This window comes from Streptomyces sp. HB132, from assembly GCF_016909575.1.
Lineage (GTDB): Bacteria > Actinomycetota > Actinomycetes > Streptomycetales > Streptomycetaceae > Streptomyces.
Genome location: NZ_JAFBGA010000009.1, coordinates 226,383 through 284,053, shown reverse-complemented (window position 1 = coordinate 284,053; position 57,671 = coordinate 226,383). Strand labels below are relative to the sequence as shown.

Below are 57,671 nucleotides of genomic sequence, written 5' to 3'. Positions count from 1 at the left end.
GGCGGTGATCCCACGGGGGCCGTCCTCCCCGGTGCGGGCCAGGACCGTGCAGAAGTCGGCGATGCCGCCGTGGGTGATCCACGCCTTGGTCCCGGTGAGCACCCAGTCCTCACCGTCCTTGACGGCCTTCGTGCGGAGTGAGGCCGCGTCGGAGCCCGAGGACGGCTCGGAGAGGCAGTACGCGCCGAGCAGGCCGCCCGAGAGCATCGCCGGGAGGTGTGCGGCCCGTTGCTCCTCGGTGCCGTAGCCGGCGAGGGCGTGACAGGCGAGCGAGTGCACGCTGACGCCGAGGCCGACGGTGAGGCGGGCGGCCGCCAGCTCCTCGAGGACCTGGAGGTAGACCTCGTACGGCTGGTCACCGCCGCCGTACGCGGAGTCGTACGGCAGTCCGAGCAGGCCGGCTTCGGAGAGCAGGGTGAAGACCGGGCGCGGGAAGAGGCCCGCTTCCTCCTCCTCCGCGGCCCGGGGGGCGATTTCCTTCGACACGATGTCGCGTACGAGCTCGACGAGCTGCCGGGACTCCTCGGTGGGCAGACGGCGTTCCACCGGCTGCGGGGCACGGTCGGACATGACGGCGCTCTCCTCCCTGTCGGGCGTGACGACGGACGCGCGCGGGGTGTGCGGCACCGCCGGGTGGTCCCGGGCGGTGCCCGGAAATCTACGGCTCCCCAGCCGATCCTGCCTTCCCGGATCACGGGAGGCGCTGGCCAGCGGCTGTGGCGCGTTGAGTATGCCCGATCGGAGCCCGGGCGTCACCGGTCAGTCTGGGCCCCGGTCGGCGAAATTGGTCCGAACCATTGACCCCACTGGTCTAGTCCTTCTACGGTTCCCCCCAACGCCTCATCGCGTCCATGCCAATTCGGACGGCCGGGGGCGCACACCCCCCACACCCAAGCCCTCCCCCACGAGGAGCCACAATGACCGGACTTCACCGTCCTCGCGCCCGCCTCAGGGCGCTCGTCGCCACTGCCTGTACCGCCGCGCTCGGAGCCGCCCTTCTCGGCGTCGCGGGTACGTCCTCAGCGGGCGCGGCCTCCGCCGCTCCCGAGGCCGCCGCACCGGCGGCCGCCCCCACCGCGGCCGGCGACAAGGTGGTCGGATACTTCACCAACTGGGGTGTCTACGACCGCGATTACCACGTCAAGAACATCGAGACGTCGGGCTCGGCCGACAAGCTGACGCACATCAATTACGCCTTCGGGAACGTCCAGGGCGGCAAGTGCACCATCGGGGACAGCTACGCCGACCACGAGAAGGCGTACACGGCCGACCAGTCGGTGGACGGCGTCGCGGACACCTGGGACCAGGAACTGCGCGGCAACTTCAACCAGTTGCGCAAGCTGAAGAAGCTGCACCCGGACCTGAAGGTCCTCTGGTCCTTCGGCGGCTGGAGCTGGTCCGGCGGCTTCGCCGAGGCCGCACAAAACCCCGCCGCCTTCGCCGAGTCCTGCTACGGCCTGGTCGAGGACCCGCGCTGGGCCGATGTCTTCGACGGCATCGACATCGACTGGGAGTACCCGAACGCCTGCGGCCTGACCTGCGACACCAGCGGCCGCGATGCCTACGGCGGCCTCCTGTCGGCCCTGCGGTCGAAGTTCGGCACGGACAACCTGATCACCTCGGCGATCACGGCGGACGGGTCCGACGGCGGCAAGATCGACGCGGTGGACTACGCGGGGGCGGCGCAGTACCTGGACTGGTACAACCCGATGACGTACGACTTCTTCGGCGCGTTCGCGGCGCAGGGCCCGACGGCTCCGCACTCGCCTCTGACCTCCTACCCGGGTATCCCGACGGAGGGCTTCAACAGCGACGCGGCGATCTCCAAGCTCCAGGGCCTGGGCATCCCCTCGGAGAAGCTCCTGCTGGGCATCGGCTTCTACGGCCGCGGCTGGACCGGCGTCACCCAGGCGGAGCCGGGCGGCACGGCGACCGGGGCGGCCGCGGGGACGTACGAGGCCGGCATCGAGGACTACAAGGCCCTCAAGGGCAGCTGCCCGGCCACCGGCACGGTCGCCGGCACCGCGTACGCCCACTGCGGCACCAACTGGTGGAGCTACGACACCCCGGCCACCATCGCCACGAAGATGGACTACAAGAACGAGCAGGGCCTGGGCGGCACCTTCTTCTGGGAGCTCAGCGGCGACACCGCGAACGGTGAGCTCATCAAGGCCATCAACTAGCCCCGGCGGGGTACACGCACCGCAGGGCGGGTCAGGGGTGGGGTGCCGGGCGGGCGCCCCACCTCACCCGTCCACGGGAATGACGGCATGTCAGGGCAGTCCCGCCCGGGTGACGAACACGGCGAGGACGACGAGCGTCCGGCCCGGAACGCGCTCCGGGATCTTCGGCCCGTCGTCCGGGCCGCCGGCGCGGTCGCGGGTCCGGTTCGCGGATGTGGTGATCACGGCATCGCGCTCGGCCGTTCGGCGACGGGCGTCCCCTCACATCATCCGACCGGAGTGCCACCGGCTACGGCCGGCGCGGTAGAGATCCGGTTCGCAGCCGCCCGACGACCGACGCTCGATCCCCCTCCCCCGGCACACGGACGCCACCGGCTCATGGACGCACGGGGGCGGCGTCGGCCGTGGCGGACACCACGTGGTCGCGCGGCTGCGGGGGCGGGTGGCCCTGGACCCGCTCCGCCGTGGGAGCCGCGGGCCGGACGGCACCGGAGGCTCGTCGTGAGCTCCCCGCGCCGTCCGGCCGATGCCACACCGGATGGATGCCCCCGGCGACGGACCGACGCCGACGAGCGGTCGTAGCAGCCCCCTGGACGCATGGCGGATCACCCACGCACGCACGCCCCCGCCGCCGAGGCCGGTGGCTCGGGAACGCGGCCGCGGGGCCGGAACGTGGCTCGCCGTGATGCCGCCGGACTACGCCTCCCGCGGCTCGAGGCCGGGACATGGGCGCGGACAGGCACGGGGCAAGCGCTATGCCCGCACGCCGCGCGACCTGATCGCCGGTGACGAGACCCGACCGGCCCTCCCCGTCCCGCACGAACTCCCGCTCGACCCGTCGCGACCGGAGGCAGAGGAGCGGCCCCGGTCCACGCGGGCACGGTCCCGGGGTGAGGGTGCCGGCCGGGGGCACCGAGGGGCTCCTGCTCGAGCCGGCCGCCCGCAGGGGCCAGGCAACTTCTACAAGTGAGTAGAAGCATAGAGTTGCCCCTGCGGGCCGGGGCGCGCCCCGAGAAGCCCGCACGCACAGGTCGGAATCAAGCTCCTGAGCCGATCCCGGGGCCACGTCCGCGGTCACCTCCTGAACGCCTGCCGGTGCCGGACGGGCGGTATGCCTCTGTCGGACGGTGCGCTCGGTGGCCGGGAACGCGATTCCGGTCAGAATCGTTTTGCGTATGCACACCTAGTTGAGGAGCTCTCGCTTGTCCGCCAGATCGACGGACCCTTCCGAATACAGTCCCCGGCCATCCCGCCCAGCGCTTACCGCGCACGGCACCCGGCGGGGTGGTGTCGGATGAGTGCCGCACAGGCCTGGCTCGGCGTGCTGTCCGTTTTCGTGCTGACCGCGGGAACGGGCTACTTCGTCGCCCAGGAGTTCGCCTACGTCTCCGCCGACCGGCTCGCCCTCGCCCGTCAGGCCGAGGCCGGTGACAGGAAGGCCGCCCGCGCACTGACCGTGCTGGGGCGGTTGTCGTTCATGCTTTCGGGCGCCCAGCTCGGCATCACCGTGACCGGTCTGGTCGTGGGCTTCATCGCCGAGCCGTCCGTCTCGGCCATCCTGCGGCCGGTCCTGTCCGGCCTCGGCATTCCCGACGGCGCCGTGACCGGCATCTCCGTCGTACTCGCCTTCGTGCTCGCCACCGCGGTGCAGATGGTGCTGGGCGAACTGGCCCCGAAGAACCTGGCCATCGCCGTCCCGGAGCGGCTGGCGAAGGCGCTGGCCGGCTCCACACTCGCGTACCTCAAGGTCGTCGGACCCGTGGTGCGGATCTTCGACGGGGCGGCCAACAAGCTGCTGCGCAGGATCGGCATCGAACCGGTCGAGGAGCTGCACCACGGTGCCACCCTGGAGGAGCTCGGCCACCTGATCGGCGAGTCCCACGAGCAGGGGCAGTTGCCGCGCGGCACGGCCGAACTGCTCGACCACGCACTGGAGTTCTCCGAGCGGACACTGCACGCAGTGATGGTGCCGCGTGCCGACGCGGTCTTCGTACGCAAGGACGCCACGGCCGCCGAGGCGATCGGCCTCATCGGCAAGCACGGCCACTCCAACTACCCGGTGCTCGGCGACCACCCCGACGACATCGCGGGCGTGCTGGGTGTGCGGGAGCTCATGGGGCTGCCCGCCGAGCGGCTCACCGGCGCCACCGCCGGCGCCGTGGCACGCGGGGCACTCCTGCTGCCGGACACGCTGCCCCTGCCGGGTGCCGTCGAGCGCATGCGGGAGCGGGACGACGAGTTCGCCGTGGTCCTGGACGAACACGGTGGCGTGGCCGGTGTCGTCACCTACGAGGACATCGCCGAGGAGCTGGTGGGTGACATCGCCGACGAGTCGGACACGGTCACCGCGGTGGCCGTCGCGGACGGCGACGGCTGGATCGTGGACGCCGGGCGCCGCCTGGACGAGGTGGCCGAGACCACCGGGATCGAACTGCCCGCCGACGAGGACTACGACACGGTGGCCGGCCTGATCATCGACCGGCTCGGACGCTTCCCGGCCATCGGCGACCGTCTCACGGTGCGGCTGCCGCACGACGCTGTCGCTGTGATCGACGTGCGTGCCCTCGACCGGCACGTGCCGGAACGCATCCGTATCGAGCGTCTGGCCGACGAGCCGGAGGAGCGGGCATGAGTTTCCCGATGGCGGTCTTCGTCACCGTGCTGCTGCTGGTCGGCAGCGGCTTCTTCGTCGCGGCCGAGTTCGCGCTGGTCGCCGCCAAGCGGCACCGGATGGAAAGGGCCGTGGCCGAGGGGCAGCGGGGCGCCAAGGCGGCGTTGGCCGGCATGCGTGAGCTGTCACTGATGCTGGCCGGCGCCCAGCTCGGCATCACGGTGTGCACGCTGGGCCTGGGGTCGGTGTCGAAGCCGGCGATCTCCCACGAGCTGGACCCGCTGCTGCACGAGCTGGGGCTTCCCAGCGCGCTCAGCTACGGTGTCGCGTTCGCCGTGGCGATGGTCGTGGTGGTGTTCCTGCACATGGTGCTCGGCGAGATGGCCCCCAAGTCCTGGGCCATCGCCCACCCCGAGCGCTCCGCGATGCTGCTCTCCCCGCCCTTCCGGAGCGTCGTGAAGACCGTGCGCCCCCTGATCTGGGTCCTCAACAGGATCAGCAACGGCCTGGTGCGGTTGTGCCGGGTCGCCCCGCGCCACGAGCTGACCTCCGTCCACAACCGCGAGCAGCTCACGCACCTGGTGGAGGAGTCGGAGCGGCTCGGTCTGATCAGTGAGACCGACTCCGAACTGCTGACGCGCTCGCTGACCGAGCCGGAGACGCCGGTTCGCGACCTGCAGATCCCGGCCGCCGACATCTCCGCCGTGGACGGCGAGGCGGACGCGGAGCAGATCCTGCGTCTGGCCGCCGGCACCGACCGCACCCGGCTACTGGTCCGCGGCCAGGGGACCGTCCTCGGGTCGGTGCACGCCCGTGACGTCCTCGTCGCGCGTGCCCAGGGAAGGGACACCGTCGCGCGTGAACTGGCCCGACCCGTGCCGGAACTGACGGAGGACGCCACGGTCGCCGAGGCGATCGAACTCCTGCGCAGGCGCCGGGCATCGCTCGCCGTCGTCCGGGACGCATCGGGCGTACTCACCGGCATGGTCAGCCTGGACGATCTGCTGGCCCGTTTCCTTCAGCCTCAGAAGGCGTAACAGGCGTCGACGTGCGAGCGCCCCGGCACGCGCCGGGGCGCTCGCACGCGTGGTACCGGCGTGATGCCGACCGGCGCCGTGGAATGTTCGGACGCGACACCTCACCGGTCGGGCCAGCCGTCCGCATCCGGATCCCGGAGACCTGCCGGCGGCCGGAGCAGCCGGCAGCCGCCGAGGGCGGCGTCACGCGACACCATCTGGCGCCACTCTGGCACCAGCCAATGCCACCTCACCCTCCCAGGAGCATCCACACCAGACCGGTGCCACGATTTCATGGAAATGCATCACCACATTTGCGCAGGTCAAAGCGGTAGCGTCAGCGATCGGACAGAAGAACGCCGCACTTCCGCTTGCGCATGGCACCACAGTGGTGCCACTATGGCGCCATGGACCTCACGCCGTATGTCGACACCCTGCGCCGCGAACTCGCGGTGGCCGCCGAAGCCGGCGGCGAAGAAGCCCGCGCCCTCGCAGAGAGGCTCACCGCCCCCCTGGAGTCGGCGACCCGGCTGACCATGCTCAACGTGCTCTCCGCCGCGACGGACGAGATCACCCGTGAACTCGCCCCCGGCTCGGTCGACGTACGGCTGCGCGGGCTCGACCCCGACTTCGTGGTGACACTGCCGCCCGCCGGCGGAGGCGCACTTCCGGAAGCGGCCACACCAGGCGAGGCGCTCACGAACCCGGCCCCGGCCGACGGGGAAGAGGGTGGCACCGCCCGCGTCAATCTGCGCCTGCCCGCCCACCTCAAGGCCCGCGCCGAGGAGGCCGCAACCCGCGAGGGCCTGTCGGTCAACGCTTGGCTGGTGCGGGCCGTGTCGGCAGCGGTCGACGGCGGGACGCGACCGCGTACGACGGAGAAGGCACAGACCGTCGGACAGAGCTTCACGGGCTGGGTGCGCTAGCCGCACCTCCGCCCACGCCACTTCACCCACACCACCCCCCACCAGCGGGGACGACCTGAAGACCCAAGAGGACGGGACAGCCATGCCTTCTTTCGACACTCCCCAAGCAATCTCGGCCACGGCGCACGTGGAGGCCGGTTCCATCCAGTTCACCGCGGGCGACCGCCTCGACACCGTGGTCGAGGTGCGGCCCCGCGACCCGAAGAAGGACCTGGACGTGCGGACCGCGGACCAGACCGAGGTCACGTACGCGAACGGCGCCCTGACCGTCCGGACACCCAAGTCCAACCTGTTCGGCCGGACCGGCACCGTCGACGTGACGGTCGAACTGCCCACGGGTTCACGCATCGACATGACGGGCTCCTGGGCCCAGGTACTCGGCGAGGGCAGGCTCGGCGAGGTCCGGGCGAAGGTCTCGTCCGGTGACGTCCGCCTCGACACGACCGGCCCTCTGCATCTCAAGGCGTCCCACGGATCGATCACAGTGGACCGGGTCGAGGGCATGGCCGAGATCACCACCAGCTCCGGCAGCCTGCGCGTCGGCCTCGTCGACGGCCCCGCCGTCCTGAAGAACTCGCACGGCACCACGACCGTCGGCGCCGCGACCGGAGAACTGCGGGTGAGCGGCGCCAACGGCGACATCGAGATCCGGCGAGCCGATGGCCCGGTGACCGCCACCACCGCCCACGGCACCCTGCGCGTGGACGGAGTGACACGCGGCACCGTCCAGTTGGAGACCGCGTACGGCGCCATCGACGTCGGCGTCCGTGAAGGCACGGCCGCCTGGCTCGACGTACACGCGGGCTCCGGACAGGTGCGCAACACGCTCACCGCGTCCGAGGCACCTGAGCCGTCCGCGGAGACCGTCAAGATCCGCGCCCGCACCCGGCACGGCAACATCGACATCCGACGCACCAAGGCCTGACCCCCGACGGATCCGTCTCGACTCCACCGCCCGTCGATCCACCCAAGCCCGTTACCGGGAGGACCACATGCCTTCTTCTGTCATGCCCACATCCAGTCGCGGTGGGGCTCCGCAGTCGCCCCCTGCCGTCTCCGCCATAGGTCTGCGCAAGTCCTACGGCGACAGGACCGTCCTCGACGGGATCGACCTGTACATCCCGGCCGGGTCCGTGTTCGCACTGCTGGGTCCGAACGGCGCCGGAAAAACCACCGCCGTGAAGATCCTCTCCACGCTCGTCCCGGCCGACGGCGGGCAGGCCCAGGTCGGCGGTCACGACATCGCCACCGCCCCGCAGTCCGTGCGCGCCACGATCGGTGTCACCGGGCAGTTCTCCGCCGTGGACGGACTGATCACCGGCGAGGAGAACATGCTCCTCATGGCGGACCTGCACCACCTGCCCAGGAGCGAGGGCCGAAGGACCGCCACCCGGCTCCTGGAACGCTTCGACCTGGTGGACGCCGCGAGGAAACCCGCCCAGAGCTACTCCGGCGGCATGAAACGCCGCCTCGACATCGCCATGACCCTCGTCGGCAGCCCGCGCATCATCTTCCTCGACGAACCCACCACCGGGCTCGACCCCCGCTCCCGCCACACCATGTGGAAAATCATCCGCGAACTCGTCACCGACGGCGTCACCGTCTTCCTCACCACCCAGTACCTCGAGGAAGCCGACGAACTCGCCGACCGCATCGCCGTCCTCGACAACGGCAGGATCGCCGCCGAAGGAAGCGCCGACGAACTCAAACGACTCGTCCCCGGCGGACACGTCCGCCTCCGCTTCACCGACCCGGCCACCTACCACCACGCCGCAACCGCACTGCGGGAAACCACCAGGGACGACGACGCACTGTCCCTCCACATCCCCAGCGACGGCAGCCAACGCGAACTGCGCTCCCTCCTGGACCGACTCGACTCCGCCGGCATCGACGCCGACGAACTCACCGTCCACACACCCGACCTCGACGACGTCTTCTTCGCCCTGACCGGCGACACCGACCTCCCCCACCAGACCCACCCGATCCACCGGACCGAGCGGACCGACCAGACCAAGGAGGACGTCCGATGAGCTCCCTCCCCCTCGCCGTACGCGACTCGACCACCATGCTGCGCCGCAACCTCCTGCACGCCCGGCGCTACCCCTCCATGACCCTCAACCTGCTGCTCACCCCGGTCATGCTGCTCCTGCTCTTCGTCTACGTCTTCGGCGAGGTCATGAGCGCCGGCATCGGGGACGGCGGGGCCGACCGGTCCGACTACATCGCGTATCTCATCCCGGGCATCCTGCTGATGACCATCGGCGGTACCACGATCGGCACCGCGGTGTCCGTCTCCATGGATATGACCGAGGGGATCGTCGCCCGCTTCCGCACGATGGCCGTCAGCCGCGGATCCGTCCTCATCGGGCACGTCGTCGGCAGCGTGCTGCAGTGCGTGGCGAGCGTGGTCCTCGTCGGCGCCGTCGGGGTGGCCATCGGGTTCCGTTCCACGGACGCCACAGCCCTGGAGTGGTTGGCGGCACTCGGGCTGCTCGTACTGTTCTCCCTGGCACTCACCTGGATCGCGGTCGGTATGGGTCTGTCCGGTCCGAACCCCGAGGCCGCCAGCAACAACGCCGTGCCGCTCATCTTCCTGCCGCTCGTCTCCAGCGCCTTCGTCCCGGTCGACGCGATGCCGGGATGGTTCCAGCCGGTCGCCGAGTACCAGCCGTTCACCCCGGCCATCGAGACCCTCCGGGGACTGCTGCTGGGCAGCGAGATCGGCCACAACGGCTGGCTTGCCGTCGCCTGGTGCCTGGTGCTTGTCGTCCTCGGTTACTTCTGGTCCCGGTCGTTGTTCGGCCGCGACCCCCGGTAGGGCGAGGCCGGTCAGCATTCCGCCCCGCTCCAGGGCGGCGGACTCCGACACCCGTCGGCGTCCGCCGCCCTGTCGCGTCTCCGGCCGTCTCCGCCCTGATGGGGCAGTCCCCGGGCCTCGAGCGCGGGTGGCGCATCTCCGCTCTTCCGGACAGGACGGGGCAGGCGCCGCCGCGGCGCGTGGTGACGCGGACGCCCGACTCCCTGACCGCGTCGGCGGGTGGGGCCACCGACCAGTCACCGCCGGACCGGGCTGCCGCGGCTCGTGATGGTGTCGCCCTCCCCCCTTACGCGGGGCCGCGACCGGCCGGCCCACCCGGGGCGAGCACGGCGTGCACGCGGGCTCGGTTCAGGAGCCGAGCTTCCTCAGTTCCGCGGCGAGCGAGCTGACGGCTGCGGGGTTACGCGGGCTTTCGACGAGGTCCACGTAGTCGAGGACGACGATCCGGTCGTTCTTGACGGCGGACACGTTCGCGAGTGGCTTGTAGGACGTGAGGAACTCGCGCTTCTGCTCCGCCGTCGTGTCACCGTAGTTGTTGATCACGATGACCTCGGGGTCACGGGCGACGACCGTCTCCCAACCCACTGTGGTCCAGCTGTCCTTGAGGTCCTTCATGATGTGGTCGCCACCGGCCTTGGTGATGATGTCGTGCGGTCCGGCGTAGGCACCGGATGTCAGGGGCTTGTCCTGCCCGTCGTCGTAGAGGAAGACGCGCGGCCGGTCAGCGCCCTTCGGCGCCTTCTCCTTGGCTTCGGACACCTGCTTCCGGAACGAGGTGATGAGCGTTTCGGCCCTTTCCTCGACATCGAACATCCTGCCCAGGTTCCGCAGGTCGGTGTACAGCGCGTCGAGCGGCGCCATCACCCCCCGCGCCTTCCCCTGCCCGTTCCGGCAGGACTCACTGAGCAGATACGAGTCGATGCCCACACGTTCCAGCTCGGCGGGGGTGAAGCCTTCGCCCTCGTTGAAGCCGTAGTTCCATCCCGCGAACACCAGATCGGCGTCGGCGTCCAGGACCAGTTCCTTGTTGATCCGCTCCTTCGACAGCCATTCGGTCTTCGTGTAGCCGTCCTTCCAGGGCACGGACGTGAGGTCCCCCTTGTCGTCCGGCATGACGTACCCCGCCATGTGGTCCTCGAGTCCGAGCGCGAACATGATCTCGGTGATGCCGACGTCGTTGGTGACCACGCGCTGCGGGGCCTTGGCGTACGTCTTCTTCTCACCGCAGTTCTCGACCGTCACCGGATAGGGGCCGTCGGCGGCCCGGGCCCCGTCCTCCTTTTCTTCCCGGGAGGTGACCTCCGCCCCGCAGCCGGTGAGGGCGACGGCGGCGAGGACGAGGGCGAGCGCGGCAGGTCGTGCGGAGGCGGGCATGACGGCGGGAACTCCTTGGAGACGGGTACGGGGAGGGACTACGCGGAGGGAAGACGGTCGAAGAGGAGCTGTGTCGCGCCCGTCTCGGGGTGCGGTACGCGGTGCGCCCGGACCCCGAAGACGCCGGCCAGCAACGTGGGCGTGAGCACCTCGTGCGGCGCGCCGGAGGCGACGATCCGCCCCCCGTCGATGACGTGGATGAGGTCGCAGTGCTGCGCCGCGAGGTTGAGGTCGTGCAGCGCGGTGAGCACGGTCAGTCCGCTGCCCCTCACCAGCGCGAGGACCTCCAACTGCTGTGCGATGTCGAGATGGTTGGTGGGCTCGTCGAGTACCAGCACCTGGGGTTGCTGAGCGAGCGCGCGGGCGATCAGGACCCGTTGCCGCTCACCACCGGAGAGGGTGAGAAGACCACGGTCGGCCAGATGCGCGGCCCCTACGTGCGCCAGCGCCGCCTCACACGTCCGCCGGTCCTCCTCGGTGGCCCGGGCCACCGGCCCCTGGTGCGGGAGACGGCCCATGGCCACGACCTCGGCCACAGTGAAGTCGAACTCCGCCACCGCTTCCTGCGGAAGGGCGGCCAGTCGGCGCGCACTCTCTCGCGCGCCCAGACCGAGAAGATCATCGCCACCGACCCGGACAGCACCGGCCGTGGGACGCAGGGCCCGGTACACGCAGCGCAACAGCGTCGACTTCCCGCTGCCGTTGGGGCCGACGAGACCGACGACCTCTCCGCTGCCCGCACGCAGGGTGGCGTCCTCCACCAGCCGCGCACCGGCGATCTCGACCGTGAGTGCCTCGATGTCGACCCGCATCACACGCCTCCGAAGGTGTAGGTCCGGCGGCGCATGAGCAGCACGAAGCAGGGTACGCCGACGGCCGCCGTCAGTACGCCCACGGGCAGTTCGGCGGGCGCCAGCACGACCCGCGACAGGACGTCCACCCAGATCAGCAGGACGGCACCTGCCAGGGGGGCGACGGCCAGCAGTCGCCGGTGGTCCGCGCCGACCAGCATCCGGGCGGCGTGCGGGACCATCAGGCCCACGAAGCCGATCGCGCCGCTGACCGCGACGACGGCCCCGGTGACCGCCGCGGAGACGAGGAAGAGTTCCTTGCGCAGCCTCCCCGGGTCCACCCCCAGTGCGGCAGCGGTCTCGTCGCCCATCGCCAGGGCGTTCAGGCGACGCGCCGAGCAGCCGAGGTGGACGAGGCCGGCGAGCACGGTGCCGGCGGCGATCGGCACGGAGGACCAGTTGGCCCCGCCCAGGCTGCCGAGCAGCCACATCATCGCGGACCGGGCCGCCTCGCCGCGCTCGGCGGCGAACACCATGAACGTGGTCACGGCCGAGAAACCGTAGTACATCGCGGTACCGGTCAGCACGAGCCGGAGCGGCGTCAGGCCCCGGGCGGTCCGGGCGATCGTGTACACCAGCACCATGGCGAGCAGGGCGGAGAGGAACGCCGCCGTCGACAGTGCCCACACACCGAGTGCGCCGAAGGCTCCGAAGATGAGCACGGCGTTGGCGCCGACGGCCGCACCCGAGGAGATGCCGAGGACGAACGGGTCGGCGAGCGCGTTGCGCACCATTGCCTGCACGGCGACGCCGACCGCCGCCAGCCCGGCCCCGACGACCGCGGCCAGCACGGCGCGCGGAAAGCGGAGTTCCCAGACGATGGTGTACGAGGAGACCTCGTCCGGCGCGATCGTCCCGCCGGTCAGCCCTGCCCACAGACAGTGCAGCGCCTCGCTCCATGAGAGCCCCGAGGCCCCGATTCCCGTCCCGCAGGCAAGGGACAGGGGGAGCGCGACGCACAAGCCGGTCACGAGCAGGGGCAAGGAGAGGCGTGCGGGCGGTGCTGGCCCCCTGCCGGTGCGCGCACCGCGCACCGGCGGAGGAGGTATTCGGTCACGGAGCTTGGCCACGGGCGCATCGCCTTCGCCTCGGGCCGTGCACCTACGTGATCCAAGGAGCGGCTCCGGACGCCAGGCGCCGTGCGCAGCACCTCTCGCAGTCCACGGCGATCGACAGGAGCTTCACCACCGCGGGTAATCGGGCTCACGGAACCGAATGCACAAGTTCCGCCTACCGTTGCGGGTCAGCGCCGGATTTCGACCGGACTTCCCCCACGAGGCGCTTGCAGCTTAGCGGGTACTCCGCGGCTTCTGACGGTCGGAGCCGGGATGCGACGGACCAGGGGAGCGGACAAGCCCCGGCGGCCGGCGGTACGGCACGAAGGCAACCCGGCAGGGCATCATCCCGTGCCGGAGCCACGACCGCCGCGACCGTGGCCGGACGTCCCCGAGACATCGCTGCCGATGGTCGTGACCACCCTTGCATCCCCGGGCCGTCCCCACTGCTCCGGTGCGAACGCCACCCCCCGCCGACGGGCGTGCTTACGAACTAGCCGAAGGGGGAGCTGCGCCACCTCACGGCGTGTAGACGGCGTCGCTGCCGTACAGCTGCCTGGTGAACGCGGACACGTCGGCGCTGCGATCGGAGCCGTCGAGGTTGTACGTCAGATAGACGCCGTACCCGTCGCTGACGGTGCGGCGGGCGAGGTCGGCGACCGTACTCTGCGGGGTCCGGCCGATCTCGACGGCCGCCGGCGACAACTTCGACTTGGGCAGTGCCAGGCCGGGTACCTGCCAGGTGCCGTAGTACGGGTTCCAGGCGTAGTCGAAGGTGGAGGAGACGTCGACACCGCCGTAGGACAGGCGCGACGCGGACGGGCCGATGTTGTAGAGACTGATGATCTTGTCCGGCATGTCCGCGCGCAGTGCCGTCACCAGGTGCACGAACGAGCTGTCGTTGGGCTGGCCGGTGCCGTTGTTGCCGTAACCGGCGTATTCGTCGTCGAAGTCGATGCCGTCGAGGCCGTACGTGGCCACGGTGTCCGACAACTGTTCGGCGAACGCCGAAGCCGCCTGCTGGTTCGGGAAGTTGGCGAAGCCCGCGCCCTGGTGGTTGCCGAGCACCGAGAGGACGACCTTGATGCCCTTCTGCTGCAACGGCCGTATCTCCGTGGCGGCGTTGTCGAGGACGCGCTGCACGTTCTCGTTGAAGGACAGATACGCCGCCTTCGCGCCCGTGTCGTAGTTGATGTTCGCTGCGAAGATCACGGCGACGTCGAAGACGTTGCCCCCACCGCCGGCGAGGGTGTACTTGCCCACGTTGAGCACGCTGTTGTTGTTCACCTCGACGTACGCCACCGAGGTGGGCCCCTGTTTCGCGGGAACGGGGGCCGCTGCCGCGCCGGTCGTGGCGGTCGCGCCGGAGGCGAGGACAGCGACGGCCGAGAGCGCGAGCGCGGCCGCCCTCACTCTGCTCCGTACCGGAGTGGGCATCGTCGATCGGCCTCCCATCGCATGGTCGGCGCCCGACCTGTTCGGAAAGCGCCGAGTGAGCCCTCCGAGCCTTCCGCCCCCATGAGCGAATCACGAGAATTTCGTCCGAACTCTCACGACTCCCACGCATGTTCCACGTCAACCCAAGACCTCTGCGCAGGAATTGAGGTGCACAGTCCCCCGACCGGCCAGCTCCTGGGGGAGATGGGCGGGTTCGCGGGGGTTCGGATCGTGGCAGCTGTCCCTGCTCACGCCCGGGACGGTCTCCTCGCCCGGCCCTCCCGAAGCCGTCGAGTGGGGACGCACCGCGGAGCGGGCCGGACGGAGTCAAATTTCCGCGACGAGATCCGAGCGTTCGACCGGCCGGTCAAAACGCCGAGTCAGAGGGCGCCGTGCGCGGTTCGCGCATCGGGCCGCGTACGTTCTCGGGACACCCGAGCGCTGGTCAGGCAGGGTACGAAGCGGTAACTCCGAACCTTGGTCCGGGCTCTGGAGAGTGCGCGGTCTGAGCGGTTGCGACCGGGTGGGACCGCCCTTGTGTAATCAGTGCGCATATTTTTTCGCAGTGATACGGGTCCGTAGCCGCGTGCAACGTCATAAGATCATGCCGCCACAGGGGGCCGCTTACGTCAAGCAGCGCTGTCCCCCGCACGATTCGCCCCATCCGCGCCGTCCGCTCCACCTCGACGGCCGTGCCCTGCCCCGACGTCCCCACCGACACCCCTACCGACGCCCCCCACAACCCGTTAACAGGTATCTGCGTGTCACCGATACTCAGCGCCGGTTCCGGCAACGGAGCCGCGAAGTGAAAATCAATCGTCGCCTCGTCCTCCTCGTGACCGCGCCTCTCACCGTGGCCATCACCTTCTCGGTCCTGGCCCTCGCACCCGCCACCAACCAGGCGCTCCAGGCCAACCGGCTGACGTCGATGGTCGATGCCGCCACCGGCGCGGGGGAGTTGACCCACCAATTACAGCGTGAGCGGGCAGCGGCCACCGCCCTGGTCTCCGGGCAGGACAGCGCGGACGCGTTCCGGGTCCGTGCCGACGCGACCGATGCGAGCATCGCGAGATTCCGGGACCGGACCGGGCACCTCTCCGGGGTGCCCGGCAACGCACAGGACGCCCTGGACCGCATCGACCGCTTCATCGACGAGATGCCCGCGCTCCGCGCGCAGGTGCGCTCGGGCAGCAGCACCATCTCGGCGCTCGCGTTCGGCTACCGGATCGTGATCGCCGACCTCAACGGCTACCGTGACGGAATCGCCCAGGCGGACGGCGTCGACGCCGACATCGCGGACCGGATCCGCGCCGCCGCCGCGCTGTCCGAGGCGTCGGAGCACACGGCCCAGCAGCAGGTCACCGTGATGAGGGCGCAGGCCGCGGGCGGTTTCACCACCGCCTCCCAGCGGACGTTCGACGCGAGTCGGCTGGGCTACACCGAGTCGATCGGCGTCATGTTCGACCTCGGCCCCGGCCAGTGGCGGACCTGGCTGGAGCGCACGCTCTCCGGAGCGAAGGCGCTGGAGGCCCGGCGACTCGAGGACGAGATCGGGCGCGCGGCGACCGGCACGGACCTCACGGTCACTCCGCAGGAGTGGCAGAAGGCCTCCAACGACCGGCAGGACCTGTTGCGTTCGGTGGAGGAACGGATCGACGAGTCCGTCTTCGCCCTGGTCTCCGACACGCGCACCACGCTCATGTGGACGGCCGGTGCCGAGGTCGCCCTGGTCGTACTGACCCTGGTCGGCGCCGTCGTCGTCGCGATCCGCCTGGGTCGCGTCATGATCCGGCGGCTGCACGACCTGCGCAACGCCGCTCACGAGGTCGCCCATACCGGACTGCCCGCCGTGATGAGTGAGCTGTCCCAGCCGGGCGCACTGAGCGGGGCGACGCCCGAACAGGTGGCCCGGCGGACGGGTGACCCGGTCACGACGACGGGCGAGGACGAGATCGGCGAGGTCGGCGACGCGTTCAACGCCGTCCACCACGAAGCCGTCCGCCTGGCCGCTCAACAGGCTCTGATTCACGAGCAGTTCGCCGAAACACTGGTCGGCGTGGCCCGCAGGGGTGCGCAGTTGACCGCCGTCATGGTGTCCGAGCTGGACACGGTACAGCGCGACGAGGCCGACCCCGTGCGGATGAGAACCCTCTTCGCTCTGGACCACCTCGCTGTCCGCATGGAGCGCAACACCAACAACCTCCTGGTACTCGGCGGTTACGGGAACGCCCGGGTACGCGCTGCCGATGTCGGCTGCTCCACCGTCATCGTGGCCGCCGCTCAGCAGATCGAGCGATTCGAGCGCGTGTCCCTCGGGGCGATCGAAGCAGGAATCGGCATCACCGCCCGCGCCGTGCACGACGTCGCGCACATCCTTGCGGAACTCCTCGACAACGCCACCCGGTTCTCGCCGCCTGACAAGCAGGTCGGGGTCGCCGTATGGCGGCTGTGGGACCGGGCCGTCGTGCAGATCGTCGACGAAGGTGTGGGTATGACGGCGGACCGCCGCGCGGCCCACAACGCCGCGCTGCTGGAACCGCGGGCGGGCATCGGCGACGTACGGTCCATGGGGCTGCACGTGGTGGCACGGCTGGCCGCCCGCCACGGCATCGTCGTCGAACTGCGCGACTCGTCCGGCCCCGGCACCATCGCCGAGGTCACGCTGCCCGCGAAGGTGCTGTCCCGGGACCCGCAGGAAACAGCGCCCCCTCAGCAGGGCACGCTCGGCTCGGCCCCCGGCGGCGATCGTGGCAACGATGTCAGCTACGAGGCGCCCCGTCCGATCACACCGCCTGGACAGGCCGGTCGCCGGCAGCCGGCCGCGACAGGTGCGTGGCCCCACCGCAACGGCGCCTCCGTCGGCGCGGGTGCGGGCGCCGTCGAAGACCGTGCGCGGCTCGGGGACGACCACGCATCGGGCCGGACCGTCGTGGCCGCGGGCGCGGGCCAGGACGGCCGCGACCACGGCACGACGCCGCCCGGCCAGGACGAGCCGACTTCGCGCATTGCCGGAGTCAGCTCCTCAGGACTGCCCCTGCGGCAGCGCAAGACGACGCAGCAGTGGCCCACCCTGGGTAAACGGGACGGCGCCGAACAGCGTTCCGGCGCCACCGCGCCGAGGCCGTCGCCCCGTCGCCGGGACTCCCGGCAGGTCTCCGACGTCCTGGCGGCCTATGCCCAGGGGATCAACAGGAGCACGAACCCCCGTGGGCGCTCCGCTACCGACGACGACACCGAACGGACCAAGAAATGACCTCTTCCACCGACCTGAGCTGGATCCTGAGCGATTTCGCCGGACGCATCCCGGAAGTCACCCAGGCGATAGCCGTGTCCGTGGACGGACTGGCGCTTGCCTACGCGGGCGTGGAGCGTGACGACGCCGAGCGGCTGGCCGCCATCGCGTCCGGCGTCGTCAACCTGCTGTCCGGTGCCGCCCAGTTGATGAACACCGATCCCGTCGAGCACAGCCTCACCGCGATGGACGGCGGCTACATGTTCTCGATGGCCGTCTCCAGCGGCGCCTCGCTGCTGGTGAGCACGACCAGGGACGCGGACATCGGTGAGGTCAGCTACATGATGTCCGAACTGATCAACCAGGTCGGTGACGCACTGTCGCCCCAGGTCCGCGATGCGAGCCTGCCGCCGTTCCGCTGACCGCCGGGCAGGTTCCGTACGGCCGCACCACCCGCTCCCCCGCAAGTCCCGTCCGTCTCGCTCGACACTTCTGATGAGAGCCCCCTCATGTTCTTCGACACACCCCGTTCCCGCCGCCGTGGATTCCGGCCGGCCGGCGCCGCCGCCCTCGCCTTCGGTCTGGCAGCCGTCACCGGCTGCAGCAGCGGCAGCGGCTCCGACGACGAGACCGTGAAGGTGGGCCTGGTGGCCTCCCTGTCCGGCACCTACGAACCGGTCGGCACCGACCTCCGCGCCGGCTTCGAGCTGTACCTCAACACCCACGACAACAAGCTGGGCGGACGCAAGGTCGAGCTCATCGTGGCGGACGAGGGCGACGGTCCGCCGACCGCTGTCCCCGCGGCCACCAAGCTGGTCAAGAAGGACAAGGTCGATGTGCTGACGGGCTTCGTCAGCGGCGGCTCGGTCAACGCGGTGCTGCCGCTGGTCAACCAGGCCAAGATCCCCTTCCTGGGGTCGAACGCCCGGCCGCCCGTGAAGGACCTCGAATACGTGTGGACGACGAGCTTCCTGTCCGACGAACCGGGCAAGGCCATCGCCCCGTACGTCAAGGAGAAGGTCGACGGGCCGGTCTACGCGATAGGTCCCGACTACCAGGGCGGCTACGACGAACTGCGCGGCTTCACCGACGAGTTCAAGCGCGTCAAGGGAAAGCTGGCCAACCCTGACGGCAAGACCACCTGGACGCCGTTCCCGAAGACCACCAACTTCATGCCGTACTTCGCGGAGATCGCCAAGACGGACGCCAAGGCGGTGTACTGCTTCTACGCCGGTAAGGCAGCAATCGATTTCGCGAAGCAGTACGCCCAGTCCGACATCGCCGATCTGCCGCTGTACACGGCCTTCGTCACCGAGGGCAGCGTGCTCCCGGCCCAGGGCGCCGCGGCCAAGGGCATCTACTCCGTCCTGAACTACGCGGCCGACCTCGACAACGAGGCCAACCGCACGTTCGCCGCGGACTGGACCGCCGAGCACGACACGCAGCCCACCACGTACGCGATGTCGTCGTACGACGCGGCCGCCGTGCTGGACAAGGCCGTCGCCGACGCGGCGAAGGACGGCGAGGTGACACCGCGGACGATCAACGAGGCCATCGCGGACCTGGGTCAGATCGACAGCCCACGCGGCGCCTGGGAGTTCGGCGACAAGGCACACTCGCCGGTGCAGACCTGGTACCTGCGCCAGGTGCGGCCGGACGGTGGCCAGCTCGCCAACGTCATGGTCCAGGACCTGGCGACGCTCGGCAGCTGACATGGATCTCCTCGACGCCCACCTCGTACCGGCGGTGGACGGGGTGGCCTACGGGCTGTTGCTTTTCGTGGTCGCCGCCGGTCTGAGCCTCGCCTTCGGCACCGCCGGCGTACTGAATCTGTCGCACGGCACGCTCTACGCGATCGGCGCCTACACGGGAGCCGAACTGAGTGACGGGACCTGGGGCGGCCTCGTTGTCGGACTGGCCGCCGGGACCGCCGCGGCATGCGTCGCCGGGGCGGGTCTCTCCGCCGCGACGGCTCCGCTGGCCCGTCGTGGGCATCTCGCGCAGGCGCTGCTGACGTTCGGGCTGGCCCTGGTCGGCGGAGACCTGCTCATCCAGGTCTTCGGAGCGAACGATCTCCCCGTACGCGTCCCCGAGGCGCTCGATTCCTCGGTGACGCTGCTGGGCCACCGGTATCCCGCGTACCGTCTCGGATTCATCGTGATGGCGGTGCTGCTGGCGGCCTTCGGCACCTGGGTGCTGACCCGGACCCGGATGGGCGCGGCGGTTCGCGCCGCCGCCGACGATCCGCAGATGCTCGCGACCACCGGTCACAACCCCCGGGCCGTGCACACCGGCGTGCTCGCGGCGGCAGGCGCGCTGGCCGGGGCCGCGGGTGTGCTCGGGGCGCCGATCATCGGTCCCGGACCAGGCACGTCCGAGACGGTGCTGATGCTGTCCCTCGTGGTGGTCGTCCTCGGCGGACTGCGCTCGCTGTGGGCGACGCTCGCAGCGGCGGTCGCCGTCGGCGAGGTCCAGACGCTCGGCGTCTCCCTGGCACCGGACCTGGCACCGTACCTGCTCTTCGCCGCGATGGCGGCGGTGTTGGTGCTGCGCTCCCGCTTCGCGGAACCGACGGCCGCGCACGACTCCCACGGCCCGTCCCCGGACCCGGTGGACCGGCTCCGCCGCCGCCTCGTCGCACGTCTGCGGCCCCGTACCACGCGCGGGACGGCCGAAACGGGCCCGCACGACGCTACGGACGCCGCGAAACCCCTTATGGGGGCGCCGGGCTCACCGGCACCGGCGGGCGCACTCGCCAGGGTCGGGGGGCTTGCGCGCGGGGCCGCATGGCGGCAGGCCGCTCCGCTGCTCGTCCTGCTCCTGGTACTGATCGCGCTGCCGGGACTGCTCGATTCGTACAGCATCTCGCTGGCCGGTTCCGCCCTGGCTCTGGGGCTGCTCGCGGTCAGTGTCACCATCCTCACCGGCTACGCCGGACTGCCCACGCTCGGGCAGACCGCGCCGTTCGCCGTGGGCGCGTACGCCACCGCGAACCTCGCGGACGCCGGGTGGACCGCGGGACCCGTACAGATCGTCCTCTCGGCACTAGCCGCCGCCGTCTTCTCCGCGGTGGTCGGACCCGCCGTGATCCGGGCCCGCGGCACCACCGTGCTGATGATCACGCTCGCGGTCGGTGAGCTGACCGGTGCGGTCATCAATCAGCTCAAGTCCGTCACCGGAGGCGCCGACGGTCTCGTCGGCTTCCCGGCCACGCAGGCACTGTGGGGCGGGGAAGGGATGACCGAGGAGAACGAGCTCTACACCTACGCCCTCGTCGTCGCCGCCGTCGCCGTGACCGTCACCCTTCTCGTGCTGCGCTCCCCGGCCGGGAAGCTGATGACCGGAACCCGGAGCGCCGAAGCCCGCATGCGCGCCTCAGGACACCCGGTGGGCCGCTACCTGCTGGTGGCGCACATCTGCGCCGGTGCGCTGGCCGGCGTGGGGGGCTCGCTGATGGTCACCGTCCAGCAGTACCTCTCCCCCGCCGACGTCGGCTTCGAGATCGCCGCTTTCGCCTTGCTGGCGGCCGTCATCGGCGGCACGACGTCCGTGATCGGCGCTCTGATGGGCGCAGGGCTCATCGTCATCACCCGCGACTGGGTCGCCGGGGCTTGGCCCGGCCACGGACCGCTGCTGCTCGGCACGCTGTTCGTCGCCGCCGTCTACCTGCTGCCCCGCGGTCTGGCCGGCCTGCGGGGCGGATCCGGCCGGAGCGGACCGGCTTCCGAGGGTGCGCCACCCGACGAGCGGCCCCCGGCCGCCCCCGCCCCGACCCCCACCGGGAAGGTCTCGCCATGACGCCCGCACCGCACGCCGCCTCGGCGCCTCCGGTCCTCGACCTCGTCCGGCTCACCCGCAGGTACGGCAGTCTCACCGCTGTCGACGACATCAGCCTGCGGCTCCCCGCGGGCGCCCGGCACGCGGTCATCGGCCCCAACGGCGCCGGCAAGACCACCCTGCTCAACCTCATCGCGGGCACCGACCGGCCCGACCACGGCACGATCGCCCTGGACGGCACGGACATCACCCGCACGGCCACTGCCAGACGCAGCCGCCTCGGCATCGCCCGAAGCTTCCAGCAGCCTTCGGTGATAGGTGAGCTGTCCGTGCTGGACAACGTCGTCCTGGCAGGCTGGCCTCACCACCCCAAGCGCCGCGGCGCTTGGCGCAGCCCGTCCCGCTACCGGCAGCACACCGAGTCCGCCGGCCGCCATCTGGAGGCCGTCGGCCTCGCGGACGTCGCCCACCGGCCGGCCTCCACGCTCTCCCACGGCGGGCGCCGCATGCTCGACCTCGCCGCCGCGCTGGCGGGCGAACCGCGCCTGCTGCTGCTGGACGAGCCGGCAGCGGGGCTGACCGACGGCGACATCGGCCGGCTCCTCGGCATCCTCGGCGGTCTGCCGGAGAGCGTCGCCATCATCCTGGTCGAGCACCATGTCGACGTGGTCGTGCAACTCGCCTCATCCGTCAGCGTGCTGGCAGCGGGACGGGTTCTGGTCACGGGGCCGACCCGGGAAGCGCTCGCGCACCCGGAGGTCCGCGACGCGTACCACACCACCGGAACGACGCTTTCCGCCTCCACAGCCTCCACCGGCGAAGCGAAAGGATGACCGCCTCCCGATGCTCGAACTCACCGGACTGACCGCGGGCTACCACGGCGGCACCGTCCTGCACGGCCTGGACCTGTCGGTGCCCGCCGGCACGGTCCACGCCGTCGTCGGCCACAACGGCGCCGGCAAGACCACCCTCGTCCACACCGTCGCCGGACTGATGCGTCCGAGCGCCGGGATCGTACGCCTGGACGGCCGGGACGTGACGGGGCAGCCCGCGCACCGGATCGCCCGTGCCGGGATCGGGCTCGTACCGCAGGGCCGCCGTGTGTTCGCCGGGCTCACCGTCGCCGAGCACCTGCGGCTCTCCTACCGTCCGCCGCGCGGCGGCGACACCACGCGCCCCGGCGTGTGGACGCCCGCCCGCGTCCTGGAACTGCTGCCCCGGCTGGGTGAGCGCCGCGGCAACCGGGGCACGGATCTGTCCGGCGGCGAACAGCAGATGCTGGCGCTGGCCCGCGCGCTTCTCGGCTCGCCGCGTGTCCTGCTGCTCGACGAACCGACCGAAGGCCTGGCACCCGTGCTCGTCCGGCAGGTCTACGAGTTGGTCACCACGCTGGCGGACGAGGGCATCGCCGTGCTGCTGGTGTCCCCCAGCCCCGCCCAGGCCGCCGAGTGCGCCAGTACGCTCACGGTTCTCACGTCGGGACGGATGACGCTGCGCGTGGACGGCGAGGACGCCCGCGCCGACGGCACCGCGCTGCACGCCGCGCTCGAACTGGCGCCGACGTCGGCCTGAGACGCGAGCGGCACGGGCGGGCAGGCGGGGGCGGTGGCCGGCACACGGCCGCCGCCCCCGTCGCGCTCCGCGTCTACCCGGCCTTGATGCTGTGTCCGCCGAAGCCGCTGCGCCGGTCGGAGCCCTTGTTCTGGTCCTGCCACCACACGTCGAACTCCGGCTGGCCCATGGCCGACCAGTCGGGGGTGTTCTCGACCTGCGCGCTGCCCATCCGGCGTGCCAGTGCGACCATCCCCGCCCCGACGGGGCCGCGGCCTGCGTCGTAGCTCGCAAGGACCTCCTCCCAGCTGTCCCCGGCCACCCAGGCGGCTTCCAGCGCGGTTGCGTCCTGGAGCGCCTTCACACTGCCGCCACCGATGTGCGGCCGCGCGACACTGGCGGCGTCACCGACGAGCGCCATCCGGCCCGCGGTGTAGTGCGGCACCTCCAGGTCGTAGATGGGCTGGATGAAGGTGGTCTCGGCGGGTGTACGGAGCACCCTGGCCGCCCAGTACGGCGGGAAGTTGTCTGCGACCAGGGCCCGCAGGTGCGCGGTCAGCTCCGAGTTGAGCCGACCCGGCGGCAGGGATGTCGGGGTCCGCAGGTCGGGGTGGAGCCCGTCGGTCTGCGGGGGCACGGTGTAGAGGACCCAGTTGAGCAGGTGCCCGCCGACGCCGTCCGGGATGCGGTAGATCATGCAGTGGCCGCCGGGGAAGACGATGTTGTGCGCGTCGTAGCCGTCCGAGGGGAGATCCGCGACGTCCGACGACGTGCCCCGCCAGCCTATGTATCCGGCGTATGTCGCGTCGGCGCCGGAGAACATGGCCTCCCGGACGACGGAACGGTAGCCGTCGGCACCGATCACGACGTCGAAGCGCTCCTGGTGTCCGTCGGCGAGCCGGAGCGTCACCCCGTCGGCGTCCGGCTCCACGCCGGTGACCACCGAGCCGGACCGGTAGGAGACCTCCTCCGGTACCCGGCGGCGCAGTTCACTCCAGAGGGAGCCCCAGCTGTAGGCGCGGAAGGGAAACGGCTGCTCGCCGATGACCCGCCCGTGGTCCGCTTCGCCGTCGCGCGCGCTCCATACGCGCCGGGTCAGGGGCGCCCAGGGCATCTCGGGAGCCACGTACCCGGCGTCCCTCAGCTCGTCGTACCGGTCGCTGTGCAGAGCGATGCCCACTCCTCTGTCACGAAGCCGGGCGTCGGCGCGCTCGAAGACGGTGATCTTCTCGGCTCCGCCGCGCGACGCGGCCAGAGCCGCGGCGCACCCCGCTATGCTGCCGCCGACCACGGCGATGCTGCCTCCACGCATGACTGGCACTCCACTCACTCGGTGTTGCGGGCGCCGTTCCGGGTGCTGGCTCCGCAACGGCGCGTCCGGCCGTAAATCGCCTTCTGTCGGCGGTTGTTGGCCCGTGTCCCCCGAGGGCGGGGGCCGCACGGAATCCTATCGAGGAGCGCCTGGCACCGTCCGCGCGCACTTGCCGCAGGTCGTCGTCGCAAGCTGCGAGGCGCCGCCTGACGCGGGACGGCCGAGAACGCTGCCGTCCCGCGTCAGGCGGCCGTAGGGCCGCACAGGCTCAGGCCAGGCCGAGCGACCGCAGGACTCGGCGCTGACTCGGTGCCGGGTCGGTCGGCCAGTAGACGTAACAGACCCCGCCCGTACCGCCCCTGACCGCGCCGTTCGCGTCGTAGCGCTTCGTGCGCAACCAGATGTTCTCCCACTCGCGCCGCTGGTAGACGCGGCGCACCGCGTCGTTGGACGGGGACGCCGGGTCGTTGGCGATCACGTCGCCGTCCGCCGTGAAGCCGATGACGGTCATCAGGTGGCCTGATGTTCCGTAACCCGCCCCCGTCAGCTCACCCTTCAGGAACGACTGGGACGTTATGACCGGGATGCCCGCGGCGATCAGCTTCTCCAGGTCGTCGAGCGATCCGAGCCGGGTGACCACCGCGTTCATGTCCTTGTACGTCGCGGCGTAGGCGGCGTTGAAGGGCCAGTTGCCGCATCCGTCGTACTGGTAGTCGAACGTGTAGCGGGCCGCGTGGCAGACCTGCGGGTCGGCGAGATCCGGCTTGACCCAGGCCAGGTCCTCGGCGGTGGGCCCGCGGCCCCAGTACTCGACGATCATCTGCGAGGAGGTGGGGCTGCACCAGGCCTCGCCCCCGTTGTCGTACTCCGGGTACTCCCCCACATGCACGTTCTGCGAGTAGCGGGGCACCGCCAGCTCCCGGGTGGTACCGGGTGCGGTGGCGGGGACGGTGAAGCGGTCGGGGACGTCCGATGCCATGGCGCCGATCCGGTGGACCGTGGGCGTGAGGCGGGTGCCGGGCGTCCGGTACAGGGTGAGCCGCAGCCGGTACGACACCAGCCGGAGCCCGCTCGCCGCGTCGTCGAGCGAGAAGGTGTCGGTCCAGACGGTGCTCTTCCCGTCCGTCTGGTCGTCGACGGAGGTCCGCCGGATGTCCGTGTCGGCCGAGGCCCAGCTGCCCATCACGTACCAGGGCGTGTCCGTCCCGTCCGAGTATCTGCCGCGCAGCTCGATCCGGATCCAGGTGCCCTTCGGCGTGTGGGCGTTCCAGGAGGCGATGACCTCGGTGGCGGGGACGGAGGAACGGTGGACCGGGGAGGTCCAGGTCGCGTACTCCCAGCTGCCGCTCGTGCCGGTGTGCGGGTCGGTGTAGTCGGTGCTTCCGACGGGGGTGGAGATCACCAGGCCGGGGCGGCGTCCGGCGACGGCGCGGGTCCCGGCCGAGGCGCCGCAGCGCCAGTCGGTGTACGTGTTCCAGAAACGGTTGTCCACGAGCGAGGCCGCCGCCGGGGATGAGGAGGTGCGGGAGGGGGCGGCGCTCGCCGGGCCGGCCGAGGCCGCGGTGCCCGCGCCGGCCGCTGCCGCGAGCGCGGCGGTGAGCACGGTTCTGCGTGAAGTCGGTCTTGTCATGGGCGGGACCCCCGGTCAATGAGCGGATTGGGGCTGCGGATGCCGAACGGTGCGCCAACTATCGCGGGTCGGGGCCGGATCCGGCCAGTGATTCGACTCGCGGCGCGACACAAATATTGGTCTGGTCCACTGGCGTGACCTGCGCAGAGCCCGGAGGCGGGCCCGCAGAACCTCGTAAGGTGGAGACATGGACGACCTGGCGGACCACGCGCGACGGCTGCGCTCCCTGCCCCCGTCGTGCGGGCCGGTTCGGCTGATCGCGGTCGACGGCCACGCGGGGTCGGGCAAGAGCACCTTCTCCGGCCGTCTGGCCGCGGCCCTCGGTGGCGCCCCCGTGCTCCGTCTGGACGACCTGGCCACCCACGAGGAGCTCTTCGCCTGGACGGACAGGCTCCGGGCGCAGGTCCTGGCCCCCCTCTCGCGGGGCGAGCCCGCGCGATACGCCCCGTACGACTGGACGGCCCGGCATTTCGGGCCGCCGCGGACGCTGGAACCCGCCCCCGTGGTACTGATCGAGGGAGTGGGGGCGGGACGCACCGCTGTGCGGCCGTTTCTCGCGGGACTGTTGTGGATCGAGGGGGACAGCGAGGCGTCCTGGGAGCGGGGCAGGCACCGCGACGGCCCCGGACTCTCGGAGTTCTGGGACGGCTGGACCGCCGCGGAACAGCGGCATTTCGCCGCCGACCCCTCCTACCTCTTCGCCGATGCGGTGATACGGCGGATGCCCTTGGGATACGTGTGGCTGAAAGGGCCTCGCCCGACAGCGGTGGCGAGTCGAATCATCACGGACAGTGAAGCCTGAGGATCGCCCTGCCGCCAGGCGGGAGAAAGCCCGGCAGTCACCCCAACTCGGCTTGACCGAGGGGCCGTACAGGTCTTACGTTCTCAATGTGCGGCTTTTCGGAGCCCCCGCAGACGCGAAGCCCCCGGTTGTTCCCCCGTGACCGGGGGCTTCGTCCTGCCCTCCTGTCCGGGTCCGCGGGACCCCTCGATCACCCTCGGTCACTGCCCCCGAAGCGCCGGTATCGCACCTGACCGCTCACTCCCTGTGCAGGTACGATGCCTCTCGGGTGCGGTCAATTCCCTTCCTTGGCACGGTGATTAGGTGCGCCGCGGTGGGCATGCTGTGCGGGCGGGACATTCCGGGGGCACGCTTCGTGGGGGACCTGATGGACATCGGCACGCCGGGCATGCAGGCCCCGGCCGACCTGGCCTGGCTGCGCGGGGTGGACGCCTACACCATGGGCGCGTACCCGCAGGCCGAGGAGGAGTTCAGAAGCGCGGTCCGTCTCGACCCCGGCATGGCGGACGGCTGGCTGGGCCTGCACGCACTGCGGATCGACACCACCACGGCGCTGCTGCGCATGTACAGCCACCGCGACCGCTTCGGCGAGCAGCGCACCCGTCATCGCCGCACCCTCAACTCGTGGTACTGGCTGGGGTGGTGGGTGCAGCCGGTGCTGGAGAGCCCGCGCGACCTGCTCCTGGCGCATGCCTCGCACTGGCTGGACGGCCGCCATGTCCCTGAACTCGACCGGGCGTTGGCGGGCCTGCCACCCGTCGACACCGACGTCCAGGTGCGCTTCCTGCACGCCTGCCGCTCCTATCTGGTCAAGGACTGGGAGCAGTTGGTGCGCACCACGGAGCGACTCGTCGAGGATCCGCTGCTCGGCATCGAGGCGGGCCTCTTCGGCGGCATGGCGCGGGTGCGTCTGGAGATGTACGGGCAGGCGGAGCCCCTGCTGTCCGCCGCGCTGATGCGCTGTCGCAGCGAGCAGCCGCAGCGCAAGGAACTGCGCTACTGGCTGGCGCGGGCCCACGAGGGCACCGGCCGCAGCGCCGCGGCCCTGCCGCTGTACCGGGCGGTGCACCGTGTGGACCCGGCGTTCATGGACACCTCGGCCAGGCTCGCGGCGATCTCCGAGGGGGACGGCTACGACGAGGCCGTCGATCTCGCCTCCGTCTCGCTGGCCGGTCCCGGTTCGGACGGCACGGGTGTGGAGGCCCGGACGGACGGGGAGACGGCGCTCGGCACCGACCTTGTGGACGGTCCTGAGCCCTGGCTCGGTGGGGCCCCGCCGAGCCTGTCCGGAGCCGGGACGCCACCGTCCGGGCAGGGCGGTGCCGGGGCGCGGAGGAAGCCGGGTGCGCCGCCGTCCGCGGTCTTCCCAGCGGGTCCGAGCGACCCCGTGATGCTTGCGGAGGCCCTGGCCAAGCTGGAGCGCATGGTCGGGCTCGAACCCGTGAAACGCCAGGTCAAAGCACTGTCCGCCCAGCTGAACATGGCGCGGCTGCGGGCGGAGCAGGGGCTGCCGGTACAGCCGCCGAAGCGCCACTTCGTCTTCTCGGGCCCGTCGGGGACGGGCAAGACCACGGTCGCCCGCATCCTGGGCCGGGTGTTCTACGCTCTCGGACTCCTGGGCGGCGACCACCTGGTCGAGGCCCAACGCTCCGACCTGGTGGGCGAGTTCCTCGGACAGACCGCGGTGAAGGCCAACGAGCTGATCGATTCGGCGCTCGGCGGGGTGCTGTTCGTCGACGAGGCGTACAGCCTCTCCAACTCCGGTTACAGCAAGGGTGACGCGTACGGCGACGAGGCCCTGCAGGTGCTCCTCAAGCGGGCCGAGGACAACAGGGACCACCTGGTCGTCATCCTCGCCGGCTACCCGGAGGGCATGGACCGGCTCCTCTCCACCAACCCGGGACTCTCCTCACGCTTCACCACGCGGGTCGACTTCCCCAGCTACCGCCCCCTCGAACTCACCGCGATCGGCGGGGTACTGGCCTCCGACAACGGCGACGTGTGGGACGAGGAGTCCCACGACGAACTGCGCAGCATCAGCGGCCACGTGGTCGAGCAGGGCTGGATCGACGAGCTGGGCAACGGCCGTTTCCTGCGCACCCTGTACGAGAAGAGCTGCGCCTACCGTGATCTGCGGCTGTCCGGTTACACCGCGGCGCCGACCCGGGACGATCTGGCCACCCTGCGGCTGCCGGACCTGATGCAGGCGTACGGCGAGGTGCTGTCGGGGCGCGGTCCGGCGGACCGGGGGAGGCAGGAGCCCGGGGCCCTGTGAAAGCGCCGTCGGGCGGCCCCGGTGGGACCGCCCGACGGCGGAGGAGATCACCCGGGCGGAGTCACCCCGAGGGGGCCATCGCCTTCGGCACCTCCACCGTGCGGCGGGGCACCGAGACGCGGTGGGCCGGGTCACGGACCTCGCCCACGAGCATCTCAAGGACGTCCTCCATGGCGACCAGGCCGAGCACCTTGCCCGACGCGTCGGCGACCTGAGCGAGGTGTGTGGCCGCGCGCCGCATGACCGTGAGGGCGTCGTCCAGGGGGAGTTCCGCCCGCACGGTGGCCATCGGGCGCCAGATCTGCTGGGGAACGGCCCGCTCGCCGTCCTCCAGCTCCAGGACGTCCTTGACGTGCAGATAACCCATGAACGGGCCGCCGCCCTCCGCACGGACGGGAAAGCGTGAGTAGCCGGTCCGTACGGTCAGCTCCTCCACGCGGCGCGGGGTCACGGACGGGTCCACCGTCACCAGGGACGCCCGGTCGAGCAGCACGTCGGTCACCGGCCTGCTGCCCAGCTCGAGGGCGTCCCCGAGCCGTTCCTGTGCCTCCGGCTCCAGCAGGCCGGCCATGCCCGCGTCCTCCACCAGCCGGTTGAGCTGCTCACTGGTGAAGACGGCCTCGACCTCGTCCTTCGGCTCCACCTTGAAGAGCCGCAGAACGAGCCTGGCGCACGCTCCGAGTGCGGAGGTGACGGGCCTGCAGAGCCGGGCGAACCCGACCAGGCCGGGGCTGAGCCACATCGCGGTCTTCTCGGGGGCGGCCATCGCCAGGTTCTTCGGGACCATCTCGCCGATGACGAGATGGAGGAAGACCACGGAGACCAGGGCGACCGCGAAGCCGAGCGGGTGGACGAGCCCTTCGGGCACGTGCGCCGCGTGGAAGACCGGTTCCAGGAGATGGGCGACGGTCGGCTCGGCGACCGCGCCGAGCGTGAGGGAGCAGATGGTGATGCCGAACTGTGCGGCGGCCATCATCTGCGGCAGGTTCTCCAGGCCGTGCAGGACCTGTCTGGCCCGGCTCGACCCTCCTGCCGCGAGGGGTTCGACCTGACTGCGCCGTACGGAGACGAGCGCGAACTCGGCGCCGACGAAGAAGCCGTTCGCCAGCACGAGGAGACCGGCGAGAACCAGCTGTACGAGGCTCATCGCACTGCCTCCAGCAGGTCCTGGGTGAGCCGCTCCGGCCGCTCCGGCTCGTCCGGCCGTTCAGCCGGGGATCCCGGTATGCCGGTGAGCCGGACGAAGCGGACCTGTTCGGCGCGGTAGTGGCCGACCTGGCGGACGGAGACCCGCCAGCCGGGGAGCTCGGCGCGGTCACCGGGTGCGGGGATGCGTCCCAGCAGGTCGGCGACCAGCCCCGCCACGGTCTCGTACGGCCCCTCGGGTACGTCCAGGCCTATCCTCCGCAGGGTCAGCACCCGGGTGCTGCCCTCCACGTCCCATCCGGCCCGTCCGTCGTCGGCGACGACGGGCGTCAGCTCGGGGCGGTCCGCGCCCTCGGCGTCGTGCTCGTCCCTGACCTCGCCGACGAGCTCCTCGATGATGTCCTCGAGGGTGACGACACCGGCGGTACCGCCGTACTCGTCGACCACGACGGCGATCGGCTGCTCGCTGCGCAGCCGCTTGAGCAGCTGCTCGACGGGCAGGCTCTCCGGCACCAGGAGCGGCGCCACGGCGATACGGCTCACCGGGGTGCGCAGCCGGTCCTGGGAGGGAACGGCCAGGGCGTTCTTGAGGTGGACCATGCCGACGACCTCGTCGATGCGGTCCCGGTAGACGGGGAAGCGGGACAGACCGGTGGCCCTCGTGAGGTTGAGGACGTCCGCCGCGGTCGCCGACGCCTGCAGTGCGCTGACCTTCACCCGCGGGGTCATGACGTGCTGCGCGGTGAGTCCGGCGAGGGACAGGGTCCGCACGAAGAGATCGGCGGTGTCCTGTTCCAGGGTGCCGGCCTCGGCGGAGTGCCGGGCCAGGGAGACGAGTTCGCCCGGGGTCCTGGCGGAGGCCAGTTCGGCGGTGGGTTCGACACCCAGCAGCCTCACCAGCCGGTTGGCCACGGTGTTCAGGGCGGTGATCACCGGCCGGAAGAGGGCGGAGAAACGGTGCTGGGGCCCGGCGACGAACCGGGCGACCTGGAGCGGCCGCGAGACCGCCCAGTTCTTCGGTACCAGCTCGCCGATCACCATCTGCACGGCGGAGGCGAAGAGCATGCCGATCACGACACTCACCCCGGGAACGGCCCCCGAGGGCAGTCCGGTGGCGGTGAGCGGTCCTGCGAGCAGCTGGGCGAGCGCCGGTTCGGCGAGCATGCCGACGACCAGCGAGGTGATGGTGATGCCGAGCTGGGTGCCGGAGAGCTGGAAGGAGAGTTCGCGCAGGGCGGCGACGACGGTGCGCGCCCGGCGGTCGCCTTCGGCGGCGGCGCGTTCGGCGTCCGGCCGTTCCACCGTGACGAGCCCGAATTCGGCTGCCACGAAGAATCCGTTGGCGAGGATGAGAAGGAATGCCGCGAGGAGCAGCAACAGGGGGGTGGTCATGCCGCCGCCTCCGGGGAGAGGGCGGCGCAGGTACTACCGGACGATCCGTCCATTGCTGGAGGGAGTCACTCCTTGGGTCGCAGGAATGTGCCCCGCGGGCCTCGAGGGCCTTCTGGTGCGGGGCGGGGCGCACCGGGTGCGCCACCGGTCCCAGAATAATCGGGATCGGGCCGTACTGGGCAGGGGGCTCAGCTGTTCTCCGTCACGTCGTTCACTCCGCTGCCGTGGAACTCGGTGAGGGCGCGGAGTGTCCGGGCGTCCCGGACGGCCCGTTCCTTGGCGATTCCGGGCTGGATGCCGAGTGCGGGCATGCTGGTGCCGTCGCTGAGGTCGAGGAAGACCCACGGGTCACCGGCGCGCAGGTTGACGCGGAGGATCTCCGCCCAGGCGAGCCGGCGGGTACGGGTGATGTTGACCACCGTGATGCCCCGCTCGTCGGCTGTGATGCGGGGCCGACTGAGCAGGGCGAGGACGCCGAAGAAGAGCAGGGCGACGAAGACGAAGCTGGTCCGCTCCCCCGCGCCGAGGTTCTCCAGGATCATCGCGACCGCGGTGATCACGACGAACATCGCCGCCCCCACGGCCAGCAGGACCACCCGGGTGAGGGTGGGCCGGAAGGTGACCGGGAGGTCGGGGAGTCCGGGCGGCGGGGGCGCGGGGGCGGACATGGCGCTGTCGTCCTCAGGTTCTCGGGTGGGTCCGGCCGTCAGAGGCGGCAGGCGTGGATGGCCGTCGTGAGGATGGCGCGCGCACCCAGCTCGTACAGGTCGTCCATGATCCGCTGGGCCTCCTTCGAGGCGACCATGGAGCGGACGGCGACCCAGCCCTCGTGGTGCAGGGGGGAGATGGTCGGCGACTCCAGGCCGGGAGTGAGGGCGACGGCGCGCTCCAGGTGCTCGACCCGGCAGTCGTAGTCCATCATCACGTAGCTGCGGGCCACCAGGACGCCCTGCAGGCGCCGCAGGAACTGCCGCACCTTGGGGTCCTCGGTGTCGGCGCCCTTGCGGCGGATCACGACGGCTTCCGAGGACATGATCGGTTCGCCGATGACCTCGAGTCCGGCGTTGCGCAGGCTGGTGCCGGTCTCGACGACGTCGGCGATGATCTGCGCCACTCCGAGCTCGATGGCGGTCTCGACAGCGCCGTCGAGGTGGACCACGGAGGCGTTGACGCCCTCTTCGGCGAGGTGCTTCGCCACGATGCCCTCGTAGGACGTGGCGATCGTCATGCCGTCGAAGTCCTTGGGACCGGCGGCCGTGCCGGGCTTGGTGGCATAGCGGAAGGTGGAGCGCGCGAAGCCGAGCTGGAGGATCTCCTCGGCCTCGGCCCCGGAGTCCAGCAGCAGGTCACGGCCGGTGATGCCGATGTCCAGCCGGCCGGAGCTGACGTAGATCGCGATGTCGCGCGGCCTCAGGTAGAAGAACTCGACCTCGTTCGTGGGGTCGACGAGGACCAGTTCCTTGGACTCCTTGCGCTGCCGGTAGCCCGCCTCATGGAGCATCGCCATCGCAGGCCCGGAGATTGCACCCTTGTTGGGGACGGCGATGCGCAGCATGAGGTCAGGTTTCCTTTGTGCGGAGGGAGTTCCGGGACGTGCGGGCGGTGCTCAGAGGTGGGCGTAGACGTCGTCGAGGGAGATCCCTCGGGCGACCATCATCACCTGGACGTGGTAGAGCAGCTGCGAGATCTCCTCGGCGGCGGCTTCCTTGCCCTCGTACTCGGCGGCCATCCAGACCTCGGCGGCCTCCTCGACGACCTTCTTGCCGATGGCATGCACACCCTTGTCCACCAGTTCGGCGGTGCGGGAGGTGGAGGGGTCGCCGTCGGCGGCCTTGAGCTGCAGCTCGGCGAAGAGTTCTTCGAAGGTTTTGTTGGCCATGATGGTCCTTAGAATACGGGGTCCCGGAGGACTGCTCAGCGCCAGGGTTCGCTGACGGTACGCAGCGTGGCGGCGGTGGCCACGGCGGCGGTCACCGCTTCGTGTCCCTTGTCCTCGTTGGATCCCTCGAGTCCGGCACGGTCCAGCGCCTGCTCCTCGTTGTCACAGGTGAGCACCCCGAAGCCGACGGGGACCCCGGTGTCGACCGTGACCTGGGTGAGGCCGTTGGTGACGCCCTGGGACACGTATTCGAAGTGCGGGGTACCCCCGCGGATGATCACTCCGAGGGCGACGATCGCGTCGTAGCCGCGGCCGGCGAGCACCTTGGCCACCACCGGGAGCTCGAAGCTGCCGGGGACGCGGAGCAGGGTCGGCTCGTCGATCCCGAGGTCGTGCAGGGCACGCAGGGCCCCGTCGACGAGTCCGTCCATGACCTTCTCGTGCCACTGGGCCGCGATCACCGCCACCCGGAGGTCTCCGCAGTTGCGTACGGACAGTTCGGGTGCGCCCTTGCCGCTCATGTCTCTCCTGTGTGTTCGTCGGTGCTTACCGGCTGCCGCAGGCAGCGCGGCTCACTGGGTGCCGCGGGTCGGCACAGATCACTGGTTTGCGCAGGCCGACGCGGAGGCGTCGAGCCAGGGCAGGTCGTGCCCCATACGGTCCCGCTTGGTGCGCAGGTACCGCAGGTTGTGCTCGCCGGCCTGGACGGGCATGGGTTCACGCCCGGTGATCTCGAGGCCGTGCCGCACGAGCGCGGCTGTCTTGTCCGGGTTGTTGGTCATCAGCCGCAGGCTGCGTACGCCGAGGTCGCTCAGGATCTGGGCGCCCGCCGCGTAGTCCCGGGCGTCGGCCGGCAGTCCGAGTTCGAGGTTGGCGTCGAGGGTGTCGGAGCCCCGCTCCTGGAGTTCGTAGGCGCGCAGCTTGGACAGCAGTCCGATGCCCCGGCCCTCGTGCCCGCGCAGGTAGACGACGACGCCCCTGCCCTCGGCCGTGATGCGCTCCATCGAGGTGTGCAGCTGGGGCCCGCAGTCGCAGCGCTGGGACTGGAAGATGTCACCGGTGAGGCATTCGGAGTGGACCCGGACGAGGACGTCCCGGCCGTCGCCGATGTCGCCGTGGACGAGAGCGACGTGCTCGACGCCGTCGACGACGGAGCGGTAGCCGTACGCGGTGAACGCGCCGAAGCTCGTGGGCAGCCGGACCTCGGCCTCGCGGCGCACCGTGGGCTCGGAACTGCGGCGGTAGGCGATCAGGTCCTCGATGGAGATGATCGTGAGGCCGTGCTTGCGGGCGAACGGGAGGAGCTCGGGCAGCCGCAGCATCGCTCCGTCCTCACCGGCGATCTCGACGATGGCACCGGCGGGGCGCAGTCCGGCGAGCCTGGCCAGGTCGACGGCGGCCTCGGTGTGGCCGTTGCGCACGAGGACACCACCGGAGCGGGCCCGGAGCGGGAAGACGTGGCCGGGGCGTACGAAGTCGCCGGGGCCCGCCGTGCCGCCCGCCAGCATCCGGAGCGTGGTGGCCCGGTCGGCCGCGGAGATGCCGGTGGTCACCCCGTGCTCGGCGGAGGCGTCCACGGAGACGGTGAAGGCGGTCTTCATCGACTCGGTGTTGTGCGTGACCATCTGCGGGAGTTCGAGGCGTTCGAGCTCGTCGTCCTCCATGGGCGCGCAGATCAGTCCGCGGCACTCGCTCATCATGAACGCGATGACCTCGGGGGTCGCCTTCTCGGCGGCGATGACGAGATCGCCCTCGTTCTCCCTGTCCTCGTCGTCGACGACCACGACGGGCCGTCCGGCGGCGATGTCGCGGATCGCCTGTTCGACGGGGTCGAGCGAGAGGTCTTCGAGGGTGCGGTCGTGCAACCAGGCGGGCTGGGCAGTCATACCGTGGCTCCCTTCAGAGCGGGTGTCCGCGTACGCAGCCACCAGTCGCGCATGCCCCACAGGACGAGGGCGCCGTAGACGACGTAGATGAGACCGGAGAAGGCGAGTCCGCTGTGGAAGTTGAGCGGTACGCCGACGAGGTCGACGAGGAGCCAGGCGAACCAGAACTCGACCATGCCGCGCGCCTGGGCGATCATCGCCACGAGGGTCCCGGCGAAGATGTAGGCGTCGGCCCACGGGCTCCAGGAGAGCGACGGGAAGACGGTGAACAGCCCGCCGACCGCGAGCGTGCCGAGCGCGGCGCCGCCCACCAGGTATCCGCGCTCGCGCCAGGTGGCGAAGCGCACGGCGATGGACCCGTCCTGCGCCCTCTTCCTGCCTCGGGTCCACTGCTGCCAGCCCCAGACGGCGACGGCGACGACGATCAGCTGCTTGCCGACGCTGCCCGCCTGCTGCACGGAGACGTTGGCGGCGACCAGGACGACGCCGGACAGGAGCTGCGCGGGCCAGGTCCAGACGGACCGGAGCCAGCCGAGGGCCAGGGCGATCAGACCGATCGTGTTGCCGATCATGTCGGACCAGATGATGTGCTGCCCGAAGGCGGTGAACGCCTCCGAGTTCAGCCAGTCCACGGCGCTCATGCGACCGGCTCCCCGGCTTCCGGCGCGGCACCGTGGCCGAGCAGTCGTTCGACGTACTTGGCCAGTACGTCCACCTCGAGGTTGACCGGGTCGCCCGGCTCCTTGATGCCGAGCGTGGTCAGCGCGAGGGTGGTGGGGATGAGGCTGATCGTGAAGAAGTCGGGTCCCGCGTCGACGACGGTCAGGCTCACACCGTCGACGGTGATCGAGCCCTTCTCCACCACGTAGCGGGACAGTCCGTCGGGCAGGGAGATCTTGACGATCTCCCAGTTCTCGGAGACCCGGCGCTCGACGATGCGGCCCGTGCCGTCCACGTGTCCCTGGACGATGTGGCCGCCGAGGCGGCCGCCGAGGGCCATCGGACGCTCCAGGTTGACGCGGGAGCCGGCCTCCAGCGCGCCGAGGCTGGATCGGTCCAGCGTCTCTGCCATGACGTCGGCGGTGAACTCGCTCTCCCCGAGGTCCACGACGGTGAGGCAGACTCCGTTGACCGCGATGGAGTCGCCGTGCTTGGCGCCCTCCGTCACGACAGGGCCGCGCAGTCGGAAGCGGGAGGCGTCGTCGAGCTTCTCGACGGCGGTGACCTCGCCCAGTTCTTCGACGATTCCGGTGAACACTCAGTTTCCCTTCCGAGCAGGAACGGGGACGGCGGTGATGCGCAGATCGGGGCCGATACGGACGGTCTCGGTCACATCGAGGCGCAACGCCTGGGAGATGGTGGAGATTCCGGCGTCGGCGAGGGCCGGGGGGCCCGCGCCGAGGAGAACCGGGGCGAGATAGCCGACGACGGTGTCGACCGCTCCCGCGGCGACGAAGGCGCCGGCCAGGACGGGCCCGCCTTCGAGGAGTACGGAACGGATGCCACGGCCGTGGAGGGCGGCGAGCAGCGCGCCGATGTCCAGGCCCTGCCCGTCGGCGGCGCGCGGCAGGCGCAGCACCGACTCGGCCGGGAGGTGCCCGGCCTCGGCGCCGTCGGCGACGGCGACGAGGGTCGGCGCGGTTCCGTCGAGGACCCTGGCTCCGGGCCGCACCGCGGTGGCGTCGGTGTCGACGACCACCCGGAGCGGCTGGGTGACGCCCTCGACGCCGCGTACGCCCAGCTGCGGGTCGTCGGCGCGGGCGGTGCCGGAACCGACCACCACCGCGTCCGCCTCGGCGCGCAGACGGTGGACGTCGGCGCGGGCCTCCGGGGAGGTGATCCAGCGGCTGGTGGCGTCGGCGGCGGCGATCCGGCCGTCGAGGGTCGCCGCGTACTTCCAGAGGACGTACGGGCGGCCGAGGCGGACCGAGGTGAGCCACGCCGTGTTGCCGGCCTCCGCCTCGTCTGCGAGGAGGCCCTGCTCCACCTGGACGCCTGCGGCACGCAGGGTGTCCGCGCCTCCTGTGGCCTGCGGGTTCGGGTCGCTCACCGCGTATACGACACGGCGGACGCCGGCCTCGGTGAGAGCCTGGGCGCACGGGCCGGTGCGGCCGGTGTGGTTACAGGGTTCGAGGGTGACGAAGGCGGTGCCGCCGCGGGCCCTCTCGCCGGCCTCGCGCAGGGCGTGGATCTCGGCGTGCGGCCCGCCGGCGCGCTGGTGGAAGCCTTCGCCGGCCACTTCCCCGGAGGCGTCGAGAATGACGCATCCGACGACCGGATTCGGGCTGGTGGCGCCGAGTCCGCGGGCTGCGAGCGTGATCGCCCGCCGCATGACGGCTGTTTCGGCTGCGGTGGCCACCGGGTCCTCCTGCCTCTTCGGGCACGGACTCCGGGGCCTGTCGATGACGACAGATGAAGCGGAACGCAACAGGGGGACGCCGAACCGAAGACACGGATGCGCCCGCCCCGGAACATTCCGGAACGCCCGGGATCTCCCGGAAAACATCCGCCTACGGCGGCGTACCTGTGACGGCCCGCCGCGCACTGCCTCCCATCCGGACTTTCACCGTCGGTCCAGGAATCTCACCTGGTCAACCGGCCGCTGGATGCGGACGGGTCGCGGACTATAACCGCCGGTTCGGAATTACACCGACCCCGGAGTGCGCTGCTGCTGGTACAGGATCATTGTGCCACGGCGGGCAGGGATCCGAACGGGTGGTGCCTGTGGAGCGACTCACAGTTGCGGCTGCGGCTGCGGCTGCGGCTGCGGCTGCGGCTGCGGCTGCGGCTGCGGCTGCGGCTGCGGCTGCGAGGACAGTGCTCGGGGCCAGGTCCACGCCCCCACCGCACCGGCGTCGGCCGTGTCCGGACGCACGGTAGCGCCCGGACACGGAGAATGACGGCGGTCAGACATCCGGTCACAGGCGCAGGGCGTCCCAACAGAAGGCATCCCCTCGGCGCCCGCCCGCCCCGAGGGGATGCCTACAGCCGCTTCCTGAGCGGCACCACGTCTCCGACCTGCTCAGTTGACGATCAACGTGCCCGAAGACCGCATCGCGGCGCGCTCTGAGTCCCGTCCTGCCCTACGCCCTCGTCCGAGGCGCCACGCACGTGCGGTCGGTGAAGATCCACACGTCCTTCGCGCACGTGGCGCCCAGTACGCGCCCCTTTTCGCGGAGCCAGGGATACCGCCCTTGCAGTTCGACGAAATTGTCGTTGGTCACGATCATCGCCCCCGACTCGTCCGCGATGGCTGCCACCAGGGCGTCTCCCTTGCCCTCCGTTCCTGCGGGCGGCTGGATCACATCACCTTTGCTGATTGCGGCAGTCACCGTCTGGCGCTCGCTCTCCGCAACCTTGTGGCGCAGACTGGCGTCGACCACGACGTGGATCTCCGCTGAGGGGTACTTCTTGGCCAGCGCTGCGCGTGCGGCCTGAAGCTGCCCGAAGCTTGGCCGGTCGTCCTCCTCGGACACACCAGACCGGCGGGGCGAACGGCCGATCCACGCGAGGTTGGAGCCGTCGACGACAAGGGTGTGCGGGCTGTCTCCTGCGGCCGGCTGCCCGCTCGGAGGCGTGGGTACCGGACGGGGATGCGCAGGTGCGGCCATCGGTGCCGCAGGCGTCGGGTTCGTCTGCAGCAAGTCGTCGAGTTCTCTGCGCACCTCTGGTGTGGGTCCGCCGGAACCGAAGCTCTTCACCTCTTCGTCGAGAACCACCTCCCCGGTGTGCTCCAGCACGGCCTTGACGTGCAACAGACCGTTCGAGTCGTACATGTACTCCAGGCCGAAGCTGGCCTCGTCACGAGCCCTCGGAGTGGGATACGTCAGGCTGAGCTCGGTGAGCTGCACGTTGTCCGGATGGGTGAGTTCCTTGTCCGGGTCACCTTCCCAGATCTCGACGGACAGCTTCCGCGCGTGGTCTCGCTGAGGCGTGTAACTCTTTCGCTCCTTCCAGGGCAGCGGCGAGTTCCTGGGGATGATCTCGCTGAACTTCTTGCGTCCGCTGGAGTCCTTGACCACGGTGCCGAGTGCGTGGCTGGTGGCGACCTGGATCACCCCCTCGGTCTCACCGGCCAGGACTGCGGCAGCGATGGACGCCCCTCGCGCCACGGCGGTCATCGGATCGCACAGCTCTGTCGGCACAGGCTCCATCTGCAGTGCTTCGGCAACCGCCGCCCGGACGCTCGGGATCTGGCTGGTGCCGCCGATCATGAGGATGTCGTCCACGTCCAGGGGCGCCATGTGCAGGTCGTCGAGGCACTGCTCCACCGGCGCGAGCGCACGGTCGACGAGGTCGGCGATGGCGTCTTCCAGCTCGGCCTGATGAATCTCGACGGCGATGCCGTCCGGAGTGATCACGTGCACGGACGGCTGAGTGGACAGCAAGATCTTGCTTCGCTCCACGTCAAGACGGAACTGACGCTTCTGGGCAGCAATGCGGTGCGCCACGGTCACGTGTCCGGCCGCGATTTCCGACTCCGCCTCTCCGCCGAGGGCACGGCCATCCGCATCGAGGTCACCGACACCCGGGGCGAACGCCTCCCCGCTCCCACCGGCCCGGCGTCGCCCGATCAGGAGGGCGGCCGCGGCCTCCTGTTGGTCGCCGCCCTGGCCGACCGCTGGGGCTGGTACCCCTGCGTGGACGGGCCGGGCAAGACGGTGTGGGCGGTCCTGGAAGTCTCCCCGTGCCCGAAGCAGCAGGATTCCAGCCAGTAGGCGATTTCACGTTGCACTCGAAAATCCGTGCGTGTGATGATCCTTCGCATGACCACGGGTGGGGACGGGATACCGGAGCAGCAGCGCAGGCGGTCACGGCTGGCGGACCTGGATGATCTTTCGGGTCCGCCTCCCGAGCGGACACCCGCCGCGACGTCGGCGGAGGCTGAACAGGTTCAGTTGCGTACGGCCCGCCGAGAGTTTGCAGTGTTGCTGGGTGAGTTCCGACGTAGGGCGGTGCTGGTGCCACTGGATGCGGCCGGTGACCTGTGGTCGGCGGAGCAGAACGGCGTGCGCTGGATCTGTGCCTTCTCGGACGAGGATGCGTTGGCCCGGTTCGCACAAGCCCGTGGGGATGCCGGTCGGGAGTGGACGTATCAGGCCGTTCTGGGTGCGCGGTTGCTTGACGTGATGGTGCCTATGCTGCCGGGCCCTGCGGGAGTGGCGCTGGATGCGGGCAGTACGGACGGGATGTTGTTCCCGCCGGTGGCGGGCATCGTGCCGGACGCGGTCGCGGTTGATCTCGGGGGGATGCAGTGAGCGGAGAGAACGCGGATCTTCAGGTGCCGCCGGGGGCGTTGGCGGAGATCGCGAAGGGGATCAATCTGGCGCATGCGGAGTTGAAGGAGCTCGGTTTCATCGGTGAGGCGTCGGTGGGCCGGGGGTTTTCGGATCTGGCTTTGTCGGGGCTGGAGTTGGGGCACGGCGGGCTTACTTCGGAGTTCAAGACATTCTGCAACCGCTGGGAGTGGGGCGTCCGGGCCCTGACTCAGAAGGGGAACGGGTTCGCGCTGGGGGTGGGGTTGTCGGCGGGTTCCTTCGCGGAGCAGGAGCAGTACGTCAAGGACTCGATCAAGATCGGTGTGAATTCCGTAAACGGGAATCCGCATGCGTCCGAGGACGAGGTCAAGGGCATGAGCTGGGACACGGTCAGCACCCAGTCCGCCTATGACAACCCGGACTACAGCCGCGAGTCATGGGATGCGGCCCACGCCGAGGTGAAACAGACCTGGAAGGACACCGCCTACGACGTGGAGGACGCCGCGCTCGACTCGATGGAGCGCAACGGGCTGATGGACCCGGAGGTACGGGACGCGGCGGACGAGCGGCTGAGGGATCAGCTGGATCCGTCGCAGGAGACGATCGATCAGGCTGAGCAGCCGCGGTGGGGGGAGAGTCGCTGATGGTGGACTGGGGGAAGTGGGGCGACGCCCTCTACGACGGTGCGGGCAACCTGGTCGACAAGGGCAAGGAGGTCGTCGGCACCGGGATCGACAAGGGCACCGATGTGCTCGGCTCGGGCCTGGAGAAGGTCGGTGCCGATGAGTGGGCAGACACTGTCGAGGACTGGGGCGATGAGACCGCCTCCTCCTTGGGCGCGGACGTCAGGGAGCAGCAGCTCGGTCAGACCGAGGAGGCCGATGAGCTGATCCATGGCAGGCCGGAGAAGATCAGCGCGGCGGTGAAGAACCTCCGGGATTTCCAGAAGGCGTTCGATCTCGTCGGCGGCGGGATGAAGAAGCTGGATTCCGGTCACTGGAGGGGCGAGGCCGCAGACGCCTTCCGTGCCAAGTTCCAGACGCTGCCCACCGACTGGCTGCGTGTGGCGGACGCGTTCGAGGACGCGGCCAAGGCGCTGGAGACGTTCGCCGGGACGGTCACCAGCGCGCAGGCCAAGGCCGGTGAGGCGATCGCCCTGTACAAGGAGGGCAAGCAGGACTACGAGACAGCGGCGGCCGCTTTCAAGGAGAAGGCGGAGGCGTACAACGCGGTCCGCAACACCGACCATCCCCTCCCGCATCCGGGGACCTTCTCCGACCCGGGCGCGGCCAAGCGGCAGCAAGCGCAAGAGATCCTGCAGCGCGCCCGGCAGGCACGTAACGACGCGGGCGAAGCCGCCAAGGGTGCGATCACCGCAGCGATGGCACACGCCCCGAAGGAACCCACCGGACTGGACCGGGCCAAGCAGGAGCTCATCGACTACGGAGTCGGCCAGGGCATGGAGCTGGCGCACTTCGGCGGTGGTGTCATCAAGGGCACCGCGGGGCTGGTGAACTTCGTACGGTCGGTCAATCCCCAAGACCCGTACAACCTGACGCACCCGGCCGAGTACTACAAGGGCGTCAACATGACGCTCGCCGGCCTCACCTCCACCGCCGCCAACCCCGACCGCGCGCTGAAGAACGCCTGGGACGCGGCCAAGGGTGACCCCTCCGAATTTCTCGGCAGGCTCGTCCCCGAACTGATCGGCACCAAGGGCGGAGGCCTGATCAAGGGCCTCGCTCGGCATGGGCTGAAGGACGGGGTGGAGAGCGCTGCCCGCAAAGGTGTTGATGATCCAGCGAAGGCGTCGAAGCCTGACAAGGGTGTAGAGAAGGACCCCACGGACCCAGTCGATCTAGCCACCGGGGCGATGTACCTGCCGCAGACGGATATCGCTCTGCCGGGAATCCTTCCGCTGATCTTCCGCCGCCGGGTCGCCTCCAACTACCGTGCGGGCCGTTGGTTCGGACCCTCCTGGTCCTCCACGGCCGACCAGCGGTTGGAGATCGACTCCCAGGGCATCGTCTTCGTTTGCGAGGACGGCCTGCTGCTCTCCTACCCACACCCCGCGCCGGGTGTGCCGGTCTTGCCGAGCCACGGTCCGCGCTGGCCCCTCGATGTGGACGCTTCGGGGGACTACGCAATCACTGATCCTGACAGCGGCCGAGTACGGCATTTCAGTTCGCGCTCTGCTGGGGACGTCGCACCCCTGGTGCAGATCGACGACCGCAACGGCAACTGGATCCAGTTCGAGTACGACGAGACCGGAGCGCCGGCCGGAATCGTCCATGGTGCCGGCTACCACCTGAAGCTCACCACGAGCGAAGGCCGGATCACCGCACTCCACCTCGCAAAAGCGGCCCCGGACGGTTCGGACCAGGAGATTCTTCGCTACGGCTACACCGATGGGCACCTCACCGAAGTCATCAACTCCTCCGGGCTCCCGCTCCGGTTCGCCTACGACGATCGTGGCCGGGTCACCTCTTGGACAGACACCAACGACAGCCGGTACGAGTACGCCTATGACGACCAGGACCGGTGCATAGCGGAGGGCGGCGCTGCAGGGCATATGGCCCTACGGCTGGACTACGACGGCACGGATCCCGGGAGCGGAATGCGTGTCACGACCGTCACCAGCAGCAGCGGAGCCGTCCACCGCTACGTCGTCAACGACGACCACCATGTGGTCGCCGAGATCGACCCTCTGGGCGCGGTCACCCGCTTCGAGCACGACCGCTACAACCACGTCCTGTTGCGCACGGACCCGCTCGGCCGCACCACCCGTTTCGCGTACGACGAGTCAGGACAGCTGACCTGTGCGGTCCGTCCGGACGGCCGCGAATTGTCCGCAGAGTACAACCATCTTCGACTCCCGGTCCGCATCACCAACCCGGACCGGACCGTGGCCCGCCAGGACTACGACGAGCGCGGCAATTGCCTCACCGTCACCGATCCGTCCGGTGCCGTGACACGCACGACATACAACGAGGCCGGCCACGCGACCTCCGTGACAGACGCACTGGGCAACACGACCCACATCCGTAGCGACCAGGCCGGTCTGCCCCTCAGCGTGACCGACCCGCTCGGCGCCACCACCCAAGTCGCCCGGGACGCGTTCGGTCGTCCGGTCGCCCTCACCGACCCCCTCGGAGCCGTCACCCTCCTCGAATGGACCGTCGAGGGCAAACTGTCCCGCCGTACCGATGCGGACGGCACCACGCAGGTGTGGACATACGACGGCGAGGGAAACTGTCTCACCCACACCGATGCCATGGGCGCCGTCGCCCGCTTCGAGTACACCCACTTCGACCTCCTGACCGCACGTACTGGACCCGATGGCGTGCGCTACGAGTTCGCCTACGACCATGAACTCCGGCTCACCCAGGTCCTCAATCCCCAGGGACTGACCTGGAACTACGACTATGACGCTGCCGGCCACCTGATTTCCGAAACGGACTTTGACGACCGCACTCTCAACTACGAACGCGATGCGGCAGGCCGCTTGACCGCCCGCACCGACGCCCTGGGCCAGACCATCCGCTACGAGCGGGATGAGCTGGATCGGATCGTCTCCAAGAATTCCGCAGGCGCTGTCAGCACCTTCGCCTACGACTTCTCCGACCAGCTCGCGGAGGCCGTCAACGCCGACACCACAATCACTTACCTCCGAGACCGCTATGGACGACTCCGATCCGAAACCGTCAACGGTCGGACGATGACGTACGAGTACGACCAGCTCGGACGCCGCACCGGACGCACCACACCCAGCGCTGTCACGAGCACCTGGACCTACGATGCCGCAGGTCGCCGCGTCTCACTCACCGCATCTGGGCGCATCATCTCCTTCGAGCACGACGCAGGCGGGCACGAGATCGCGCGTCAGCTGGGCGACTCCGTGACCCTCACCAGCCAGTACGATCTGCTGGGCCGTCTCACTGGACAACAGGTCACCGGGATAGCGGGATACAGCATCCAACGGCGCGACTACACCTACCGCTCCGACGGCAATCTTGTGGTCCTCGCCGATCAGCTCAGGGGAACCCGAAGCTTCGACCTCGACCCAAACGGACGGGTTACAGCTGTTCACGCCTCGAACTGGACCGAGCGCTACGCCTACGACTCAGCAGGTAACCAAACCGACGCCTCCTGGCCCACAGCCCACCCCGGCCAAGAGGCAATCGGTGCTCGAGAATACGCTGGCACAGCAATAATTCGCGCGGGTAAAGTCCGCTATGAAAATGACCCGCTGGGCCGCGTCACCCTTCGCCAGAAAACCCGCCTCTCACGCAAGCCTCAATCCTGGCGCTACGAGTGGGACCCCGAGGACCGTCTCCGCTCGGTCATCACTCCGGACGGTACAGTGTGGCGCTATGAATACGACGCACTCGGCAGACGTACAGAAAAGCAGCGGCTAGCAGAAGACGGCGTGACGATCCTCGAGCGTGTGACTTTCTCTTGGGATGGAACAATTCTGTGTGAAGAAGTCTCGGAGCTTGATGTGCGCCAGACTCAAGTTGCTCTCACCTGGGAACACCAGGGCCTGCATCCTCTCAGTCAAACAGAGCGCGTACTCCTGCCCGACCTGACACAGAAGGTCGTTGACGAACGCTTTTTTTCGATCATTACGGATCTTGTCGGCTCACCCACGGAACTTGTCGACGAGACTGGAGAAATTGCATGGAATACGCGCAGCACTCTCTGGGGAATGACAACGTGGACGGCGGATAGCAGCGCATTCACTCCCCTGCGCCATCCAGGTCAATACTTCGATTCCGAAACGCATCTCCACTACAATTATCATCGATACTACGACTCCGAAACAGCTCGCTATCTGACTCCAGATCCTCTCGGCCTCGCCCCATCACTTAATAGCGCGACCTACGTCGATAACCCAAACCGGGAAGTCGACCCCTGGGGTCTATTCTCCTGCCCGCCTGAAGAGAAGACGATCAGAACACCCGAGGTAAAAGATCCGAAGCCTCGGAAACCGCAACACGCCATGGCGGAATGGGAAGAGTTCCTCGGCGAGGGCCCTTACACGAACATTCACCCCCGAACAGGACTACCTGACCCTGATCGACTAGTATCAGCCGATGGGACACGTAGCATCCGACTCGGAGATCATGAAATGAATAGCAAGCCCACGAGGTTCCACTTCCACAAGGAGACATGGACCTTCATATCGCCTACAAACACTTGGATCATCGACAATACGATGGTTCGAGTACCCCTTGGATTGAAATAATGGATATCAAAGTCGAAGAACTAATTAACACGGCCGAGACGCTTGTGTCGTTCACCTGTCCGCTCGGCGCAGCATGGGGTAGGTGGCGGGGAAAGTCCGTTCCTACCACAGGAATCCATCTGGTCGAGTTCGATATCCCAGGAGATATCGAATCCCTATCCAAAGCAGAGGGGGACGCTGCGATCATCGGCAACTATCAGAGTGGTTCGATCCTCATCCGCGGCGAGTTGGAATCTCTGGATGAAGACGGCGTTGCCGGAATCCGCATCGCAACAGATATCATGTTGATCGATGCCCCGTCGAGCGCGAATCACCTTCAGGTCGGAGCACTTGTAGAGTTCATTGTCGACGGCATAGACATCTATCCCTACAGTGTCTGAACGTGGCATCCACCCTGTGGTGCTCGGGAATTCCTTGCAGCAGTCGAGACGCGGCCGACCGCTCCTCCTCCGGTGACCGAAAAGTGACGCTCCCCCACTCGCTCCCCCGACTTCGCTGGACTCGAGATCGCCGCACGGAGAGACTTGGCCCCACCACGTCGGGTCCAAGCGCCAACACGCGTCGGCCCCAGCACACGCACACACGGGGGCAAGGTGCCGGAACAGCCGATCGCCGGGCGGTACGAGCTCCTGGAGGAGCTCAACAGCGGCGGCATGGGTGACGTGTGGCGTGGTTACGACGCCGTGCTGGACCGTCCGGTCGCCGTGAAGGTGGTCCGGCGGCAGGCCGTCGCCGGCTCACCGCAGCTGGCCGAGGAGTTCGCCAAGCGGTTCAAGCGCGAGGCCCGCATCACCGCGCGCATCCAGCACCCCGGCGTGCCCCAGGTGTTCGACGCGGTGCTCGATGACGCCTACGAACGGCTGTTCCTCGTCATGGAGCTGGTCGACGGCGTCCCCCTGTCGGTGTACGTCCATCCCGATCACCCGCTGCCCGTCAGCTGGGCCGTGGCCGTCGCCGCGCAGGCCGCCACCGTGCTGTCGCACGCCCACGACGTGCCCGTGATCCACCGCGACCTCAAACCCTCCAACATCCTGATCGCCCGGGACGGGACGGTGAAAATCCTCGACTTCGGAATCGCGGCGATCCTGCGCACGGACGTCACCAAGCTCACCGCGACCGGCAGCCCCATCGGCACCTACCAGTACATGGCACCGGAGCAGGTCCGCGGCGGGCGCACCAGTCCTCAGACCGATCTGTACGCGCTGGGTTGCGTGTTGCACGAACTACTCAGTGGACGGCCCCTGTTCACCGCCGACAGCGAATACCTGGTGATGTACCAGCATGTGAACGCCGCTCCGACCCCGTTGCGCCTGCTGCGACCGGATGTGCCGGAGCCTCTGGAGGCGCTGGTCCTGCACCTGCTGCTCAAGGCTCCGGAGGCGCGGCCCGCCGATGTGCAGGAGGTGTACGAGCGGCTTCGGCACTTCCTGCCCGCGCCCGGCACGGGGCCCGCTCCCGGTGAGGCAGGGCCACAGGGAGCGCCGGATCCGACCGCGATCTTCCGTCAGCCGTACGCGCCACGTGCCCGCGCCGGTGCAGGACGGCCCGTGTCCACCACGGTCGATCCGGCCGCCGCACAGCCGGACCCCGTCGCCGTGCCCGCGCAGTTGCGCGAGGAGATCGCGGAGGCGTACGCGCACTCCGACGCGCTGCTGGACGAGGAGCGGTTCGCCCAGGCCGCCGAGGTGCTGAGCGAGATCATCGAGCCGGCCGCACGCGCCCTCGGCGCCGAGAACAGGAAGGTCCTGGAGCTCCGCACGCAGCGCGCCGCGATCCAGCTGCTCGGCGGGGACTACAGGGCGGCCCTGCCCGAGTTCGACGCCTTGGCCGACGCGTACGCGCGAACCGGTGGTCCCAGCAGTACGCAGGCCCGCGCGTGCCGGGCCCAGGCCGCGCGGTGCCGCGCCGAACTGGGCCAGGCCACCGACGCGCTGGTGGCGCTGCGGGCTGTCCTGGACGTCGTCCGTGCGGTGGACGGCGACGTGAGTGAGGAGGCGGTCGAGCTGCGCCGGGACATCGGCATGCTGTTGCTGGCCCAGGGGGAGTCTCCTGAGGCGCAGTTGATCCTCGCACCCCTCCACGACGACCTGTGCCTGGTCTACGGCCCCACGGACGACCTGTCGGAGGAGGTCGCCGAGGCACTGGCCCTGATCCAGCTCGATCTCGACGGGCCGGCTGCCTGACCCGCCAACACCTCCGACGTCAGCCGCTCTCCCGGAGAGTCCGCCCGCGCCCCACCTCGCGTACGACATCGGCTTCTGCGCACAGCTCAGCAAGCTCCAGGGAAGCGTCAAACAGGGGCTGTTCGACGCCTGGGAGAAGTTCGAGCGTCTCACCCTGGACCAGCTCTTCAAGGACCAGGGACTGAATCTGGAAACGCTCAAACGGGCCCGCGACCCTCACATCAGGACCATTCGCATCGATCAGAGCACGCGTGGCGTCGTCCTCGCGCCGGACAGCGGGGACACCTTCGTACTGCTGCGGGTGATGCCGCACGACAAGGCGATCGCGTGGGCGATCAAGCAGATGGCCGGCATCAACACGGTCACCCGATCCGTCGAGATCAGGGACATCGCGATGCTCGACGAACTGACGCCGGCGTACGAACGCATCGCCCCGGCCCCCCATCAGCGCCTGTTCGCGCACGTGTCCGACGGGGACATGACCGCGCTTGGCATCGACGGGACCACTCTGCGCCAGGCCCGCGCGCTCACCGACGCGGAACAACTGGAAGTCTTCGCCCCGTACTTCCCGCAGGACCAGCGAGAGGTCCTGGAATACCTGGCGGCGGGCTTCAGCGTGGAGGAGGTGTGGCGCGACGTGGTGTCCGTCAGCATGTCCACCGTCTCCGCAGGCGACCCACCCATGGACACCGAGGACTTCGCGACCGCCATTCGGCGCACCCGGGCGCGTATCGCTCTCGTCACCGCCTCCGAGGAACCCCGCGACATCCTCGCCAAGCCGTTCGCCGCCTGGCGGGTCTTCCTCCACCCGTCACAGCACAGGGCCGCCTACCGGCCCTCGTACTCAGGCCCCGCCCAGGTCACCGGGGGGCCCGGCACCGGCAAGACAGTCGTCGCCCTGCACCGGGCACACCACCTGCTGGGGCATCTGCGCGACGGGGACCGGATTCTGCTCACGACGTACACCAACACACTCGTGGCCGCCCTGCGCACCGGACTGGCGGCACTGGTCGAGGACGAAGTGCTGCGTGACCGCGTCGACATCATGACCGTCGACGCGTTCGCGGGAAGGGTCGTGTCGACGTCGCGGCGGCCGTTGCGGGGCGGTGAGGAGGAAGCCCGGTGGGAGCAGGCGGCACGGGCCACCGGTTTCACCGGCACCGCGCAGTTCCTCGCCCAGGAGTACAAGCACGTGGTCCTCGCACAGAATCTCCGGACACTGGAGGAGGTACGAGGGCTGCGAGCGGCGCGGGCGGGGCAGCGCGCTGCCCACGTCCTCCCGTGGGCTCGTCTGGCGCACGATCGAGGAGTTCACCGAACGGCTCACCACGGACGGGCTGCGCACCTACCTGGGCACCTGCGCGGAGGCCGCTGATCTGCTGGAGAGCGCCGGCCCCGCTTCCGGCATGTGGTCGTCGACGAGGCACAGGACCTGCACCCCGCCCAGTGGCGGCTGCTGCGCGCAGCGGCTCCGGCCCGGCCGGACGACCTCTTCATCGCGGGCGACCCCCACCAGCGCATCTACGACACGAAGGTGTCCCTGAAGGCGGTCGGCGTCCGGGTCTCCGGGCGTTCCACCAGGATGCGCAAGAACTACCGGTCCACCCACGAGATCCTCCGCTGGTCGACCGCGCTCCTCGTCGGCCGCCCTTTCGAGCAGCTCGCGGACGACGCCCGCAACGAGACGCTCCTCGGTTACCGGTCGGCCCTGCACGGCAGCGGACCCGAAGTGTTCGGCGGGAGCTCGGAATCCGCCGAACTCGACGCCCTCGTCACGCGGGTACGCGCGTGGCTCGACAGCGGGATCGAGCCGGGTGACATCGGGATCGGCTCCCGTTTCAACAAGAGTTGCGGCAAGGCGGTCGAACGCCTGACAGCGGCGGGGATCCGCGCCGCGCGTCTGCGGGGTGATGCCGTCTCCGACCCGGCCGCCGTCCAGGTCGGCACCATGCACGCGTTCAAGGGGCTGGAGTTCCGGTGCGTTTGCCGTCGTGGGGGTGAGCAGCGGCGCCCTGCCGTATCCGAAAGCCGTAGCCTCGGCAGACGTCGACCGGCTTCAGCACGAGGCCGACCTTCTGGCTGAACGCTGTCTGCTGTTCGTCGCCTGCACCCGCGCGGGGGACAGCCTGTACGTGTCATGGTGGGGCGAGCCGAGCCAGTTCCTGGTGAGACGGGGGCCGTCGGGCACCGGAGCTGAGGAGCCGTCCCGGGCCTGACCGGAACGGCTCGCCCACCCGGCCAGGCCCCTCCCTCATCTCCCCGCGCCGAAGAGGACGTCCTGCGCCGCCTCGCGGGCCGCGAACAGAGCGCCGTCCAGGACCGCGCCGCCTCCCAGCGTCCCTGCCCTGACCTCCGTACGCAGTGGAGACATCCGCGCCAGTCGCTCCGCCACCCGCGCGGCGAGCGCGTCGCCGCCGGCGCGGCCGACCTCGCCTGCCAGGATCAGGCAGCCGGGGTCGAGGACGGAGACGACGGAGGCGGCTCCCAGCGCCAGGCGGTCGGCCAGTTCGGAGAGGAAGGCCTCACCGGCCGTGCTGCCGGCCCGCAGTGCGGCGCGTACGGCGAACGCGGCGGCCGGGTCCTGCTCCTGCGCCCCGTCGTCCGAGGTGTCCCACGTCCTGATGCCGTGTTCCGCGGCCAGTGCGCAGACGGCGGCGGAACCGGCCAACGAGTGGAACCCTCCTTCGCAGTTGACCGCCGAGGGGACTCCCGAGGTGCCGGGCACCGGCAGGAAGCCGATCTCCCCGGCTCCGCCCGAGGCGCCCCGGCGAAGTTTCCCGTCGAGCATGACGGCGGCGCCGATGCCGTGGCCGAGCCAGAGCAGCACGAAGGTGTCGCGGTCCTGGGCGGCCCCGATGCGGTGTTCCGCCACTGCGGCGAGGTTGGTCTCGTTCTCCACGAGGACGGTGGCGGAGAGGCGCTGCTGGAGCTCCCTGACCAGGCCCCCGTGCCAGGCGGGGAGACCGGCGGTGTCCCTGAGTTCGCCGGTGACGGGGTCGATCAGGCCGGGGGCACCGATGCCGACGCTGTGCAACGGGGCGGTGCCCGCGGTGCGGGCCGTGCGTTCCAGTGTCGCCACGGCCTTCTCGACGGCGGGCCGCGTACCGGTGTCGCTGCCGATCGGCAGGCTGGCCTCGGCGAGGGTGACGCCGAGCAGGTCCGCCACGACCACGGCGACGCTGTCCGTACGTACGTCGAGGGCGGCCAGATGGGCGCGGTCGGCGACGATCCCGTACAGCCGGGCGTTGGGCCCACGGCGGTCCGAGCCGCTCTCACCGACGACCCGGACCAGGCCGGCGTCCTGCAGGCGGTCGACGAGGTCGGCGACCGTGGGACGGGACAGGCCTGTCAGGGCCTTCAGCTGAGTGGCCGTCAGCGGACCGTCCTGCTGGAGGTGCCGCAGGGCGAGCCGGTCGTTGATGGCCCGGGCGGTGCTCGGGGATGCGGGCATGCCGGGATCCTTCCAGATCTCTGACGGTCCGCCGTCGTGGGGTTATTTATCAGGCAGGGTTCCTGATAGTTTACGGCCCGCACCGCACGACAGGCACCGGGCAACCCGGTCTGCCGCAATTCTTCAGGGGAGGGCACGGCGTATGACCAAGGACTCGACGGTCCCGGTCTTCGGCACGGAGCAGATCAGGCGGGCCAGGTACGCGGTCGCCTCGGTCTTCGCCGTGCACGGGGCGGTGACCGGCAGCTTCGCCACCCGGGTCCCCTGGATCCAGGACCACGCCTCGGTCAGCGCGGGTCAGCTCGGTCTCGCGCTGGCCTTCCCCGCGATCGGCGCCTCGCTGGCCATGCCGATGGCGGGCAGTGTCAGCCACAGGTTCGGCGCCCGGACCGCCCTGCGCGGGCTGCTCGCACTCTGGACCCTGGCACTGGTCCTCCCGGCGCTGGCCCCGAATCTGCTCACGCTCTGCCTCGCGCTGTTCGTCTACGGGGCGACAGCGGGGATGTCGGACGTGGCGATGAACGCCCTGGGCGTCGAGGTGGAGAACCGGCTCGACAGGTCGATCATGTCCGGGCTCCACGGCATGTGGAGCGTGGGCGCCCTCGTCGGTTCGGCGGCGGGCACGGTCGCGGCGCACATGGGTGCCGACGCACGGCTGCACCACACGCTGGCCGCGCTGATACTGACCGTCCTCGGGCTGGCCGCCTGCCAGGGTGTCCTGGACCTGCGGAGCGAGCCGGACGAGGAGCCGCCGCCGCGGTTCACCCTGCCGCCGAAGTCCGCGCTGGCCATCGGGGCGGTGGGCTTCTGCGCGGTGTTCGCCGAAGGGGCGAGCCTGGACTGGTCGGCGGTCTACCTCCGGGACGTCATGGGCAGCTCCGCCGGGCTCGCCGCGGCGTCGACCACCGCGTTCGCCCTCATGATGGCCATCGCCCGGATCGCCGGCGACAGGGTCGTCGACCGCTTCGGCGCGGTGCGGACCGCACGGGTCGGCGGCGTCCTGGCGACGGCCGGCGGACTGCTCGTGGTCCTGTCGTCCGGCCCCGCTCTCGCGCTCTGCGGCTTCGGGCTGCTGGGCCTCGGCGTGGCGGTCGTCGTCCCGCTGGCCTTCGCCGCCGCCGGGCGCAGCGGCTCGAACCCGAGCCGGGCCATCGCGGGCGTCGCCACCATCACGTACACCTCCGGGCTCATCGCACCGTCGGCGATCGGTTCACTGGCTGAGGCGACCTCGCTGCTCGTGTCGTTCGGTCTGGTGACGGTGCTGGCGTTCGGGCTGGTCCTGGGGGCGGGTGTGCTGCGGGCGGGTGACCGCAAGGTCGCCGAGGGCGGGATGCCGAGGCCTGCGCCGACGAGGAGCCCGGCGGACGGCTGACCGGCACGGCCGCGTGGCTCCGGGCCGCCGGACCGGCGCGGATTCTGATGGAACGTCCGCTGCCGATGGGGGCGTCGTCCCTACGGCCCCGAATTCCGCTTTACACCCCTGCGTGACATTCCGCTGCAGCGCCCAGGCGGGCGAGAGCGGCTCCGCTCAGCCGAAGACCCACATCCTTGTCACCACACCCTGCAGCAGGGACTGCACCGCCGCCCCACCGATTCCGGTGGACCGGTCGCTGTACACCCAGATGCCCGCGTTGAAGGTGTACCCGCGGCCCGGCTGGAGCGTGAACTGGAGTTCCGGCCCGGTGATCAGGAACGGGCCCTGGCCTCCGGACGAGGACTCGCCGGCGCTGATCCTCGCGCGCCACAGTTTGCGGCCGACGGCGGCCAGCAGCCGCCCGTCCTCGAACACGGTGAGCTCGAACCCGCCCTCGGACGTCGCGTTGCTGCCCACACCGACCGCCTTCATCACATGGCTGAAGCGACCGGGGTTGAGAACGGCGTGGGGGAACCTCTGCCCCGGGGTGTCGGACCTGAGGAACACCCCGAAACCGGCGTGCGCGTTGACGAACCCGGACGCCCCTCCGGCCACCAAACCCGACCGGGCGTCCAGACCGACATCGCCGGTGCTCCGATCCAGGATCCGGCTGAACGGCGGGTGCCCGTTACCGTCGTGCCAGGCCCAGCTGAAGTCGTACGGCGGGACGAACCCGAGGGAACGCAGCTCCGCACCGTGCGGTCTCATGGGCGCGGTGTCGAAGGCCGAGGCGGACACACCGCCGTCGCCGAGTGCGGCGGCCGCGTCGGGGCGCACGAGTTCCTGGGAGCGCAGGCGCTCGAGCGCCCTGACCGCGGAGGGATCCCCCTCGATCAGCTTCATGAGGGGTGCGTCCAGTGGAGCCGTCAGCTCCGCCATTTCGGCTTCCGAGGCCCGCTCACGCGCGACCGCCGAGGCGGACCGCTCGACGAGCGCCGCGACGGAACGCTCCGCGTTCTCCCGATCGGCCTGGGTCGCGTCGTCGCGAATGGAGATCTCAAGATCCATCGGCGACGCGTCCGGGCCCGCGTACTTCTCCGTGTCGGTCATCTCGCGCTTCCCTCTCTTCCGGCATGTGCGACTGACGGGCTCCCGCCCGGGTCCCCGTTCACGAGCCGTAGCGGGCAGCGAGACTCACCTGGGTGTCGGCCCCGGCGCCGTTCAGCGTCCACTGGATGTAGTGGTTGCCGCCCGTGACATCCACCGACAGCCAGTGCCCCGGCAGGACAACGCCTTCCCAGAACTCGATCCAGAGGCAGGTGGGTCCGCCGATACAGAAAGGCGTGGTGCACGCGCATTTCCAGTAGTACGAAGTGAACTTCGCGTTGACAGTTCCTTCGCTTCCCACCATGCAGATTCCGGTGCCGTTGCCCAGCTTCCATTTGGACGTGGCGAGCGCCCAGTCCCAGCCCTGGACACAGCTCTGCGCGCCGTTGCAGAAGGTCTGCTTGAACCAGGCCTGCTCGTCGGCGTCCCTCGTCACGACCTGACGGCCTTCTCCTGCGCGGTCCTGACCGACCTCGGGCGGCTTGCCCCCCTGCTCCTGCGTGATCGGGGTGTCCGCCATCACACGGCCGGACTGAATGACTCCTGTCATTCCCGGCTCGAATTCAACGAACTGGAATCCGCGCCCCTCTCCCAGTGAGAAGGTGGCGTGGACCGTCGCGGGCGCTACCGGAGGCAGCCTCTTCGGCGGTGATTGTTCGGTGTGCTTTTCCATCGTCGGTATCCCTTCGCTCGGCGCGACTTGCGCCGATTCGAATATCACACGGGCACTCCGGACGGTCCTGCCGAAAAATCCGTAGGGGTGGCCGGGCGGACCTTCCCCATGACAGGTCGCACAGCCGGTCGTCGAGCCGTTCCCCCTGAACGCCTCGACGGGATGCGGGACGCACACCGCGGCATCTCCGTGGACCGCCGCTGACCCGTCGGAGCGATGCCGGCCCCCGGCCTGAGGCGCGGGCGGCCGGAGCGTCCTGTTCCGCCTGTGCCGGGGCCGAGCGCGGGGTCACGGCGCTGCGGCACTACCATGGCTCTGATCTTTTCCGCGGGTGGACCCCCAGGGCGCACCGCTACACACCAATCAGGGAGCGACCATGGGCCTCGGCGTGCGCTGGACCTTGCACGGCGACGGGAAGACCCCCGCACCGGGGGCCGTGGTGCGTCCCGACGAACGGCTCTCCTGGCCGCGTACGTTCGGTCTCGGCGCCCAGCACGTGGTGGCCATGTTCGGCGCGTCCTTCGTGGCGCCCGTCCTGATGGGCCTCGACCCGAACCTCGCCATCATGATGTCCGGCGTCGCCACTGCCATCTTCCTGCTGGCGACGAAGGGCAGGGTGCCCAGCTACCTGGGGTGCTCGCTCTCCTTCGTGGGGGTGGCCGCCACGATCCGGGCCAGTGGCGGCAGCAGTGCCACCGTCACGGGCGCGGTCCTGGTGGTCGGTGCCGTGCTGTTCCTGGTGGGGCTCATCGTGCAGCGCTTCGGCGCGCGGATCATCCACGCGGCCATGCCTCCCGTCGTGACCGGGGCCGTCGTGATGCTCATCGGCTTCAACCTGGCACCCGTCACCGCGTCGACGTACTGGCCCCAGGACCAGTGGACGGCCCTGCTGGTGATGCTCTTCACCGGGCTGGCGGTCGTCTGCCTGCGCGGCTTCTTCTCCCGTATCGCGATCTTCCTCGGGCTCGTCTTCGGTTATGTCCTGTCCTGGGTACTCGACCTGGTCTTCGGGAAGATCCATTCCCCGGCCGGCGGCGCCGAGGCGGTCGACCACTGGCGGCTGGACCTGTCGGCCGTGGCGGACGCGGACTGGATCGGCCTGCCGTCCTTCCACGCGCCGAGCTTCGAATGGTCGGCCGTCCTGGTCGCCCTGCCCGTCGTCATCGCCCTGATCGCCGAGAACGCCGGGCATGTGAAGGCCGTCGGCGAGATGACCGGTGACTCGCTCGACGACAAGCTGGGCACCGCCATCGCCGCGGACGGCGCCGCCTCGATGCTCTCCACGGCCGTCGGCGGTCCGCCCAACACCACCTACTCCGAGAACATCGGCGTGATGGCCGCGACCCGGGTCTACTCCACCGCCGCCTACTGGGCGGCCGCCTGCTTCGCGCTGCTCTTCGGCCTCTGCCCCAAGTTCGGTGCGGTCGTCGCCGCGATCCCGGGCGGGGTGCTCGGCGGCATCACCGTCATCCTGTACGGCATGATCGGCCTGCTGGGCGCCCAGATCTGGCTGAACGCCGGGGTCGACCTCCGCAACCCCCTCAATCTCGTGCCGGCCGCCGCGGGCATCATCATCGGGATCGGCGGGGTGAGCCTGAAGATCACCGACAACTTCGAGCTGAGCGGTATCGCGCTCGGCACGCTCGTGGTGATCACCGGCTACCACGCGCTGCGGGCGTTCGCCCCCGCACACCTCAAGACCCAGGAGCCCCTGCTGGACTCGGGCACGTCCCAGTACGACGAGAAGCCTCCGTCGGAAAGCTCCTGAGCACGCCGGGCAGGGGCCGGACGGCCGCCGAACCGGCCGTACCGCCCGGCCCGTGGCCAGGTCGTAGGCGCGTAGTCCGGGGGTGAACGGTCCGGCCACCCCGTCGCCGTTGCGGCTGTGTGGGTACCGCCCCTGGCCGAGGAGTTCAGGGCGCGGATGGATGCCGGAGCCGGGCTGGTGGGGCGCTTTCTGCCCACTCCGTGCCGCCGAGGCGACGCGCCGCCGTTCCTCAGCCCTCGGGCAGTTCGACCGGCGCGATCTCGTCGAAGACGTCGCCCGGCCCGGGGTTCGTCGGATCGGTGGCCCCGCCGAACTGCGCCATCACGCCCCACACGGCGTTCAGAGCGGTCTGTACGGCTCCCTCGGCCCAGCCCGCCGTCCACGAGATGTCGTCGCCGGCGAGGAACAGGCTCCGCTTGTCGGCGGGCAGCCGGTCCTGCATGAAGTGGGTGAACAGACGTCGCTGGTAGCGGTAGTGACCGGGCAGGTTGGCCTTGAAGGCGCCCATGAAGTACGGCTCGTTCTCCCAGGAGACGGTGACCGGGTTGCCGATGACGTGCTTGCGGATGTCGACGCCCGGATAGATCTCGCCGAGTGACTTGAGCATGACGTCCATGCGCTCCTTCGGGGAGAGCGGCAGCCATTTCAGACTGTCGTCGCACCAGGTGTAGGACAGGCAGATGACGGCCGGCTTGTCAGGCCCGTCGTCCAGGAGGTATGTCCCCCGGGTCATCCGGTCGGTGAGGGTCATGGACATCGTGTCGCGGCCGGTGGTCTCGTCCTTGTCGAGCCAGAACGGCCGGTCGACCGGCACGAACAGCTTGGACGACTCCATGTAGTGGGTGCGCTCCATCGCCGTCCAGTGGTCGATCGGGAAGAGCGCGTCGTCGCAGGCGATCTTGGAGAGGAGCAGCCAGGACTGACCGGTGAAGACCGCGGCACGGTAGGTGCGGATGTCGCCGGTGGCGTCGGTGACGGTGATCCGGTTCCCCGCTGTGCGGTCGAGCCTCGTCACGGCGGTGCGCGGCTGCCCGTCGTGCAGGGAGGACAGCGACGTGCCGGCCGGCCAGTGCACGAGCTTCTGCGGCTCGCGCTCCCACAGGCGCAGCGGCAGCTGCTGGCTGCCGCCGACGATCCCCCGGTGGTGGTCGTCGGCCTCGGTGTAGACGACGCGGAGGATCTCCAGGATCGAGTTGGGGAAGTCGGTGTCCCAGCCGCCCGTGCCGAAGCCGACCTGCCCGAAGATCTCGCGGTGCCGGAAGGAGGCGAAGGCCTCGGAGCCGCAGAGGAAGCCGTAGAAGGTCTGGTCGTCGAGCTTCTCCACGAGCTTCGCCCAGATCTCGCGGATGCGTGGTACGTCGCGCTCGCGCATCGCGCGGTTCATGTCGGAGAAGTCGGCGCCCTCCTCCAGGCAGGAGTTCCAGGCGTCCATCACCTCGCGGTACACCTGGGGCAGGTCGTCGATGGTCCGCGCGT

46 protein-coding genes, 1 pseudogene and 2 riboswitches (2 of these 49 cut by a window edge) are annotated in these 57,671 nt (G+C 69.9%); of the genes and pseudogenes, 24 read left to right on the top strand and 23 right to left on the bottom strand.

The genetic code is table 11. The annotated features are described in order from the left end of the window. Nucleotides 1-570, bottom strand: partial view of an acyl-CoA dehydrogenase family protein gene (locus JOC24_RS21725; RefSeq protein ID WP_205022014.1) — the 5' portion only. The gene continues 603 nt to the left of window position 1, outside the view; 570 of the gene's 1,173 nt are visible here — the first part of the coding sequence; it begins with the start codon at nucleotides 568-570; its stop codon lies off the left edge, out of view. Between the two features lie 347 nt (nucleotides 571-917). Between JOC24_RS21725 and JOC24_RS21720 the strand changes: the two genes are divergently transcribed. Further along, nucleotides 918-2,183, top strand: coding sequence for a glycoside hydrolase family 18 protein (locus JOC24_RS21720; protein ID WP_205022013.1), 1,266 nt, complete (start codon nucleotides 918-920; stop codon nucleotides 2,181-2,183). 90 nt (nucleotides 2,184-2,273) lie between these two features. On the opposite strand, the gene JOC24_RS33840 is transcribed toward JOC24_RS21720, so the two are convergent. Next, nucleotides 2,274-2,408: an SCO1431 family membrane protein gene (locus tag JOC24_RS33840; RefSeq protein WP_205022012.1), complete on the bottom strand. Its 135-nt coding sequence runs from the start codon at nucleotides 2,406-2,408 to the stop codon at nucleotides 2,274-2,276. Nucleotides 2,409-3,477: 1,069 nt separating this feature from the next. Here JOC24_RS33840 and JOC24_RS21710 point away from each other — a divergent pair. The 6 genes from JOC24_RS21710 to JOC24_RS21685 all read left to right on the top strand — a co-directional run bounded on the left by JOC24_RS21710 (nucleotide 3,478) and on the right by JOC24_RS21685 (nucleotide 9,554). After that, a complete protein-coding gene (locus tag JOC24_RS21710; protein WP_205022011.1) occupies nucleotides 3,478-4,815 on the top strand; it encodes a hemolysin family protein in 1,338 nt (445 codons plus the stop codon). Next, nucleotides 4,812-5,831, top strand: coding sequence for a hemolysin family protein (locus tag JOC24_RS21705; RefSeq protein ID WP_205022010.1), 1,020 nt, complete (start codon nucleotides 4,812-4,814; stop codon nucleotides 5,829-5,831). Before JOC24_RS21710 ends, JOC24_RS21705 begins: the two co-directional genes overlap by 4 nt. A 386-nt stretch (nucleotides 5,832-6,217) precedes the next feature. After that, nucleotides 6,218-6,736, top strand: a complete 519-nt coding sequence (locus JOC24_RS21700) for a toxin-antitoxin system HicB family antitoxin (RefSeq protein ID WP_205022009.1) — start codon at nucleotides 6,218-6,220, stop codon at nucleotides 6,734-6,736. Nucleotides 6,737-6,818: 82 nt separating this feature from the next. Next, entirely contained in the window at nucleotides 6,819-7,661 is an 843-nt protein-coding gene (locus tag JOC24_RS21695; RefSeq protein ID WP_205022008.1) for a DUF4097 family beta strand repeat-containing protein, read from the top strand. Nucleotides 7,662-7,743: 82 nt separating this feature from the next. Next, nucleotides 7,744-8,766: an ATP-binding cassette domain-containing protein gene (locus JOC24_RS21690; RefSeq protein ID WP_205022007.1), complete on the top strand. Its 1,023-nt coding sequence runs from the start codon at nucleotides 7,744-7,746 to the stop codon at nucleotides 8,764-8,766. After that, entirely contained in the window at nucleotides 8,763-9,554 is a 792-nt protein-coding gene (locus JOC24_RS21685) for an ABC transporter permease (RefSeq protein WP_205022006.1), read from the top strand. The genes JOC24_RS21690 and JOC24_RS21685 overlap by 4 nt, the downstream gene beginning before the upstream one ends. 348 nt (nucleotides 9,555-9,902) lie before the next feature. On the opposite strand, the gene JOC24_RS21680 is transcribed toward JOC24_RS21685, so the two are convergent. The 4 genes from JOC24_RS21680 to JOC24_RS21665 all read right to left on the bottom strand — a co-directional run bounded on the left by JOC24_RS21680 (nucleotide 9,903) and on the right by JOC24_RS21665 (nucleotide 14,271). Continuing rightward, nucleotides 9,903-10,928 (bottom strand): ABC transporter substrate-binding protein, encoded by a 1,026-nt coding sequence (locus JOC24_RS21680; RefSeq protein ID WP_205022005.1) that lies wholly within the window; start codon nucleotides 10,926-10,928, stop codon nucleotides 9,903-9,905. A gap of 38 nt (nucleotides 10,929-10,966) precedes the next feature. After that, nucleotides 10,967-11,740, bottom strand: a complete 774-nt coding sequence (locus tag JOC24_RS21675) for an ABC transporter ATP-binding protein (protein ID WP_205022004.1) — start codon at nucleotides 11,738-11,740, stop codon at nucleotides 10,967-10,969. Then, complete coding sequence (locus JOC24_RS21670; RefSeq protein ID WP_205022003.1) at nucleotides 11,740-12,849, bottom strand: FecCD family ABC transporter permease; 1,110 nt, start codon at nucleotides 12,847-12,849, stop codon at nucleotides 11,740-11,742. The genes JOC24_RS21675 and JOC24_RS21670 overlap by 1 nt, the downstream gene beginning before the upstream one ends. A gap of 100 nt (nucleotides 12,850-12,949) precedes the next feature. Further along, nucleotides 12,950-13,092: riboswitch (cobalamin riboswitch) on the bottom strand. Between the two features lie 261 nt (nucleotides 13,093-13,353). After that, nucleotides 13,354-14,271, bottom strand: a complete 918-nt coding sequence (locus tag JOC24_RS21665; protein ID WP_205022002.1) for an endo-beta-N-acetylglucosaminidase H — start codon at nucleotides 14,269-14,271, stop codon at nucleotides 13,354-13,356. 805 nt (nucleotides 14,272-15,076) lie between these two features. Between JOC24_RS21665 and JOC24_RS21660 the strand changes: the two genes are divergently transcribed. The 6 genes from JOC24_RS21660 to JOC24_RS21635 all read left to right on the top strand — a co-directional run bounded on the left by JOC24_RS21660 (nucleotide 15,077) and on the right by JOC24_RS21635 (nucleotide 22,852). Continuing rightward, the gene (locus tag JOC24_RS21660) at nucleotides 15,077-17,524 is read left to right on the top strand and encodes a sensor histidine kinase (RefSeq protein ID WP_205022001.1); all 2,448 of its coding nucleotides are present in this window, start codon (nucleotides 15,077-15,079) and stop codon (nucleotides 17,522-17,524) included. Further along, the gene (locus tag JOC24_RS21655; protein ID WP_205022000.1) at nucleotides 17,521-17,925 is read left to right on the top strand and encodes a roadblock/LC7 domain-containing protein; all 405 of its coding nucleotides are present in this window, start codon (nucleotides 17,521-17,523) and stop codon (nucleotides 17,923-17,925) included. The genes JOC24_RS21660 and JOC24_RS21655 overlap by 4 nt, the downstream gene beginning before the upstream one ends. An 87-nt stretch (nucleotides 17,926-18,012) precedes the next feature. After that, nucleotides 18,013-19,215 carry an ABC transporter substrate-binding protein gene (locus tag JOC24_RS21650; RefSeq protein ID WP_205021999.1) on the top strand — a complete coding sequence of 401 codons (1,203 nt, stop codon included), beginning with the start codon at nucleotides 18,013-18,015 and terminating at the stop codon, nucleotides 19,213-19,215. A gap of 1 nt (nucleotide 19,216) precedes the next feature. Beyond that, nucleotides 19,217-21,301 (top strand): branched-chain amino acid ABC transporter permease, encoded by a 2,085-nt coding sequence (locus JOC24_RS21645; protein ID WP_205021998.1) that lies wholly within the window; start codon nucleotides 19,217-19,219, stop codon nucleotides 21,299-21,301. After that, a complete protein-coding gene (locus tag JOC24_RS21640) occupies nucleotides 21,298-22,113 on the top strand; it encodes an ABC transporter ATP-binding protein (protein ID WP_205021997.1) in 816 nt (271 codons plus the stop codon). Before JOC24_RS21645 ends, JOC24_RS21640 begins: the two co-directional genes overlap by 4 nt. Before the next feature lie 10 nt (nucleotides 22,114-22,123). Continuing rightward, nucleotides 22,124-22,852 carry an ABC transporter ATP-binding protein gene (locus tag JOC24_RS21635; protein ID WP_205021996.1) on the top strand — a complete coding sequence of 243 codons (729 nt, stop codon included), beginning with the start codon at nucleotides 22,124-22,126 and terminating at the stop codon, nucleotides 22,850-22,852. Between the two features lie 73 nt (nucleotides 22,853-22,925). Here the strand turns inward: JOC24_RS21635 and JOC24_RS21630 are convergent, their stop codons facing one another. Together JOC24_RS21630 and JOC24_RS21625 are read right to left on the bottom strand one after the other, a co-directional pair. Beyond that, nucleotides 22,926-24,143, bottom strand: a complete 1,218-nt coding sequence (locus tag JOC24_RS21630) for an FAD-dependent monooxygenase (protein ID WP_205021995.1) — start codon at nucleotides 24,141-24,143, stop codon at nucleotides 22,926-22,928. A 268-nt stretch (nucleotides 24,144-24,411) separates the two neighbouring features. After that, nucleotides 24,412-25,773 (bottom strand): peptidase C39 family protein, encoded by a 1,362-nt coding sequence (locus JOC24_RS21625; RefSeq protein ID WP_205021994.1) that lies wholly within the window; start codon nucleotides 25,771-25,773, stop codon nucleotides 24,412-24,414. Between the two features lie 187 nt (nucleotides 25,774-25,960). On the opposite strand from JOC24_RS21625, the gene JOC24_RS21620 reads away from it, so the two are divergent. Beyond that, nucleotides 25,961-26,575: a uridine kinase family protein gene (locus JOC24_RS21620; RefSeq protein ID WP_205021993.1), complete on the top strand. Its 615-nt coding sequence runs from the start codon at nucleotides 25,961-25,963 to the stop codon at nucleotides 26,573-26,575. A 367-nt stretch (nucleotides 26,576-26,942) separates the two neighbouring features. After that, nucleotides 26,943-28,850, top strand: a complete 1,908-nt coding sequence (locus JOC24_RS21615; RefSeq protein ID WP_239580769.1) for an AAA family ATPase — start codon at nucleotides 26,943-26,945, stop codon at nucleotides 28,848-28,850. Nucleotides 28,851-28,911: 61 nt separating this feature from the next. Here JOC24_RS21615 and JOC24_RS21610 read toward each other — a convergent pair whose 3' ends face one another. From JOC24_RS21610 to JOC24_RS21560, 11 genes are all read right to left on the bottom strand, one after another. Then, nucleotides 28,912-29,997 (bottom strand): hemolysin family protein, encoded by a 1,086-nt coding sequence (locus JOC24_RS21610; RefSeq protein WP_205021992.1) that lies wholly within the window; start codon nucleotides 29,995-29,997, stop codon nucleotides 28,912-28,914. After that, nucleotides 29,994-31,388, bottom strand: a complete 1,395-nt coding sequence (locus tag JOC24_RS21605; RefSeq protein ID WP_205021991.1) for a hemolysin family protein — start codon at nucleotides 31,386-31,388, stop codon at nucleotides 29,994-29,996. The genes JOC24_RS21610 and JOC24_RS21605 overlap by 4 nt, the downstream gene beginning before the upstream one ends. Before the next feature lie 188 nt (nucleotides 31,389-31,576). Beyond that, complete coding sequence (locus tag JOC24_RS21600) at nucleotides 31,577-32,056, bottom strand: PH domain-containing protein (RefSeq protein WP_205021990.1); 480 nt, start codon at nucleotides 32,054-32,056, stop codon at nucleotides 31,577-31,579. A 38-nt stretch (nucleotides 32,057-32,094) separates the two neighbouring features. Next, complete coding sequence (hisG, locus tag JOC24_RS21595) at nucleotides 32,095-32,943, bottom strand: ATP phosphoribosyltransferase (protein WP_205021989.1); 849 nt, start codon at nucleotides 32,941-32,943, stop codon at nucleotides 32,095-32,097. Between the two features lie 51 nt (nucleotides 32,944-32,994). Further along, nucleotides 32,995-33,267 (bottom strand): phosphoribosyl-ATP diphosphatase, encoded by a 273-nt coding sequence (locus tag JOC24_RS21590; protein WP_031097852.1) that lies wholly within the window; start codon nucleotides 33,265-33,267, stop codon nucleotides 32,995-32,997. Between the two features lie 35 nt (nucleotides 33,268-33,302). Continuing rightward, a complete protein-coding gene (gene ribH / locus JOC24_RS21585; RefSeq protein ID WP_073751806.1) occupies nucleotides 33,303-33,788 on the bottom strand; it encodes a 6,7-dimethyl-8-ribityllumazine synthase in 486 nt (161 codons plus the stop codon). Between the two features lie 78 nt (nucleotides 33,789-33,866). Next, nucleotides 33,867-35,153 carry a bifunctional 3,4-dihydroxy-2-butanone-4-phosphate synthase/GTP cyclohydrolase II gene (locus JOC24_RS21580; protein WP_205021988.1) on the bottom strand — a complete coding sequence of 429 codons (1,287 nt, stop codon included), beginning with the start codon at nucleotides 35,151-35,153 and terminating at the stop codon, nucleotides 33,867-33,869. After that, the gene (locus tag JOC24_RS21575; protein WP_205021987.1) at nucleotides 35,150-35,794 is read right to left on the bottom strand and encodes a nicotinamide mononucleotide transporter family protein; all 645 of its coding nucleotides are present in this window, start codon (nucleotides 35,792-35,794) and stop codon (nucleotides 35,150-35,152) included. Before JOC24_RS21575 ends, JOC24_RS21580 begins: the two co-directional genes overlap by 4 nt. After that, on the bottom strand, nucleotides 35,791-36,411 hold the full coding sequence (locus tag JOC24_RS21570; RefSeq protein WP_205021986.1) for a riboflavin synthase: 621 nt from the start codon (nucleotides 36,409-36,411) through the stop codon (nucleotides 35,791-35,793). The genes JOC24_RS21575 and JOC24_RS21570 overlap by 4 nt, the downstream gene beginning before the upstream one ends. Further along, nucleotides 36,412-37,512, bottom strand: a complete 1,101-nt coding sequence (ribD, locus tag JOC24_RS21565; protein WP_205021985.1) for a bifunctional diaminohydroxyphosphoribosylaminopyrimidine deaminase/5-amino-6-(5-phosphoribosylamino)uracil reductase RibD — start codon at nucleotides 37,510-37,512, stop codon at nucleotides 36,412-36,414. Nucleotides 37,513-37,690: 178 nt separating this feature from the next. Further along, nucleotides 37,691-37,821, bottom strand: a riboswitch (FMN riboswitch). Nucleotides 37,822-38,236: 415 nt separating this feature from the next. Then, a complete protein-coding gene (locus tag JOC24_RS21560; protein WP_307792744.1) occupies nucleotides 38,237-39,559 on the bottom strand; it encodes an Hsp70 family protein in 1,323 nt (440 codons plus the stop codon). Here JOC24_RS21560 and JOC24_RS21555 point away from each other — a divergent pair. From JOC24_RS21555 to JOC24_RS21525, 7 genes and pseudogenes are all read left to right on the top strand, one after another. Continuing rightward, nucleotides 39,479-39,871 (top strand): ATP-binding protein, encoded by a 393-nt coding sequence (locus JOC24_RS21555; protein WP_205021984.1) that lies wholly within the window; start codon nucleotides 39,479-39,481, stop codon nucleotides 39,869-39,871. The genes JOC24_RS21560 and JOC24_RS21555 overlap by 81 nt on opposite strands. A 48-nt stretch (nucleotides 39,872-39,919) precedes the next feature. Then, complete coding sequence (locus JOC24_RS21550; RefSeq protein WP_205021983.1) at nucleotides 39,920-40,411, top strand: SseB family protein; 492 nt, start codon at nucleotides 39,920-39,922, stop codon at nucleotides 40,409-40,411. After that, nucleotides 40,408-41,055 carry a hypothetical protein gene (locus JOC24_RS21545; RefSeq protein ID WP_205021982.1) on the top strand — a complete coding sequence of 216 codons (648 nt, stop codon included), beginning with the start codon at nucleotides 40,408-40,410 and terminating at the stop codon, nucleotides 41,053-41,055. Before JOC24_RS21550 ends, JOC24_RS21545 begins: the two co-directional genes overlap by 4 nt. Further along, nucleotides 41,055-45,659: a putative T7SS-secreted protein gene (locus JOC24_RS21540; RefSeq protein ID WP_205021981.1), complete on the top strand. Its 4,605-nt coding sequence runs from the start codon at nucleotides 41,055-41,057 to the stop codon at nucleotides 45,657-45,659. Before JOC24_RS21545 ends, JOC24_RS21540 begins: the two co-directional genes overlap by 1 nt. Beyond that, entirely contained in the window at nucleotides 45,659-46,039 is a 381-nt protein-coding gene (locus JOC24_RS21535) for a hypothetical protein (protein WP_205021980.1), read from the top strand. Before JOC24_RS21540 ends, JOC24_RS21535 begins: the two co-directional genes overlap by 1 nt. 213 nt (nucleotides 46,040-46,252) lie before the next feature. Beyond that, on the top strand, nucleotides 46,253-47,842 hold the full coding sequence (locus tag JOC24_RS21530) for a serine/threonine-protein kinase (protein ID WP_205021979.1): 1,590 nt from the start codon (nucleotides 46,253-46,255) through the stop codon (nucleotides 47,840-47,842). Further along, nucleotides 47,835-50,058, top strand: a pseudogene (locus JOC24_RS21525) (UvrD-helicase domain-containing protein). The gene JOC24_RS21530 and the pseudogene JOC24_RS21525 overlap by 8 nt, the downstream one beginning before the upstream one ends. Before the next feature lie 35 nt (nucleotides 50,059-50,093). Here JOC24_RS21525 and JOC24_RS21520 read toward each other — a convergent pair. After that, entirely contained in the window at nucleotides 50,094-51,293 is a 1,200-nt protein-coding gene (locus tag JOC24_RS21520) for an ROK family transcriptional regulator (RefSeq protein ID WP_205021978.1), read from the bottom strand. Between the two features lie 142 nt (nucleotides 51,294-51,435). On the opposite strand from JOC24_RS21520, the gene JOC24_RS21515 reads away from it, so the two are divergent. After that, entirely contained in the window at nucleotides 51,436-52,665 is a 1,230-nt protein-coding gene (locus JOC24_RS21515; protein ID WP_205021977.1) for an MFS transporter, read from the top strand. 156 nt (nucleotides 52,666-52,821) lie between these two features. Here JOC24_RS21515 and JOC24_RS21510 read toward each other — a convergent pair whose 3' ends face one another. Together JOC24_RS21510 and JOC24_RS21505 are read right to left on the bottom strand one after the other, a co-directional pair. After that, nucleotides 52,822-53,757: a hypothetical protein gene (locus JOC24_RS21510; RefSeq protein WP_205021976.1), complete on the bottom strand. Its 936-nt coding sequence runs from the start codon at nucleotides 53,755-53,757 to the stop codon at nucleotides 52,822-52,824. 58 nt (nucleotides 53,758-53,815) lie between these two features. Further along, nucleotides 53,816-54,427 (bottom strand): hypothetical protein, encoded by a 612-nt coding sequence (locus JOC24_RS21505; RefSeq protein WP_205021975.1) that lies wholly within the window; start codon nucleotides 54,425-54,427, stop codon nucleotides 53,816-53,818. Between the two features lie 376 nt (nucleotides 54,428-54,803). Here JOC24_RS21505 and JOC24_RS21500 point away from each other — a divergent pair, with 376 nt between their 5' ends. After that, nucleotides 54,804-56,195 (top strand): uracil-xanthine permease family protein, encoded by a 1,392-nt coding sequence (locus tag JOC24_RS21500; protein ID WP_205021974.1) that lies wholly within the window; start codon nucleotides 54,804-54,806, stop codon nucleotides 56,193-56,195. 229 nt (nucleotides 56,196-56,424) lie between these two features. On the opposite strand, the gene JOC24_RS21495 is transcribed toward JOC24_RS21500, so the two are convergent. Beyond that, nucleotides 56,425-57,671: the 3' portion of a flavin monoamine oxidase family protein gene (locus JOC24_RS21495; protein WP_205021973.1), read on the bottom strand. The gene runs 445 nt beyond the window's last position; the window shows 1,247 of its 1,692 coding nt (coding positions 446-1,692); the start codon falls outside the window, past its right edge; the stop codon is at nucleotides 56,425-56,427.

Bases quoted from the DNA above. Each gene is read 5' to 3' on its own strand.
- JOC24_RS21520 (WP_205021978.1), bottom strand. From the start codon at position 51,293: ATGCCCGCATCCCCGAGCACCGCCCGGGCCATCAACGACCGGCTCGCC.
- JOC24_RS21675 (WP_205022004.1), bottom strand. From the start codon at position 11,740: ATGCGGGTCGACATCGAGGCACTCACGGTCGAGATCGCCGGTGCGCGG.
- JOC24_RS21640 (WP_205021997.1), top strand. From the start codon at position 21,298: ATGACGCCCGCACCGCACGCCGCCTCGGCGCCTCCGGTCCTCGACCTC.
- JOC24_RS21515 (WP_205021977.1), top strand. From the start codon at position 51,436: ATGACCAAGGACTCGACGGTCCCGGTCTTCGGCACGGAGCAGATCAGG.
- JOC24_RS21605 (WP_205021991.1), bottom strand. From the start codon at position 31,388: ATGACCACCCCCCTGTTGCTGCTCCTCGCGGCATTCCTTCTCATCCTC.
- JOC24_RS21630 (WP_205021995.1), bottom strand. From the start codon at position 24,143: ATGCGTGGAGGCAGCATCGCCGTGGTCGGCGGCAGCATAGCGGGGTGC.
- JOC24_RS21555 (WP_205021984.1), top strand. From the start codon at position 39,479: ATGAATCTCGACGGCGATGCCGTCCGGAGTGATCACGTGCACGGACGG.
- JOC24_RS21500 (WP_205021974.1), top strand. From the start codon at position 54,804: ATGGGCCTCGGCGTGCGCTGGACCTTGCACGGCGACGGGAAGACCCCC.
- JOC24_RS21615 (WP_239580769.1), top strand. From the start codon at position 26,943: ATGGACATCGGCACGCCGGGCATGCAGGCCCCGGCCGACCTGGCCTGG.
- JOC24_RS21695 (WP_205022008.1), top strand. From the start codon at position 6,819: ATGCCTTCTTTCGACACTCCCCAAGCAATCTCGGCCACGGCGCACGTG.
- JOC24_RS21580 (WP_205021988.1), bottom strand. From the start codon at position 35,153: ATGACTGCCCAGCCCGCCTGGTTGCACGACCGCACCCTCGAAGACCTC.
- JOC24_RS21535 (WP_205021980.1), top strand. From the start codon at position 45,659: ATGGATATCAAAGTCGAAGAACTAATTAACACGGCCGAGACGCTTGTG.
- JOC24_RS21665 (WP_205022002.1), bottom strand. From the start codon at position 14,271: ATGCCCACTCCGGTACGGAGCAGAGTGAGGGCGGCCGCGCTCGCGCTC.
- JOC24_RS21620 (WP_205021993.1), top strand. From the start codon at position 25,961: ATGGACGACCTGGCGGACCACGCGCGACGGCTGCGCTCCCTGCCCCCG.
- JOC24_RS21655 (WP_205022000.1), top strand. From the start codon at position 17,521: ATGACCTCTTCCACCGACCTGAGCTGGATCCTGAGCGATTTCGCCGGA.
- JOC24_RS21680 (WP_205022005.1), bottom strand. From the start codon at position 10,928: ATGCCCGCCTCCGCACGACCTGCCGCGCTCGCCCTCGTCCTCGCCGCC.
- ribH (WP_073751806.1), bottom strand. From the start codon at position 33,788: ATGAGCGGCAAGGGCGCACCCGAACTGTCCGTACGCAACTGCGGAGAC.
- JOC24_RS21590 (WP_031097852.1), bottom strand. From the start codon at position 33,267: ATGGCCAACAAAACCTTCGAAGAACTCTTCGCCGAGCTGCAGCTCAAG.
- JOC24_RS21710 (WP_205022011.1), top strand. From the start codon at position 3,478: ATGAGTGCCGCACAGGCCTGGCTCGGCGTGCTGTCCGTTTTCGTGCTG.
- JOC24_RS21700 (WP_205022009.1), top strand. From the start codon at position 6,218: ATGGACCTCACGCCGTATGTCGACACCCTGCGCCGCGAACTCGCGGTG.
- JOC24_RS21510 (WP_205021976.1), bottom strand. From the start codon at position 53,757: ATGACCGACACGGAGAAGTACGCGGGCCCGGACGCGTCGCCGATGGAT.
- JOC24_RS21625 (WP_205021994.1), bottom strand. From the start codon at position 25,773: ATGACAAGACCGACTTCACGCAGAACCGTGCTCACCGCCGCGCTCGCG.
- JOC24_RS21720 (WP_205022013.1), top strand. From the start codon at position 918: ATGACCGGACTTCACCGTCCTCGCGCCCGCCTCAGGGCGCTCGTCGCC.
- JOC24_RS21600 (WP_205021990.1), bottom strand. From the start codon at position 32,056: ATGTCCGCCCCCGCGCCCCCGCCGCCCGGACTCCCCGACCTCCCGGTC.
- JOC24_RS21705 (WP_205022010.1), top strand. From the start codon at position 4,812: ATGAGTTTCCCGATGGCGGTCTTCGTCACCGTGCTGCTGCTGGTCGGC.
- JOC24_RS21550 (WP_205021983.1), top strand. From the start codon at position 39,920: ATGACCACGGGTGGGGACGGGATACCGGAGCAGCAGCGCAGGCGGTCA.
- JOC24_RS21575 (WP_205021987.1), bottom strand. From the start codon at position 35,794: ATGAGCGCCGTGGACTGGCTGAACTCGGAGGCGTTCACCGCCTTCGGG.
- JOC24_RS21610 (WP_205021992.1), bottom strand. From the start codon at position 29,997: ATGAGCCTCGTACAGCTGGTTCTCGCCGGTCTCCTCGTGCTGGCGAAC.
- JOC24_RS21685 (WP_205022006.1), top strand. From the start codon at position 8,763: ATGAGCTCCCTCCCCCTCGCCGTACGCGACTCGACCACCATGCTGCGC.
- JOC24_RS21650 (WP_205021999.1), top strand. From the start codon at position 18,013: ATGTTCTTCGACACACCCCGTTCCCGCCGCCGTGGATTCCGGCCGGCC.
- JOC24_RS21690 (WP_205022007.1), top strand. From the start codon at position 7,744: ATGCCCACATCCAGTCGCGGTGGGGCTCCGCAGTCGCCCCCTGCCGTC.
- JOC24_RS21645 (WP_205021998.1), top strand. From the start codon at position 19,217: ATGGATCTCCTCGACGCCCACCTCGTACCGGCGGTGGACGGGGTGGCC.
- hisG (WP_205021989.1), bottom strand. From the start codon at position 32,943: ATGCTGCGCATCGCCGTCCCCAACAAGGGTGCAATCTCCGGGCCTGCG.
- JOC24_RS21635 (WP_205021996.1), top strand. From the start codon at position 22,124: ATGCTCGAACTCACCGGACTGACCGCGGGCTACCACGGCGGCACCGTC.
- JOC24_RS21540 (WP_205021981.1), top strand. From the start codon at position 41,055: ATGGTGGACTGGGGGAAGTGGGGCGACGCCCTCTACGACGGTGCGGGC.
- JOC24_RS21505 (WP_205021975.1), bottom strand. From the start codon at position 54,427: ATGGAAAAGCACACCGAACAATCACCGCCGAAGAGGCTGCCTCCGGTA.